This is a genomic window from Gordonia sp. PvP123 (assembly GCF_040547295.1).
Taxonomy (GTDB): Bacteria; Actinomycetota; Actinomycetes; order Mycobacteriales; family Mycobacteriaceae; genus Gordonia; species Gordonia terrae.
Window position 1 is genome coordinate 340,859 of sequence record NZ_JBEPPN010000005.1, and the last position, 57,671, is coordinate 398,529.

The window sequence follows — 57,671 nt, forward strand, 5'->3', positions numbered from 1 at the left end:
TCATCGGGATCAACCCGGCAACCGACTCACCTCACGCCACCTCCGACCTGCTGCACCTGCTCGACGACATACGGCAACGCTTCGGAATTCCGATGCAGTCCTGCGTCCTGTCCCACGTCACCACCACGATCGAGATGGTCGACCAAGGCGTGCCGGTCGACCTCGTGTTCCAGTCCATCGCCGGAACCGAGAAGGCCAACAGCAGCTTCGGGATCGACATCTCGATCCTGCGCGAAGCCAACGAGGCCGCACGGTCGCTGCATCGCGGCACGGTGGGCGACAACCTCATGTATCTCGAAACCGGGCAGGGGTCGGCGCTCTCCGCGAACGCTCACCTGGGGACCGGCGGCAAACCCGTCGATCAGCAGACCCTGGAGGCGCGCGCCTACGCAGTGGCCCGCATCCTCGAACCCCTGCTCGTCAACACGGTCGTCGGATTCATCGGGCCCGAGTACCTCTACGACGGAAAGCAGATCATCCGGGCCGGCCTCGAGGACCACTTCTGCGGCAAGATCCTCGGCCTCCCCATGGGCGTGGACGTCTGCTACACCAATCACGCCGAAGCAGACCAGGACGACATGGACACTCTGCTGACCCTGCTCGGCGTTGCCGGGGCGGCCTTCGTCATCGCGGTCCCGGGCGCCGACGATGTCATGCTCGGCTACCAGAGCCTGTCGTTCCACGACGCGCTGTATGTTCGCCGCGCACTGGGCCTTCGCCCTGCCCCGGAGTTCGAGACCTGGCTCGCCGGGCTCGGCATGGTCGACCCCGACGGACGCATCCTGCCCGTCGATCTGGACACCTCACCCCTGCGATCACTGACCGTGGCCCGATGAACGCCTCCTCCCGGCCGGCGCAGGACCCCTGGGCCGAGTTGCGACAGACCACACAGGCGCGCATCGGACTCGGCCGGGCGGGGAACTCGCTCCCGTCGCGGCGGGTGCTCGAGTTCAAGGCCGCCCACTCCGCCGCCCGCGATGCCGTTCACGAACCACTCGACGTCGCCGCCCTCACCGAGCAGATCAGCGACGTCGACATCGAGCCGGCGTTGCACGTCTCCAGCAGAGCCGGGTCCCGCGGTGAGTATCTACGACGACCCGACCTCGGACGGCAGCCCGACGACCTCTCACATCTGCCCGAGACCGGCTCGGACGTCGGGATCGTGCTCGCCGACGGTCTGTCGCCGCGCGCGCTCGTCGACCACGGACGCGGACTGCTCGCGGCGCTCATCGACGAGTTGGGCTCGCGGTTCTCGATCGCGCCCCCGGTGATCGCCACCCAGGCCCGGGTCGCCCTGGGTGATCACATCGGCGAAACCCTCGGCGCGCAGACGATCATCGTGATCATCGGCGAACGTCCCGGTCTGTCGGTCGCGGACAGTCTGGGGATCTACCTCACCCACCTCCCCCGGCCGGGGCGCAGCGATGCCGACCGGAACTGCATCTCCAACATCCACCCGCCCGACGGGCTCGACTACACGACCGCGGCCGCCATCACCGCATCCCTCGTCGACGGCGCCCGCGAACTCGGACGATCGGGAGTCGCACTGAAGGACACCTCACGCGCCCAACTCGCCGAAGGCGGTGCGGGCGTTCTCGAGCACGCCGACGAGACCGTGGACAACGTCGAGTAGACGGTCTCGTCGCGCCGTCAGAGCATGTGCACCTTGCGGTAGATGCGCGCCGCGGGCCGGGTGAGCAGGCCGACGTCGTCGAGAAAACCCATCAGGTGCGCGCAGCCCGAGCGGACCATCGATTGGAAGTGGTGGTTGCGGCGCATCTCCCCCACGGCGCGACGGTGGTCCAAGCCGGCGTCGGCGTAGGCCTTGGGACGGACGAGACTGACCAGGATGTACGACACTGCCATCGCGGTGATCACCGAACTGAACTGTCGTCGAAGCCAATTGGCGTCCTGCATCGACTGGCGGACCTCTTCGCGAGCAAATCGCATGTGCCGGGATTCTTCCAGGACGTGGATCTCGTTGACGGTCCGCACGAGCGGCAGCACCCGGTCGTCGCGCATGCACCCGCGCTGCAGCACGTCCAGGACCTCCTCCGCGGCAAGGATTCCGGCGTAGGCGACTTCGCTGCCGGCAACCCGCATGAACAGCTTGCCGAAGCGACCCAGACGCGGGTGCGGCGTATAGCTGGTCCCGGTCAGCTTGTACGACGTCTTGGCGAACATCAGCGAGTGCCGGCACTCGTCGGCGACCTCGGTCAGCGCGAACTGGAACTCCGGCCGGTGATAGTCCCCGAGGTACTGGTCGCGGATCACCATCTCCTGCAGCATCATCTCGAACCAAATGCCGATGCTCATGATCGAGGCTGTCTCGTGCCTCGTGAGGGCGATCCGCTGCTGCTCGGTCATCTCGTCCCAGTACGCGGTGCCGTACAGCGTCGACCATTCCGGGCTGCAGCCGTACTTGCCCGGGTCGAGCGGCGCCTCCCAGTCGATCTCCGTCAGTGCATTGCGCGACAACCGCGCGGCCGACGCCAGAAGTCGCTGCGACACCTCGTCGATCCCGTCGTCGGAACGGGTCACATCACTGAGCGCTTCCATGCCGGACTCCTCGTCGTACGCGGGACTGCGTCTGTGATGCATGCCACCACGGATCGTGCCATCAGTCAATGGTTCGTTTCCTGATGGCGCCGACGGCCCCCGTGTCCACCGGTGCGCCTCCCGGACCCGGCCCCGGCATGACGGTCGGTGAGCACCTCGCCCAGGTACCCTCTCTAGCGATGTCTACTGAAGAGTTGCTGCCGATCACGACCCGCAAGCTCGTGGGCTGGTCTCGCACCACCCCGATCGAGGGTCATGTCCTGTCCACGCCGTACCCCGAGGTCATCGCCGAGGCCGTGGCCCGCGTGGCCGACGACAACGCGGACAAGCCGGATTACCTCAAGCGCGGCGTCATCGCCCGCGGACTCGGTCGCTCCTACAACGAGTCGGGCCAGAACAGCGGCGGCCTCACTATCGACATGACGCCACTGACCAGGATCTATGCCATCGACGACGAATCGGCCACCGTCGATGTCGATGCCGGTGTCTCCCTGGACGCGCTCATGCAGGCAGCGCTCCCGCACGGCCTGTGGGTGCCGGTTCTTCCGGGCACCCGCCAGGTGACGGTGGGCGGCGCGATCGCGCACGACATCCACGGCAAGAACCACCACAGCCAGGGCAGCTTCGGCAATCATGTCGTCGAGATGCAACTCCTCGTCGCCGACGGACGGGTCCTGACCCTGACCCCGGGCGGCTCGGCCGACGATCCCACCGGCGAACTCTTCTGGGCGACCATCGGCGGCATCGGACTGACCGGGATCGTGTTGCGCGCGACGATCCAGATGAAGCGCACCGAGAGCGCGTACTTCATCGCCGATACCGCTCGTACCGGCTCGCTGCAGGAAACCATCGACCTGCACCTCGAGGACGGCTTCGAGAACGGGTACGAGTACGCCTCGGGCTGGTTCGACACCATCAGCGCACCGCCCAAGCTGGGCCGCGGCACCTTCTCGCGGGGCAACCTCGCCCGCGTCGACGAACTGCCGGAGAAGTACCGGGACAACCCGCTGTCGTTCAACAACAAGCCGCTGGTCCGGTTCCCCGACATCTTCCCGCGCGGGCTCGCCAACAAGCTCAGCTTCTCCGCGGTCGGCGAGGCCTACTACCGGATCGGACCGCCGAGCGAGGGCAAGGTCAAAAATCTCGCGCAGTTCTATCACATGCTCGACGTGTTCGGTGACTGGAACAACGCGTACGGACGCGGTGGCGGCTTCTGCCAGTACCAGTTCATCGTGCCGACCGGCAACGAGGGCGAGTTCACCGCACTCATCGAGGACATCCAGGCGTCGGGCCACGTCAGCTTCCTCAACGTCATCAAGCTCTTCGGCGAGGGCAACCGGGCGCCCCTGAGCTTCCCGTTCAAGGGCTGGAACGTCTGCCTCGACTTCCCCGTCAAGGCCGGTCTCGCCGAGTTCCTCAACGAGCTCGACCGCCGCGTCATGTCGATGGGCGGCCGCCTCTACACCGCCAAGGACTCGCGCACCTCGGCCGAGAACTTTCACGCCATGTACCCGGAGATCGACAAGTGGATCGCCACGCGTCGTCGGATCGACCCCAACCGGGTGTTCATGTCGGACATGGGCCGGCGACTCGAACTCGCCTGACTCCCAGCCTTTCCGACGCACCCCACCGACCTGCACGTCATCGAAAGCGAGTACACATGTTGAACGCCGTGGGCGCCCCGCAGTCCATCCTGGTCCTGGGCGGCAGCTCCGAGATCGGGCTCGCCATCACCGCCGAGTACCTGACCAAGGGCCCGGCGCGGGTCATCCTCGCCACCCTGCCGGGTGATCCCACCGCCGCCGCGGCCGTGGCGAAGGCCAAGAACGCCGGCGCCACCGAGGTCACCCAGATCGACTTCGACGCCCGCGCCACCGACACCCACCGGGCCGTCATCGACAAGGCATTCGCCGACGGCGACGTCGACGTCGCGATCGTCGCCTTCGGCATCCAGGGCGACGACGAACAGGCCTGGCAGGATCACGGCCTCGCCGTCGCCGAAGCCGAGATCAATTACACCGCAGCGGTGTCCGTCGGCGTGCTGCTCGGTGAGAAGTTCAAGGCCCAGGGACACGGCCAGATCATCGCCATGAGTTCGGTCGCCGGCGAGCGCGTCCGTCGCAGCAACTTCGTCTACGGGTCCACCAAGGCCGGCCTCGACGGGTTCTACCTCGGACTCGGAGAGGCGCTGCGCCCCTTCGGTGCTCGCGTCCTCGTCATCCGTCCCGGCCAGGTGCGCACCCGGTTGTCGGCGCATGTCAAGGAAGCGCCGCTCACGGTCGACAAGGAAGATGTGGGGCGCCTGGCCGTGGCCGCGGCCACCAAGGGCAAGGAGATCGTCTGGGTGCCGGGACCGTTCCGCTACATCATGATGGTGCTGCGCCACATCCCGCGGCCGATCTTCCGCAAGCTGCCGATCTGATCGCTGAATCGCCGAGTCTGAGTGGACGTGATGAACCGACCTGACCCTTCGAGACGTCCCTCCGCAAGCTCCGGGACTCCTCAGGGAGCGGGGGGAGACTCGCCGCCCGCAAGCTCCGGGACTCCTCAGGGAGCGGGGGGAGACTCGCCGCCCGCACCACAGGGAGCGGGGCAAACCTCGCCGGCCGACCGTCGCAGTTCAACGGGCTACGGGCGGACGGCACTGTCACTGCTGATCGCCGTGGTGGTCGGCGGGGCGGTGTCGATGGCGGGACTGACGGCCATCGGAACCGTCGACTGGCCGGCGTTCAACTCCTCCAACGTGACCCGGTCGCTGACGACCGCCGGGCAGGTGCTCGCCATCGCCATCCTGGTGGTGGCCGCACTGCTCTACCGGTACGGCAAGGGACGCCTGCTGGTGCCGGCGCTGTCCGCGGCCGCGATGTCGGGGTTCGTCACCGTCACCATCGGAATGCCGCTGGGCGCAACACGTCTCTACCTGTTCGGATTGTCGGTCGATCAGGAGTTCCGCACCGAGTACCTCACCCGGATGACGTCGAGCCCGCACCTCGCGGACATGACCTACACCGACCTGGCGCCCTATTACCCGGCCGGCTGGTTCTGGTGGGGCGGCCGCTTCGCCAACCTGCTCGGCCAGCCCGGCTGGGAGGCCTACAAGACGTGGGCGATCGTGTCGATGTCGGTCGCGGCAGCCGTGGGCGTCATCCTGTTCATCCGCATGTTCGGCGCGGATCGCGGTGTCGCGCTCGGTCTCGCGGTCACGACCGTCACTCTCCTGTATGCCTCGCCGGAACCGTACGCCGCAATTCTGGTGCTGATCGGCGTGCCGATGCTGATCACCCTGACCTACGCGCTGCGCGGGCGAACGCGAGCCGCCGACGGACCGGTGGGCCCGCTGTTCGGCGCGACGAGCTGGCCTGCCGTGGCGGCGTCCGGTGTGTTCCTGGGTATCTCGGCCGCGACCTACACGCTCTACACCGGGTTGTTCGCCCTCACCGCCGTCCTCTTGGCCGGCTACTTCGCTGTGCAGGGATGGGTGGGCGCGTCGAACAAGGCCACTCCATCGGCGACCGTCACGAGCCGACGACGCGGCGTGGTGCTCGCGGTGGTCGGTCGCCTGGTCGCCGTCGGGGTCATCTCCGGACTGATCGCACTGCTGGTCTGGGCGCCCTACCTCTGGGCGCGCCTGACCAATACCCCCGCCAGCGGGGGGACCGCCGAACACTATCTGCCCGAGCGCGGTTCGGTGTTGCCGCTCCCGATGTTCGGCCTGGATCTCGTCGGCGCCATCACGATGATCGGCCTCCTGTGGATCCTGTTGCGCTTCCGCACACGCACCGTCGCCCTGGCGATGGGCGTCACGGTCGTCACGGTCTACCTGTTCTGTCTGCTGTCGATGCTGATGACCGCACTGGGCACCACCCTGCTCTCGTTCCGCCTCGAGCCCATCTTGGTCGCCACCCTGAGCGCGGCCGGAGTCTTCGGCGTCGTCGATCTCACACACTGGGCAGTGCGCCGGTTCGGCGACGTGCGCGTCGTCGTGGGGGCACTCGCCGTTCTCTCGGCCATCGCGATGGCACAGAGCATCCCGGGCCATCTGGGGACCGAGATCACCACCGCCTACACAGACACCGACGGCTACGGCGAACGCGCCGATGCCCGCCCGGCCGGCGCCGAATCGTATTTCGCGGAGCTGGACACACTGATCCGTGAGCAGACCGGCAAGCCGCGCACCGACAACGTCGTTCTCACCGCCGATTTCGGGTTCCTGTCGATCTACCCCTACTGGGGTTTCCAGGGACTCACCTCCCACTACGCGAATCCGCTCGCCGAATTCGACAAGCGCGCAGCGGCGATCGCGCGATGGGCGGAGAGCGAGAACGCCGACCAGCTCGTCGACGCCCTCGACCGCTCGCCGTGGACTCCGCCGAATGTCTTCCTGTTCCGGTACAGCGCAGACGGTTACACGCTCCGTCTCGCCGAGGATGTCTATCCCAACGACCCGAACGTGAAGCGCTACACGGTCACCTTCGACCCCACGGTCTTCGACGACCCGCGCTTCGAGGTCACCGAGCGCGGCCCGTTCGTCCTCGTCGTCCGGAAGTGATCACGATGCGGCGCCCGTTCGGCACCTCGCGGCCGATGACGATCACCCGGGTCGACGGCGATTCCTCGACGACGCACTTCGTCTCCACCGACGTCGTGAACTGGATCCTCCTGGAGGAGCACGGCGAACTGACGCTGATCGACGGCGGTTACCCGGGGCAGGCCGGTCAGGTCGTCGAATCCATCGAGCGGATCGGCCGCACGCCCGAGGATGTGCGCGGCGCACTGCTCACCCACGCCCACGTGGATCACCTCGGCGGCCTCGTGAAGCTGCAGGCGCAGTACGGGTTCGACGTCTACATGGACGCGGTCGAGGTGGATCACGCGCTGCGCCACCACCTTCAGCAGGCCAATGCACTCGACCTCGCCCCGCAGGTCGCGAATCCGCGACTATGGGCATGGCTCGCCAAGACCACTCCGCTCGGTGTCCTCAGCCGCGCGGGCCTGGCACGGGCGTCGGGTTTCCCCGTCGACGCCGCCGTCGACGAGCGGCAACCGCTCGATCTCCCGGGTGCGCCCGTCCCCGTCGCGAGTCCCGGCCACACCGACGGCCACAGCGCCTACCTCGTCGCCGACGGCCGCGCCCTGGTATCCGGCGACGCGCTCGTGAGCGGACACGAGATCTCGACGATCACCGGCCCACAGTGCATCCCGTCGCTCTTCCAGCACGACGAACCCACGGCTCGACGCAGCGTCGAACGATTCACCGAGCTCGAGGCCGACATACTGCTTCCCGGCCACGGACCGATCCATCGCGGCGGAGTGGCCACGGCCGCACGTGAGGCGCTGTCGCGCTGACGCGGACGGCCTCGACTCCGCCCGATCTGAGGTTCCCTGGTAAGGATCTCTGCGCTGCCGACGTTGGAGATGCGCATGAACGTTCCCAGAGATGCCCTCGACCCTGAACTGCTGAAGATCGTCGCCGATCACCAGCAGTCGATCCTCATCACGCTCCGGCGTGACGGACGACCACAATCGTCCAACGTCGTTCATGTCTGGGAGCCGGAGACCGAGTCTGCGCTGATCTCGGTCACGGCGCCGCGCGCGAAGTCGCGCAACGTCGAGCGTGATCCCCGGGTCAGTCTCCATGTCCTCGGCGACGGATTCTTCTCCGGTTACGCCGTGGTCGAGGGCACGGGCACGTTGAGTCCGGTGGCGGCGGCTCCGGACGACGCGACCGTCGACCACCTGGTCGCCTGGTATCGGGCGTTTCGCGGTGAGGATCATCCGGATTGGGACGAGTATCGGGCCGCGATGGTGCGCGAACAGCGGCGACTGCTGCGCGTGCGGCCCGAGCGACTCTACGGAATGACCCGCCTACCGCGCTGACCGCCGCCACCGGACCAGGGTGCGACGCCGCTACTGCTCGAAGCCCACGAAGGTGGTGGCCTCCTCGACCGATTTGCGCTCGGAGATCACCGAGTTGGCCGGGAACGTGTCATCGGGCCAGCCCAGCGCGATGCTCTTCATGATCACCTGGTCGTCCGGAATCCCGGCGTGTTCTCTGACGACGGGTGACTGCATGATGCCTTGACTGTTGATCACCGCGCCCAGACCGCGGGACCAGGCGGCGTTGACCAGTGCGGTCGAGACCGCCCCGCAGTCGAATGGCGTGTCGTCGCTTCCGTCGAGGATGCGGTCGTAGGTCACGATCACGCACACCGGGGCATCGAACTGGCGGAAACCCCGGAGCACCCAGTCCAGCCGCATCTCCGTGTCCTCGCGGGCGATGCCCAGCGCACCGAACAGCTGCTTGGCGACCTGGACCTGACGGTCGCGGTGCGGGCCGGTGAACTTCTCCGCACCGGTCCGGAACTCTCGCGAATGGGGCACACCGGCGAGATTGCGCTCGGTGTTCCCGGCACGGATGCGATCCAGTGGCTCACCGGTGATCACATGGAAGTTCCACGGCTGTGTGTTCATCGACGACGGTGCCCGCATCGCGAGAGCGAGGATCTCCTCGATCAGTTCCCGGGGGACCGGGTCCGGCGTGAACCCGCGAATGCTGCGACGCCCCAGAACCACTTCGTCGTACTGCATCGTCGATCTCTCCTCGCACAAGTCGAACGACCCGATCATCGTCGACGGACCGGCGCTGAACACAGTGTCCGGCGACCAGTGAACAGGTTACATTCGGCGATCTCGGGCGTACGGACGACGCTGCACGCGGGCTCCCGGTCGTGCTGCATCGCGCAACTAAAGGTAGGTTTACCTAGCAAGCTGGCGGGGCCGGAGGAGGGGCCGAGTCCCGCACGGCGTGGCACCGTTGCCCGGGCTCGAGTTCCCGTGGCCCGTCCATGACCGTCGACGTTCCCGCCTCCGCGGAAGTTTGAGGACATGACCAGCCAGAACCCTCTCGAGACACGTCCGACTCACCCCGACGGTGCGGTCGTCACCGACCTCCCGGGCACCGGCACCGCGCACACAGTTGCCGCCCGCTGGCGAGCGGTGGCCGCGGCCCGTGGCGACGCGATCGCGATCCGGACGCCCGAGCAGTCCATCACCTTCGCGGATGCCGCCAGACGAGTCGACGACCTCACGCGCACGATCACCACGACGACCGACTCGGGCCGACCCGTTGCAGTGGAGATCGAATCCGACATCGACTCGGTCATCGCGATGCTCTCCGTGCTGTGCTCCGGGCGGCCCCTCGTCCTCATCGACCCGTTCCTGCCACCGGACCGACGCGACGTCGTGCTGGAACGCTCCGGTGCGCAACTGCTGGACACCGACGCCGAGGCCGAGCCCTCGCGAACTGACGTCGTCGAGCCAGGACCGAGCGATCCGGCGGTCCTGCTGTTCACCTCGGGATCGACCGGAACCCCCAAAGGCGTTGTGCTGTCGCAGAAGATGCCGGTCAACCATGCCCGGGACGGCCGCCGTTTCCTCGGCATGCGGCCGGCGGATCGTGCCGTGGTCCTGCTGCCGCTCAGTTTCGGCGGCGGCCTGGACGCGCTCGCGATGAGCCTGCTCAACGGGTCGACCATGCTGTTGTGGGACGTCCGCCGCCGCACCACCACCGGGTTGCGGGACTGGCTGGTCGCGCAGGAGGCGACGACCGCACACTGCACCCCGTCGCTGCTGCGGTCGTGGCTGGGTGAACTGTCGGCCGACGACGCCGTCAACTCGCTACGCCTGCTGTCCACGTGTGGCGAACCGACGCATCGTGCCGATGTGCAGCTGGCCCGCGACACGATCCTCGCCGGCGGGGTCTTCTGTTGCTGGGCAGGCGCATCGGAGGTCGGCAACCTGGCCTTCAATCTGTTCCCGCCCGACCGGGACATCGAACCGGGCGCCATTCCGGTGGGTGTGCCGGCATCGGACAAGTCCGTCCGCATCGTCGACGCCGACGGCAACGACCTGCCCGCCGGCGCCACCGGTGAGGTCCTTGTCGAGTCCGCTCACATCGCGTCCGGTTACCACCGGAATCCGGAGCTGACCGCCGAGCGTTTCATCCAGCTGCCCGACGGCCGAGCCCGCTATCGCACCGGGGATCTGGGACGACTCGACGAGTCCGGCGAACTCGCGCTCCTCGGACGCAGCGACGACGCGATCAAGATCCGCGGCTACCTCGTCGAACCACTGGAGGTGGAAGCCGCGCTCCGCGCCCTGGCCTGGACCACCGACGCGGTCGTCACCGCCGACCGCGACGAAGCCCGGCTCACCGCCCACGTCGCCGTGGATCCCGAGAAGTGGTCGCCCTCGCCGGCCGAGATCCGGCAGGAGCTCGGGAAGACGTTGACACCGTGGATGATCCCGCGTGACATCGTCGTCCTCGCCGAACTACCCCGCAACGAGCGCGGCAAGGTGGACCGGGCAGCACTGCCACCGCCGCCCGCCCGCCCCGATCACGAGCCGCCCCGCGGGATGACCGAGATGGCGCTGCACCGATTCTGGTGCCAGATCCTCGGTCTCGAATCCATCGGCCGCAACGAGGATTTCGTCGAGCTCGGGGGCGATTCGCTGGCCGCGGCGAAGATGCTGGCCGAGGTTCAGCATCATCTCCAACTCGACGTGAACACCGCAATGCTCGCCGAGGCGCCGACCATCGCGCTGTTCGCGCAGCGCATCGAGTCCGCAGCCAGGGAACGTTCGGCGAATGCCTCGGGTGCCACCCTCATCCCGCTGCGAAAGGGTACCGGCCGACCGATCTTCCTGGTCGCCGGCGCCGGCAGTCTCGCAACGAGTCTGACCCCGGTCGTCCGCGCACTACAGACCGACCGGCCGGTCTACGCGATCCAGTCGCGAGGCGTCGAAAAGCGCGGCCGCGCCGATCATTCCGTTCGCGCCGCCGCACGACGGGCGATCGACGACATCCGGTCGGTTCAGCCCCACGGGCCGTATCAGGTCGGCGGCTATTCGCTCGGCGGTTTCGTCGCGATGGAAGTCGCTGCGCGGTTGACCGACGCGGGCGAGACGTGCGATCCGGTCGTCGTCCTCGACTCGCTGTTCGACCCGGCACTGGCTCGCCGGGTCCGCGGCGAGAAGGGAGGAGTCCTCGACCGGTTGCGTGCCCGACGCGGCGACACCCAGGACACCGCTCTCCCCGACCGCACCGGGGACGATCCCACCCCGGCGAAAGAACCTCTCCCCCAACGGGTGGTGAAGGAGATCGTGCTCGCGGTCCTCGTCCCCACCGCCGGCATGGTGCAGCTCCCGACCCCCGTGCAGTGGGTCGTGTTCTTCCGCTTGGGCACAAGGATGATCCGCCGCTACCGGCCGCGCGACCACGCCGGCCCCGTCGGCGTCATCCGGGCGCGCACCAATCCCGATGACCCGGACCTGTGGCGGCGGATGTCGTCGGGCGAGGTGAGCTTTTACGACGTCTCCGGTGATCACATCTCGATGATCCGCGCACCCCACGCCGCCGACACCGCCCGGGCGATCGACGAGGTGTTGAAAGTCCGCAACCCTTGAGGAGCCTCCGCTCCCCGAGTGGCGAGGAGCGTAATCGGCGCCCCCGTTCCCTGAGGAGCGGCCGGAGCTTGCGGAGGCTGCGTCACGAAGGGTCTCGCGAGTCGTCTCGCCAGACCCTTCGAGGCTCGTCGCTAACGCTCCTCGCACCTCAGGGAGCATTGAGGTGCGGCTCAACCCCTCTCGGCACGGAGTTTGATGTCGGCGAGACGGCGATCCCAGCCTCGTCCGATGGCGTCGAGGCGGTGCGCGACCCGGGAGAGCTGCGTCCCCACGGCTTCGTAGCGGATCTCGCGGCCGACCCGTGACGAGGTCACCAACCCTGCCTCGGTGAGCACGCGGAGGTGTTTCGCGATCGCTTGCCTACTGATCGGGAGCTCGTCCGCGAGACGTGACGCGGACGCGGGTTCCGAACCCAGGCGCGTGAGGATCTGCCATCGGCTCTCATCGGACAGCGCGGCAAAGACCTCGACCGATGCGACGTCAGGCATGCACGCCGCCGAGATGTGTTCGCGCCAATTCGAGTTCGATGGTCCACCCCTCGTTGTTGCCGTCGAACCGCGCGCGCCGCTCGGCATCCGTTCCGGGGAGGGACGCGAAGCCGGACTCCACGACCTTGAGGACAACGCCGGATTCCGATGGCGTGATCCAGAACTCGACGAGCGTCGAATCCGACTGCGGATCAGCGGAGTCGGCGAGCCACCGAAACGCGGCGTATCTCGGTTCGTCGAGTGCGATGGTGCGGAACGTGAAGGCGCCGTGAGCCGGGTCGTGGATGGTCGACAGGTCTCCGTCGCGTTCGATCCGGTGCTCGGTGATCGCCTTGTCGTTGATGAACCACCCCGGCTCGCTGACCAGAGACCAGACCCTCTCGGCGGATGCGTCGATCGAGATCTCGCGCTCGATCCGGTCGAATTCGGCTGCCGCCGAACCGGTCACGTCGTATGTATCTGTGTCGTCGCTCATCGGTGCTCCCTCGTCGCCGGTTATTGATGCAACCCCAGGGTTGCACTAATGCCTCCGCGGCGCAAGGGTTCGGACGAACAGATCAACCTTCTTCGCAGATTCGGCAGACGCAGCCCGGGGCCTCAGCTCCCGGCCGGAGCATGCTGTGCAGGCTCGGCCGGGAGATGCCTAACCGGGCAGCCACCCGCGAACGTGCCCAGTTTCTCGATGTCGAAACCGTTCGGGTAGCTGCGAATTCGCTGCATCTCGGATACGTACTGTGGTGATCGACGGGCCGGCAGGGCGGCCACGACCCGGGCGCGCGCCTTGAGTCCTCCGATCGACAGCGACCGCGCGACACGTCCAGGTCGCCGGTAGCCGAACGACTCGAGCAACGCGTCATCCATCAGCGATCGGCTGAAGACGTCGATCGCCGGCGCGAGCGGCTTGGGATAGAACGACGCGAGCAGACTCTTGGTGGCATCGGCGACACGGCGACCACCCTCGTCGAACGCGAAATGCTCGCGTTCGTAGGCGTCCATCAGGGTCTCGAAAGCGCCGTAGGTCTCGGGGATCTCCTTGATACCCATGTGGCGCCCGAGCGTCCGGTAGTAGTTCACCGACGCGGTCACCTCGTCGTCGGTCAGCTTCCGCCAGCCGTAATCGTCGATCCACCGCTTCGGGACGACCACGAACGTCGACAGGACGTAACGCATGTCGTCGTTGCTGATGTCGTACATGCGGTGCATCTGGTTGATGCGCCGAATGGCGGACTTGCCCCGACTGCTGTCGAATCCGTCCAGGAGCGGCACCTCCAGCAGGAGCGAGGTGTCGTCGTAGCGCTTCTGGGTCTCGGCCGTGAACGCACGCGTCTCGTCGAGCAATCGGCCGATGCTCGGCACCGCATACGTGCGGAACAGGGCAAAGCTCAGTGCTTGATTGATGTCCCAGGGGAAGTCGAAGGTCGACAGGTTTCGGTAGATCTCGTGGAACTGCGTCTGCGGATCGAGTCCCTGGTTGCGGGTCGCCTTGCCCATCGGATGTCCTCCTCGGTGAGTGCCACGTCACTGTAAGTCGACTTATAGAAATGTGCAAGGGGTCACATTCGATGTGTTCGCGGTGCTGCGGGGGCGCGGACCCCGGGCGCCGGCCTCGCCATTCGTGCAGCACACTGGGGTGATGGCCACCGGCAAGAAAGCGAAGCCGTCGGAATACACCCAACGGCGTTACCTCGACGCCGGCCTGGCCATCCTCACGGAGCACGGCCATGCCGGGTTGAAGCTGGCAGCGATCTGCGAGGCGACCGGCACGACCACCGGGAGCTTCTACCACGCGTTCGGGAACTGGGCCGAGTACCGATCCGCCCTCATCCGTCACTGGCGCGACGAACAGAGCCAGCGACTGATCGCCGGTGCTCGCGACATCGCCGATCCACGGGAGCGTCTCGACGCCCTCACGGACATCGGCCTACGGCTGCCACACGCGACCGAGGCCGCGATCCGCGTGTGGGCCGCACACGATCCCGAGGTGCTCGCCATTCAGCACACCGTGGACCGGGAGCGCCGCGACATCATCGCGGCCACCTACGAGGAGGTGCTCCACGATCGCGAGGAGGCCGAGGAATTCGCCACCGCGGCAATGTATCTGCTGATCGGCTTCGAGAGCGGCACGCTGCATTCCCACCAGGCACTGGTCAAAGGCTTCCGCACCATCCTCGACCGCGCTCTCGAATCCTCCGTCGAGTCACCGTGACTCGACGCGCTCAGGCCACCCGCCGCGATCACACCGCGCACAGTCGACGAAAACCGACGCACAGTCAACGTAGAACGACGGCCAGTCAACGGAATGCAGCGCACAGTCGACGGGGCGCGGGGTCAGTCGACGAGTTCGGCGAGCCTGCGGATCGCGAACTCGTAGCCGCGGATCCCGTAACCGGCGATCACCCCGGCCGCGATCGGGGACACATAGGAGTGATGACGAAACGCTTCGCGCCGATACACGTTGCTGATGTGCACCTCGAGCACGGGGACGTCGGGGACGACGAGTGCATCGGCGAGGGCGACCGACGTGTGTGTCCATCCGCCCGGGTTGATGACGATGCCGCTGATCTCGCCGACGGACTCGTGAATCCAGTCGAGCATCTGTCCCTCGTGATTGGTCTGCGCGGCGCGCACCCCGAAGCCGAGCTCGGCAGCGGTGCGCTCGGCGAGGTCGACCACGTCGGCGAGGGTGTCCGAGCCGTAGACGGCGGGCTCCCGGGTGCCGAGCGTGTTCAGGTTGGGACCGTTGAGCAGCAGGATCGGCAGACGGTCGGTCACCTCGGCGTCGGACATGGCGTTCACCTTACTGGCCCTGACCTGCCGGTCGGCGAGTCTCCGACGCCGACACTGCCACCGACCGGGACGAGACGTCCCTAGGGCTACCATCTCTCTTTGTGCCATCGCAGACCGTTCGACGAGCGAGGATCGTCGCCATCGTCACCGGACTGCTCGGGTTCCTCCTCGCACTCGCGACACCACTCATGCCGGTGTCGCAGCGAACCGCCGAGATCGACTGGCCCCAGAACGGACAGATCGGTTCGGTGTCGTCGCCGCTGATCGGTTACACACCCGTCGACCTCGACGTCACGATCCCCTGTACCGCCGTCGACGACCTGCCGCCCGGCGGGTCGGTGCTGCTCTCGACCACTCCGAAGCAGGCACCGAAGTCGGGTGAGCGCGGCCTGTTCATCCGCAAGACCGGCGCTGCCGATGCGCCCCTGGACCGGCAGGGCGTCGAGGTCGTGATCCGCAACGTCTCGCTGGTCTCGGCCACCCTGCAGGACATGCGCGACCAGGGCTGCCGCGAGATCGTCGTGCACGCCGACTCCGACGCGGTGACCGCCGAGTTCGTCGGCATGACGAGCGGCACCCAGAACGAGGACGGCGAGGACGAACCGCTCGCAGGAACGACGGAGGACAAAGAGGCCTTCAAGTACTGGCCCGATCAACGCCCCCAGGTCACCGGCCTCTTCACCGACCTGTCCGGCCCCGCCGCCGACATCGCGGGCCTCGACGCCCACGTCACGATCGATTCGCGCTACAACACCGCGCCCACCATCTCGAAGTGGCTGGTCGTCATCGTCGGCGTGGCGTCGACGCTGTTGTCACTGGCCGCACTGGCCGCGCTCGACTCGACCGACGGTCGCCGCCATCGACGGATCTTCCCGGCCCGATGGTGGCGTCTCAACGCCCGCGATTACGTGGTGATCGGGGCGCTGATCCTCTGGCACATGATCGGGCCCAACACCTCCGACGACGGTTATCTCCTGACCATGTCGAGAGTCGCCCAGGACAGCGACTACACCGCGAACTACTTCCGGTGGTACGGCGCGCCCGAGGCACCCTTCGGCTGGTACTACCAGGTGTTCGGTCTGCTCAGCCACGTCTCGGTGGCCAGCCCGTGGATGCGACTGCCGGCACTCCTGTGCGGAATCCTGGTGTGGCTCATCGTGAGTCATGAGGTTCTCCCCCGTCTGGGCCGGGCCGCCCTGACCCGACCGATGGTCGCCTGGACCGCGGCATTCGCGTTCCTCGCGTGCTGGTTCCCCTTCAACAACGGCCTGCGGCCCGAGCCGATCATCTGCCTGGGTGCGCTGCTGACGTGGTGTTCGGTCGAACGCGCCATCGCCACCGGCCGAATGCTGCCCGCCGCGGTCGCGTGCCTGATCGGTGCCTTCAGCATCGCCGCCGGGCCGACGGGTCTCCTTGCCGTCGCCGCACTGATCGCAGGCGCGCGGCCGATGATCATGGCGCTCATCAAGCGGGCCCGCGTCGTCGCCGAGTTGTCCGGTTCCACCTCGTCCACTGGTTCGTCACCGAAGGATTCAGAAGCCGCCGACCGTGACCGCCGCACATTACTGCGCTGGTCGTTCGTCGCGCTGATCGCGCCGATCCTGGCTGCCGGCACCTTCGTCGTCTTCGTCGTGTTCTCGAACCTGACCCTGCGGTCGTTCGCCGAGGCGTCGAGCATGAAGTCGGCGCTCGGCCCGTCGATGAGTTGGTACAACGAGATCGGCCGTTACTCGGCGCTCTTCGCCTTCTCTGCCGACGGTTCCATCGCCCGACGTTTCGCCGTGCTCGCCATGATCCTGGGACTGGTCGTCTCGGCGGCCGTGCTGGTTCGCAAGAACCGCATCCCGGGCACCGCCATCGGCCCCACGCGTCGCATCGTCGCGATCACTTTCGCGTCGCTGGTCTTCCTCATGTTCACGCCCACCAAGTGGACCCATCACTTCGGTGTCTTCGCGGGCATCGCCGCCGCCCTTGCCGCGATCGCCGCGATCGCCGCCAGCCAGCAGTCGATGCACTCCCGGCGCAACCGCACCCTGTTCTGCGCGCTCGTCCTGTTCATCGGCGGTCTCGCGTTCACCGCGCCGAACTCGTACTACTACTACTCCGCCTGGGGTATGCCGTGGGGAGTGGAGCAGGTCAAGATCGGCGGCATCATGCTCGGCAGCGTGCTGCTCTACGCCGCGCTCGCCCTGCTGCTCCTCGCGCTCTGGTTCCATTTCCGCGAGCCGTTCACCGGAACCGATCCGCACGTCGAGGAGTCGACCGCCGGCGACGCCGCTCATCAGCGCTGGTACAGGCGGCTGATCGCCTCGATGGCCGCCGCGCCGCTCGCCTACCTCGCGATGGCGGTCGTCGTCTTCCAGATCGTCACCGCGATCTTCGCCGGCATCCACCAGAGCTCGTCGTACTCGGTCCCGCGGTCCAACTTCGCCGCGGTCGCCGGTAACCCGTGCGGCATGGCCGACAAGGTCTGGGTGGAATCCGATCCCAACCGCGACATGCTCCGTCCGGTCGATCCCACCCTGTCCAACCCGCTCGGCGGACCGCCACCGGCACCCGGCACCTCCCCGACCACCTCGGGGTTCTTCCCGAACGGCGTGCCGACGGCACTGGAATCAACGGCCAGCGAGGGATCTCTCGGCGTGCTGTCGGGCGACGTCTGGCAGTCCCCCGACATCGTCAACTCCAACCCCGGCGGCACCGGCGGCGGCGAGATCTCCGAGCCCGGGATCAACGGCAGCACCGCGGCCCTCCCGTTCTTCCTCGACCCCGCGTCGACCCCGGTCATGGGCAGCTATTCGAAGCTCGACCAGGTGCCGGCCCGCCTCACCTCCGGGTGGTACGCACTGCCGGAGGACTGGCGGGACCGCCCGCTGCTGACGATGGCGGTGGCCGGCGAGTACGACAACCCGAACGTCATGCTCGAGTACACCGCCGACCCGATCGGCCCGGACACCCGCGACGCCGATCTCGAGGCCGCGGGCGACACCGAACTCATCGACCCCGGCCCGCGCCCGTCGTGGCGAAACCTGCGATACAACACCGACGAGCTCCCCTCGGACACCACCGCGGTGCGGATCGTCGCCACCGACGACAACCTCGCCGAGGACCGGTTCATCGTGCTGACCCCGCCGCGGATCCCGCAGATGGACACCCTGCAGGACGTCGTCGGCGACACCGACCCGGTCCACATCGACTGGACATCGGGGCTGGCCTTCCCGTGCCAGCGTCCGTTCACCCACGACGTCGGGGTCGCGGAGATCCCGAAGTGGCGCATCAAGCCCGGGTCCGACCTGGCGGCTGCGGTGTCGGCGTGGCAGAACAGCTTCGGCGGCGGCCCGCTCGGGTGGATCGAGGTCTCCCAGCAGGCGACGGCGCTGCCGACCTACCTGATGGCCGACATCGGACGCGACTGGGGCGCCCTCGAACGCTACGAGCCATACGGTGACGTCGACACGCTCGCCGAGATCGAGACCGGCACGGCCACCCGCAGCGGATTGTGGAGTCCCGCGCCGCTGCGGCACTGACAGTCAGGCGGCATGCTAGCGATTCGGCGGCGCTGACGGCCCGGTCGCCGTGGTGGCAGTCAGCCCGGCGAGCTGCTCCGCAGTCACGGATGGTCGGCGAGGATGCGTGCGAGGGCTGCTTCGACCGGGGTCAGTGGTCGAGTGGTGGGATGCTCCGGCAGTGTTCGCGGCTGGACGAGTTCGCGGTAGGCGAGTTCGAGACGCCGACCGCTGTCGCCATGACCGACGGCGTCGGGGCGCGACTGGTCGCCGGGCCCTTTGCCCCCTGAGGAGCGCCCGGAGCTTGCGGAGGGCGCGTCACGAAGGGTCTGGCGACCGAGTCTGCGAAACCCTCGGATGGTCGGTCCGTGGATCTCGTTGCGCACGGTGTTCAGATGTTGTGCGAACCGCCGGGGTATGTCGGGTCGGCGGTTGATCTGTTCGGGGTTGGGTGGCGCGCCGGGTTCGGCGTTGAGTCGCCAGATGCAGCGGCCTTCGTCGGGTCCGGACCGTTCGATTCGGGTGGTGTACTGGCCGGGTTGGTCGCCGACCATTCGGTTGTGCCGCGGGCAGGCGGGTGCGAGGTCGTCGATGTCGGTCAAACCACCTTTGGCCCAGTCTTTCTGGGCGTGGTGGAGTTCGACCTGGGTGGCGGGCTGCTCGCAGCCGGGTGCCGAGCACACTTCCCCGTCGGGGCGGGCGAAGGAGACGAGACGTTGTTCGCGGGTGGCCAGACGCTTGCCCCTACCGAAGTACAGCGGCACCGCGGTGGCGTCTTTGAAGATCGCCAACCACGGCTGCACGTCGCCGGCCATCGCGATCAGGTCGGGGATGGGGAGCAGGGTGCCGGTGGCGGTGGTGGCGAGCCCGGCTTCGCGGATCAGGTCGCCCAGATCGGCTTTGATGATCAGATGGGCGGGCAGGCCGCGGTGCGACGTTCCGAGAATCCCGTCTGAAAAGCCAGCGGTGAGTGCGGCGTCGAGGGCGTCGTGATTTGTCTGGGCGGGGGTGCGTTGGTCACGGTCGGCTGCGAGCGCGAGGGCGTCGGGGTCGGCGGTGCCGGCCGGTCCGGACGGTGAGTTGGGGTCGTCGGGGTTGTTGAGTCCGGGTTTGCCCCAGACGGCGAACATCATCGTGAGCCGGGCGGCGAGTTCGGGGGTGAGGGTGCCGGAGATCTTGGCGGTGCCGTCGGCGCGTTGGCGTCCGATCCACAGGTTGCGGCGCCGTTTCTGGTCGGTGTCGTCGGTGAGGGTGCCGTCGGGGTCGAGGTGAGCGAGGAGCCGCGCGCCGAGTTGGGTGATGTCGGCGGGTGTGTGGTCGGCGGCGATCTCGGCCATCTGACGCTCGGCAGCGACTTTCACATCATGCTCGACGGCGTGGGGGATCTGGTCGAGGACATCGAGGGCGGCCTGCACGTGTGCAGAGCCAACCGCTCCCGCAGCGAACGCCTCAGCGAGGCAGGGGTGTTCGGGCGGTAGGACCTCGCCGCCGAGGCTGGTGCGGGTGGCGGTGGCGTCCATCTGCTTACGACGCCGCACCGGGTTGGAGACCCGCAGCCGGTGGGTCATGAACTGCATGAGGGTTCGGCAGCCGGACTTGCGGGGCAGATCGCGGGCCTCGACCTGATCGATCTGCCGGTCACCGGCGACGGTCAGGCGTGCGATGGCACGTTCGGTATCGGCTGCCACGTCAGCCAACTCGGTATCGGTACACGGCGACAAGTCCACAGTCTGCAACTCATCGAGGATCGCATGCAACTCTGTCACCAGCTCGACGGCACGCGGTTGCGGCGCCACCGAATCGTCGACGTGCGTGGCGTCGGCCATGACGGCCACCTCCCCCCCGAGAACAGTTGCTACGAATGTACGTTCGACTGTACACGAAAGGCGGGCAGTCGGCAGAGCGAAATGTGTTGTCCGACAGATTTTTTCCGCCGCCTAGTCGCCACTGAAGATTGTCGGTGGTTGCTGGTAGGCTCCGCCCCGCGGGCACGATCTGAGCTGTCGCGCGGGCGGGACCCTTCGTGACGCGCCCTCCGCAAGCTCCGGACGCTCCTCAGGGAGGCGGGGGTGACGCGCCCTCCGCAAGCTCCGGACGCTCCTCAGGGAGGCGGGGGTGACGCGCCCTCCGCAAGCTCCGGACGCTCCTCAGGGAGCGGGGGTGACGCGCCCTCCGCAAGCTCCGGACGCTCCTCAGCTCAGGGAGCGGGGGTGACGCGCCCTCCGCAAGCTCCGGACGCTCCTCGTCGATCAGGGCTGCGGGGTGGGCCCTAGGTGGCCTGAGGCACGTCGCTTACGATGAGGCACCGTGCCTGTGACAGCCCCGACCTCGCCAGAGGATTCCGCAGAACCGTCGTCGCCGGGGCCGGCAACATCGGGGCCGGGAACCAGGATCTCCGCAGGCACCGCCCGGTGGGTGGCGATCGTGGCCGGGATCGCAGGCATCGTGCTGTGCGCCCTCACCCCACTGCTGCCCGTCAAGGCCGTCGACGCCGGTTTCGACTGGCCCGCCGGACAGGACCTGAGCGCCGACACCTCATCGGTCATGGCCCCGCTCATCGCGCAGACCCCGCAGACCCTCGACGCCCGCATCCCATGCGCGACGCTGGCATCGGCCGAGGACGGGGTGGTCCTGGCGACCATGCCGACCAACGCGCCGAAGTCGAAGTCGTCGTCGTTGTGGGTCACCGCCACCGACGCCGCGATCACCGTGACCTTCCGGAACAGCCTCGCCGCCACCGCCGCGCGTGCCGACCTGGACCGATGCCGGGAACTGCGCATCTTCTCCGCGCCCACCGGCCCCGGCGCGGAGTTCGTCGGGCTCGGCGAGTCGACGACGCTGCCGCCGGACCGCCGCCCCCAGGTCGACGGCATCTTCAGCAACCTGAACCCGGAGCAGGCTCGCGCCGCCGCCGCCGACGGCCTCCGCGTGCAGGTGACCATCGACAACCGCTACGAATCGTCGCCGTCGGTCCTCAAGATCGTGGTGATGGCGCTCGCCGCCCTGTCCGTTCTCGTCGCCGTCGTCGCGCTGGGGCTGCTCGATCGCATCGGCGGCTACCACCGGCGGATCGGCGCGCGAACCCGCTCCTGGTGGCATTCGCTGAAACCCCGGGCCACCGACCTGATCGTCACCGCGATCCTGCTGGTCTGGAGCGTCCTCGGGGCCGGTTCACCCGACGACGGCTACATCCTCAACATGGGCCGGACCGCGGACGGCTTCGGCTACCTCGCCAACTACTACCGCTTCTACGGCATCCCCGAGGCTCCGTTCGACTGGTACTACAGCTTCCTCGCCGCGTGGTCATCGGTCTCACCGTCCGTGCTGTGGATGCACATCCCGCAACTCATCGCCGGGCTCGTGTCGTGGTTCGTCCTCAGCCGGGTGCTCCTACCCCGCCTCGGTCCGGCAGTACGACGGAGTTCCTGGGCGATCTGGGCCGCCGCCCTGACGTTCACCGCGTTCTGGCTGCCGTTCTGCAGCGGGCTGCGCAGCGAGGGGATCATCGTCCTCGGTTCGCTGCTCACCTGGTGGGCCGCCGAACACGCGATCGCGACACGACGACTCCTGCCGGCGGCCCTCGCCGCGCTGGTCGCGGGGTTCACCCTCGCACTCGCCCCGCACGGCCTCGTCGGCGTGGCCATCCTGCTGGTGGCGGCCCGCTCGCTGCTGCACATCGTCATCGACCGGCGTAGACGACTCGACGGCTCCGTCTGGACGTCGACGCTGACCCTCCTCGCGCCGATCGCCGCGGCCGGAATGCTCGTCCTCATCGTGGTGTTCCGCGATCAGACCCTGGCGACCGTCCTCGAGGCGATCAAGCTGCGTTACACGGTCGGACCGGTCATCTCCTGGCACCAGGAGTTCCTGAGGTACTACTTCATCTCGGTCGTGACCGACGACGGCGCTCTCACCCGTCGGGTGCCGTTGCTGCTCCTGCTCGCCGGCCTGTTCGTGACGGTCGCGGTCATGCTGCGCCGCACGAGGATTCGCGGCGTCGACCCGGGTCCGGCATGGCGCCTGATCGGCACCGTGGGTGTCACCCTGCTGCTGTTCGCGTTCACGCCCACCAAATGGACCATCCAGTTCGGCGTGCTCGCCGGGCTGGCGTCGGCGATCGCGGCGGTGGCCACCGTGGCCGTAGCCCAGTCGGCGGCCCGGTCGGCCCGAAACCTGACCGTGTTCGTCTCGGGGCTGCTGTTCGCGATGGCGGCGGCGATGGCGGGATACAACTCGTGGCCGTTCCTCTACGAATACGGCATCTCCTGGTTCGACCGGGCGCCGGTCATCGCCGGTTACCAGGCGTCGACCCTGTTCCTGATCCTCGCCGTGATCGCCGCCGCGGTCGCGGTGTGGCAGCACCTGCGCCTGGACTACGTCACCAATCGCGGTCTCGCCCACGCCGACACCGGGCCCGGCGAGACACGGGCCGATCGTCGACGACTCTTTCTCGCCTCCTCTCCGCTGGCGGTGATCGCCGGGCTCCTCGTGATCGTCGAGTTGCTGTTGTTCGCCAAGGCCGCGGTGACCCGATACCCGGCGTCGACGGCCCTGGCCGAGAATCTGGACACCCTGCGCGGCAACAGCTGTGGCCTCGCGGACGATGTTCTCGTCGAACTCGATCCCAACGCCGGCATGCTGACCCCGGCGGGCGGCGCGACCACGACCCAGGCGCTGCGCGGCGAGAACCCGGTGGGATTCTCCCCCAACGGGATTCCCGACGACCTCCAGCCCGAGCCGGGGAGCCAGCGGCCCGGACAGATGAACGTGTCGGCGAGTATGGCCCGCCCGTTCGCCATCACCGGGGGGCTGGGTGCCGGGACCACCGGCGGGCGCGGACCGGAGACCGTGAACGGTTCCACCGCCAAACTGCCCTACGGACTCGACCCCGCCACCACGCCGGTCCTGGGCAGTTACGGATATCCGGGCGAGGCGCGGCTCACGACCGGCTGGTACGACCTGCCCGCCGACCGCTCCGCGTCGCCGCTGCTGGTGTTCAGCACCGCGGGCGCCGTCTCGACCATCGACACCTTCGGCGTACGGAACTTCGGACAGAAGATGGTGGTGCAGTTCGGGCGTCCGGGCGTCGACGGGACCTTCGAGCAGGTCGGCCCCGACATCTTGCCGATCGACCCCGGGCCCGTGATCCTCAACATGCCGTGGCGCAACATGCGGGTGCCGATGTCGGCGGCCCCGCCGCGCGCGACCGTGATGCGATTGTCCCTGCAGGACAACAATCTCGGCGAGAAGCAGTTCATCGGGATCACACCGCCGCGCGCCCCGCGGTTGCAGACGCTGCAGGAGGTCGTCGGATCGGCGGCGCCCACGCTCATCGACTTCGGGGTGGCCTCGCACTTCCCGTGCCAGCGGCCGATGGGCGTCTCCCACGGCGTCGCGCAGGTGCCGCAGTGGCGCATCCTCGGCGACTACCCGCTGACCAACTCCCAGTCCAAGACCTGGCAGGCCGGCGTGGACGGCGGGCTGCTGGGCATCTCCGAGGCCACCACCTCGGCGTCGGCGGTCTCGACGTACCTGCAGGACGACTGGGTGCGCGACTGGGGCGCACTGGAGAAGCTGACACCGCTCGTGTCCGACGCGCCCGACGCGCGGATCGACACGGCATCGACGACGCAATGGGGCTGGTCGCGCACCGGCTCGATCAGGGTGGAGCCCCAATCCGATGAGTGAGTCCCGCACTTCCCGCCTGGCGGCGGGCAACCCGACGATCAGGGTCAACCCGAAGGTCGTCGCGACCGTCACCGGCCTGCTCGGGTTCCTGCTGGCCGTCCTCACCCCGCTGCTCCCGGTGAATCAGTCGACCGCAGAACTGAAATGGCCGCAGGGTGGTGGCGTCTCGGATGTCGCCGCGCCGCTGGTGTCCTTCGTCCCGATCGACATGGACATGTCGGTGCCGTGTTCGCTGGCCACCCGGTTGCCCGCGCAGGGCGGGGTGCTGCTGTCGACAATCCCCGAGGGCGGCCAGGACGCCGGCGCCCGCGGATTGTTCGTCCGGGCGACGGCCGACGCGCTGACCCTCACCGACCGCAACGTCGCGCTGCTGAACACCGATCGCACCGCCGCACAGACGAACCCGAACTGCCGCATCGTCTTCCAGGCCGACGGCGAAGGGGTGAGCGGGCGATTCGAGGGTCTCCCCGAACCGGGCGCGGACTCGGGTGCCTCGCATGCTTTCGCCCTGCCCGACCACGAGATGCGTCCCCAGATCGTCGGCATCTACAGCGATCTGCCCGCCGACGCGCCGCGCGACGGGTTGGCGCTGCGCGCCACCATCGACACCCGCTACGTCAGCACCCCCACCCCGCTGAAGCTCATCGCGATCGCGCTCGGCATCCTCCTGACGATCGTCTCGCTGATCGCACTCGGGATTCTGGATCGACGAGATGGCCGCAGCCACAAGCGCTTCCTCCCGTCGGGATGGTTCACCATCCGGCCACCGGACGTCGCGGTGTTCGCGATCCTCGCCTTCTGGTGGTTCGCGGGCGCCAACACCTCCGACGACGGTTACAACTTCATCGTCGGCCGGATCACCGGCGACGCCGGATACGCCGACAACTACTTCCGCTACTTCGGTGTGCCGCAGGATCCGTTCGGCTGGCACTTCCAGGTGATCTCGGCCATGACGGACGTGAGCGTCGCGGCACCGTTCATGCGCCTGCCCGCGTTCCTTCTCGGCCTGCTGGGCTGGTGGCTGATCAGCCGCGAGGTGATCCCGCGTCTGGGCCGTGCGGTCCGGCACAGCACGCCCGCCGTGTGGTCGGCTGCCTTCGTCTTCCTCGCGATCTGGTTGCCGTTCAACAACGGTCTGCGTCCGGAACCGGCCGAGGCCGTGGGCGCACTGCTCACCTGGTGCTGTGTGGAGCGCGCGATCGCGACCCGCCGACTGCTCCCCTATGCCATCGCGGTGGTCACCGCCGCCTTCACGCTCGCCCTCGCTCCCGGCGGACTGATGGCGGTCGCCGCACTGCTCGCCGGAATCCGGCCGATCGTGAAAACGCTGGTGTCGCGCCGTTCCCGCGACGGCCTGCTGCCGATGCTCGCCCCCATCCTGGCCGCCGGCACCGCCGTGCTGTTCCAGATCTTCGCCGATCAGCCGCTCGCGCCGTTGATCGCGGGCAACAAGGTCGCCTCCGACGTCGGTCCGACACTCGAGTGGTGGCAGGAGCCGATCCGCTACTACTACCTGATCCTTCCGACAGCCGACGGCACGCTCGCACGACGCTTCGGCGTGCTGGCGATGATCCTGTGCCTCTTCGTAGTACTGCTCCGCCTCCTCCGTCGGGAGCACCCGAACGGCGTTGCGCGCGCGCCGATCTGGCGCCTGGTCGCGGTGACCCTCGGCACCATGTTCTTCATCGCCTTCACACCGACCAAGTGGACCCACCACTTCGGTGTGTACGCGGGTATCGCCGCGGGCCTCGCCGCCGCGGCGGGCGCCATGATGGCGCCGGCGGTGCTGCGATCGCGCCGCAACCGCAGCTTCTTCGCGGCCGCGGTGCTGGCGATCACCGGGATCTCCTTCGCCGGCACCAACGGCTGGTGGTTCGTGGGCAGCTACGGCGTCCCGTGGTGGGACCGCCCACCCACGGTGGGCGGCATCAACATCGCCTGGTTCATCCTCGTCGCCGCGGTCGCCACCGCACTGGCGGGTCTGTGGTTCCACTTCCGCGACGACTTCGTCGACGAGACGACCCGAACCCGGGGCGGCGACAAGTGGTATTCGAAGCTGAAGTTCTCCCCGCTGCCGGTCATCGCCGGGATGATGGTGCTGTTCATGGTCGCCTCGTTCGCGAAAGGCGCCTACGAGCAGCGTGATTCGTGGTCGTGGATGAAGTCCAACGCACGCGCCCTCACCGGCAACTCGTGCGGGCTGGCCAACGACGTCCTCGTGGAGGCCGATCCCACCGCCGGTCTGCTGCGACCCGCGGCCGTCGACGGACGGCCGGCGCCGAGTGTCGCCGCCGCGCTGGCCGGCCCGGACGCCATCGGATTCACCCCCAACGGCGTACCCGGGCGGCTCTCGGTCGACGCGACCGAGAGCACCGAGTCGTCGACCACCTCGGGTGCGCAGAACAGCGCCCAGACCGGTGCGGGTTCCGACGAATCCGCCGACAGCTCATCCGCTCAGGGCGGCACCGAGGGCGGCCAGGGCGCCCGCGGCGTCAACGGATCGACGGTGCGTCTGCCGTTCGGACTCGACCCCGCCGTGACGCCCGTGCTGGGCAGCTACGGCTCGCCGTCGGGCACCGGGTCGCTGACCTCGGACTGGTACCAGCTGCCCGAACGCTCCGAGGACGCCCCGCTGCTGACGATGGCGGTCGCCGGCTCGGTGGAGGCGGTCGACGGCATCGGGGTGGTCCACGCCGGCCAGAAGGTCACGATGCAGTTCGGCCGGGTCGAGACCGACGGTCGGGTGACTGCTCTGGGCCGGATGTTCCCGATCGACATCGGCGAGACCCCGACCTGGCGCAACCTGCGGTTCCCGCTCGCCGATGCGCCGCAGCGGGCGACCGTCGTGCGGGTCGAGGTCGCCGACACCGCGGCCGCACCGTCGGAGTGGGTGGCGGTCACGCCGCCGCGGGTCAGCACCCTGGCCACGCTCAACGACGTGGTCGGTCAGACCGACCCGGTCTTCATCGACTGGCTGCCCGGCATGGTCTTCCCGTGCCAGCAGCCGATGAAGGTGCGCAACGGCGTCCTCGAGGTGCCGCAGTGGCGGATCATGCCCGACGCCGAGGCCACCCGGAAGAACAGCCAGACCTGGATGTCGGGAACCGCGGGCGGCCCGCTCGGCATCACCGAGGCGATGCTGCGTCCGACCCTCCTGCCCACCTACCTCCGTAACAACTGGGGACGCGACTGGGGCGGACTGCAACAGTTCACCGAGATCATCCCGGCACCGGCCGCGGAACTCGACCTCGGTACTGCTCGACGCTCCGGGCTGTACGACCCCGCCCCGATGCGCTCGAGCGGTTACTGAGTAACGAACCGGCGCACACGGGCACACCGGCGCCGACCTGCGGTTACGCTTCCCGCGGGTCGGTGCCGCAAACACCCGCACAGGCGTTCGTTACCGCACTGTGACCTGCCGTCTCGGTTCCGTCACTCATGCCCCTTCACGCTCGTCACCCCGGAGCGGCGGGCCTAGCGTCGAAGTATGCCGAAATTCACCGCACCAGGACTCAGCAATGAAGCCGCCGACGAGGTCGCCGGCATCCTGCAGGAGCGCCTCAGCGCGCTGAACGACCTGCACCTCACCCTCAAGCACATCCACTGGAACGTCGTCGGCGCCAACTTCATCGGCGTCCACGAGATGATCGACCCCCAGGTCGAGCTCGTCCGCGGATATGCCGACACCATCGCCGAGCGCATCGCCACCCTCGGCGCATCGCCGAAGGGCACCGCCAAGGCCATCGAGCAGGACCGCTCGTGGAGTGACTACTCCATCGGACGCGACACCGCGCAGGCCCACCTGGGCGCTCTCGACCTGGTGTACGACGGTTTCATCACCTCGCATCGCGACGGGATCTCGAAGATCGGTGACATCGATCCGATCACCGAGGACATCCTGATCGGCCAGACCGCCGAGCTCGAGAAGTTCCAGTGGTTCGTGCGAGCTCACCTCGAGAGCTACACCGGCGAACTCACCCACGCCGGCGCGAGTGGCGAGAAGGAAGCGGCCGACGCAGCCCGCTGACCCTGCCGTATGAAGACCGAGTAGCGGGTCACCACACCCCCGGGACCCGCCCCCGGAGCCGCGGTCGCGACCTTCTCCCCCGTTGGTCGCGACCGCGGTGACACCTTTCCCGTACCGACTACCCCGAACAGGCACTGACTGACCCCAGGACTCACAGCCGAATATGTTGCGCCGCTTGGAACCCCGGGTCCCAAGGGCTTCTCGATCATGTCCGGAATCCACAGTTTGTTACGCTGGCCACAGGCTCAGGCCGCGAACAGGATGTGAAGCAACCGCGTCCACCAGATCGATCGGGGCGCTTCTCGCTCTGACGGGGAGGCACGTGTGTCCGAAACGCGATCATTCACCCTGTTCGATGATCTGGAGCTCCACATGCAGTTCGCGCCGGTCTGCCGGCTGTCCGACGGCGCTCTGGCCGCCGTCGAACTGCAGCTCCGAGGTCCGGCCGGGACCCGCCTGGCCACTGCCGCCGCTCTCAAGCGCGCCGCCCGCCTCGTCGAAGAGCATCCCGTCCTCGATGAACGCAAGCGCAAAATGGCCGCGTCTCAGCGTGCCCAGTCGCTCGCCAAGATCCTGCCGCTGCTGGTCTCGCTCGATCTCGATCTCATCGACAATCTCGACGACGACACCGCGCGCAGCCTCGAACGCCACGTCATGGTCATCCTGCCCGATGCCGTCGAGCGCAGTCCGCAGCGAACGCTCGCCCGCGTCGCCCGGGCCCGCGCGGCCGGCAAGATCATCTGCGTCGACGGCCTGGTTCGCAGCGAGCACGCGGCCACCCTGCTCTCCCTCGTCGAGCCCGACATCATCGTCACCGGCGCCGAGCTGCTCACATCACGGACCAGCTCCGACGCCGCCCATCTCGCCCACGCGCTCGCCGCGCACACCGAGCGCAGCCATGCCGTCGTCATCGCCGAGGGCGTCGACGACGAGGACAGCCGCATCACCGCGCAGACCATGGGTGCCGCCTTCGGTATCGGTGATCTCTACCCGGCCGTGACCGACCCGTCCGTTCTCGCCAATCGCACCGTCGTGCCGCTGCCCGAGATGCCGGTCTGGACGACGCCCGGCCCGGACAAGTCGACGCCCTACCGCATCGCGTCGACCTCGATCTCCCCACGCATGGGCAACAAGCGCCTGCTCATCGAGATGAGCAAGGCGCTGGAGGAGCAGGCGGCCATCGGCGGTGCCGCGATCGTCCTGGGCACCTTCCAGTTCGCCGAGCACTTCACCTCGCGGACCGCGAAGCGGTGGCGAGAGATGTCGGAGAAAACCGGCCTGGCCGGGGTCTACGGCGTCGGACTCCCCGACATCCGGGACGGGAACGTGCACCGCGCCCCCCTCGACGCCGATGACGACCTCATCAACGAGTGGAATGTCGCGGTCCTCGGACCGCACTTCGCGGCCCTGCTCTCGGCGCGCGACCAGCACGATGCCGGGCCCGATCTCGAGCGCACCTTCGAATTCGTGCAGACCTACGACCGCATGACCGTCACCCAGGCGGTGCACTCCATACTCATGCGGTTCTCCTGATCGCAGCAGCTGTCGCGACGAGTGACCTCGACGGACGCGGCGGCCTCGCTGCGCTCGGACGACGCTGCTCGGCCAGCGGGGACTCGGCCAACAGAGGATTTGGGTTTGTCACAGCATGGCTGACTACGATGCGCCTGTGCCGAAGTCGCCTGAAGTGTCCGCTGGCAACGCCGACACCACCGCCGAATCCGCTGCGCAGCGCGCGTCCGGCGGACCCGGATCCCGCACCGTCGCCCTCGTCGCCGCGATCGCCGGACTCGTCGCCGTCATCGCCGGGGTTCTGACGCCCTTCCTTCCGGTCAGCACGTCCACGGCGTCGATCACGTGGCCGCAGCAGACGGGCGCGTCGGCGTCCGTCACTGCCCCGTTGGTCGCGCAGACCGCTCGCGACGTGTCGATCACGATCCCGTGCCGCGTACTGGCGACGACCCCCGGCGATGGGTCCACCGTCGTGTTGTCGACGATGCCCGCGGCCGCGTCCAAGGCCCGCGACAACGGATTGTTCGTCGTGGCCGACGCCGCCGGGGTCACGGTCTCCAACCGCAACAAGACCCTTGCGTCGGCGCCGCACGAAGCCCTCGCCGGTTGCGCCGAACTCCGCGTCTTCTCCGATGCCACGACGACCGGCGCGCAATTCGTCGGCCTGCCCCCGGGTCCGGCCACTGCGGGCGGCGGCGACGTCGGCCTCGCCGAGCCGTCGGCGAACCCCCAGATCGCCGGTGTCTTCACCGACCTCACGCCCGAGCAGATCCGGTCGGCACCGGGCTTCGCCGTCCGCCTCGACATCGACGACCGCTTCGATTCCGCACCGTCGATCCTCAAATGGGTGGTTATGGTCATCGGCGTCGGGGCCGCGGTCGTCGCCCTCGTCGCCGTCGGACGTCTCGACCGCATCCACGGCTACCACCGCCGCGTCGGGCGTCGCCTGCGATTGCGCACGGTCCTGAGGCCCGGCCCCACCGACATCGGCGTCACGCTGACGCTCGTGCTCTGGCATTTCCTCGGCGCCGGATCGCCCGACGACGGTTACATCCTCAACATGGGGCGCAACTCCGCCGACGCCGGATACCTGGCGAACTACTACCGCTTCTACGGCGTCCCCGAAGCCCCGTTCGACTGGTACTACAACTTCCTGGCCTACTGGTCGACCATCTCGACGACCGGCCTGTGGATGCGGCTCCCGTCGCTGTTCGCGGGTCTGGCCGCCTGGTTCATCCTCAGCCGAGTCCTGCTCCCCCGCCTGGGCGGTGCGGTGCGGCGTTCGCAGTGGGCGATGCTCACCGGCGCGGCGGTGTTCCTCGCGTTCTGGCTGCCGATGTGTTCGGGACTGCGCAGCGAGGGCATCATCGTCCTCGGCACCCTGGCGACCTGGTGGGCGGTCGAGGTCACGGTCTCGACGCGGCGGATGCTGCCGGCCGTCGTCGCCGCGTTCACCGCCGCGCTAACGCTCGCCCTGGCCCCGCATGGTCTCGTCGCGCTGGCCCTGCTCATCGCGAGCGCCCGGCCCATGCTCCGCATCCTCGTCCGACGCCGTGCCGAGGACGGACTCCTGCCGCTGCTCGCCCCGCTGCTCGCCGGGGTGGCACTGGTCGTCATCATCGTCTTCCGGGATCAGACGCTCGCGACCGTCTTCGAGGCCCTGCGCATCCGATACTCGGTCGGTCCGACACTGGCCTGGTACCAGGAACTGCTCCGCTACTACTTCCTCGCGGTGAACACCACCGACGGCGCCCTGGCCCGGCGAATCCCCGTCCTGCTGTTCGCGGTGTCCATGTTCGTCGTGCTGGCGATCATGTTGCGGCGCAAGCGCATCGACGGGATCGATCCGGGTGCGGTGTGGCGCGCGCTGGGCGCCTCCCTGCTCACCGTGCTGTTCCTGTCGTTCACCCCGACCAAGTGGACCATCCAGTTCGGCATCTTCGCGGGCCTCGGTGCGGCGTTGGCCGCCGTCGCCTGCGTGGCGATCGGGCAGGCAGCGCGTCGCACGCTGCGCAACCTGTCGATCCTGGTCGCCGGACTCCTGGTGGCCTGCGCGGCCGCCTCGGCGGGCAAGAACGCGTGGCCGTGGCCGGCCAATTTCGGAATCGCCTGGTTCGACAAGGCACCGGTCGTCGCCGGTATCCAGGTGTCGACCGTGCTGCTCGCCTTGGCGGTGGTGGCGCTGCTGTTCGCGATCTGGCAGCACCTCCGGATGGACTTCGTCGACGAGACCGGCCTCGCCCACGATCGCGGGGCGGCGCCGTCCGGCTGGCGCATCGGTATCGCCTCCGCCCCCATCGCGGTGATCGCCGTCCTCATCGTCGTGAGCGAACTCGCGGTGTTCGCCAAAGCCGCGGCCGGTCGCACGGACACCTTCACGATGCTGTCGGCCAATCTCGACTCCGCGCGCGGAAACACCTGCGCGATGGCCGATTCCGTGCTCGTCGAACCTGATCCGAACCGGGGCATGCTGACTCCGGCGGAGGGTGGCACGGCGTCGTCGACCCTGCAGGGCCGATCCGAGGGTTTCCGTCCCGACGGCGTGAAACCGGATCTGACGCCCCAGGCCGGCGCCCAGAAGCCCGGCGCGATGAACACCTCGGCGGACCTGTCGAAGACGTTCATCGTCTACGGCAGCAATCCGGGCACGACCGGCGGAGTGGGCCCCCGTGGCGTCAACGGCAGTACCGCCGCACTCCCATTCGGCCTCGACCCGGCCACCACCCCGGTCCTGGGGAGTCACGAGACCACCAGTGGCCAGGCCACTCTCACCACCGGTTGGTACCGCCTGCCCGCGCGCGACTCCTCGCCGCTCATCGTCATCACCGCTGCGGGCGCCGTCTTCACGCTCGACCGGGACGGTGTCCCGAACTTCGGGCAGGCGTTGGAGGTGCAGTTCGGGCGGGAAGCCAACGGACAGTTCGAGGAGGTCGGTGCGCCCGCGATCCCGATCGATCCCGAACGGACCAACCGGCCGTGGCGGAACCTGCGCGTCCCGATGGACCGCGTACCCGCCGACGCGACCGTGATGCGGATCGTCGCCCGGGACAACAACCTCGACCCGGACCAGTGGCTGGCCGTCACACCACCGCGTGCGCCGGTCCTGCAGACCCTGCAGGACGTCGTGGGCTCCACCGACCCCGTGCTCATCGACTTCGCCGCCGGCGCGGTGTTCCCGTGCCAGCGACCGATGACCGCGCACCACGGCGTCTTCGACATCCCGCAGTGGCGCATCCTGCCCGAATCGTGGATCGCCAACTCGCAGTCGAAGACCTGGATGGCCGCCGAGGACGGCGGACTGCTGGCGCCGGTCGAGGCGCTCACACGACCGTCGACGCTGGCCACCTACCTCGACAACGACTGGTATCGCGAGTGGGGCAACCTTCAGCGTCTGACACCGCTGGCCCCGCAGGCACGCCCCGCGGAGGTGCAGACCGGGACGTCGACCACGTGGGGATGGTCCCGCCCGGGACCGATCAGGGTGGTGCCCGAAGATGACTGACCGCAACGACCCGCACGCCGACCCGGCGAACCCTCACCCCGGAGAGAACCAGGCAGACGTGGCAAGCACCGACACTTCCCCCGGCGCGAGTCCGTCCGCGACCGCGCAACTCGAGGAGCCCCGTCCCACCGGTTTCGCGGAACGCCACGCCGGCACCGCACGCATCGTCGCGATGGCCGCGGGTGTCGTCGGAATCCTGCTCGCGCTGCTCAGCCCGTTCCTGCCGGTCGACTACACGAAGGCCGAACTGACCTGGCCGCAGCAGGGTTCGGTGGCCAACGTCGCGGCCCCGAACGTGTCGTTCGTCCCGGTCTCCATGGATGTCACCGTGCCTTGTGCGCTCGGCGCGTCGTTGCCTGCGTCTGGCGGAGTCCTGTTGTCGACGGTGCCCGAGGGCGGCGCCGAGGCAGGCAAGGTCGGGCTCTTCGTCCGGGCCACCGCCGACTCGATCCAGGTGGTGCAGCGAAACGTCGTGCTGCTCAACACTCCTCGGACGGCAGCACAGAACGCACCGGACTGCCGCATCGTCGTCGAGGCAGACACCGAGGGGACCCGTGGCTCGATCCAGGGCCTACCGGACGCTCCCGCCGGCAGCGGGAGCGGAGCGAGCGGGCCGAATGATCCTCAGACCGACGCGGTCCGGTCCTTCGATCTGCGAGATCCCAACGCGCGCCCGCAGATCATCGGCGTGTACTCGAGCCTGCCGGCGGATATCAGCACCGAGGGCCTGTCGTTCCGGTCCACCATCGACACCCGATTCGTCTCCACGCCCACGACTCTCAAGTTCTGGCTGCTGGTTCTCGGCATCGCGTCGACGATCCTGTCGCTCGCCGCTCTGGCCGTCCTCGACGCCCGGGATGCGCGTGGCCATCACAAGATCTTCCCGGCGGGCTGGTGGCGGGTGCGCCCGGTCGACGGTGTCGTCGCCCTCGTGCTGCTGATCTGGCTGTTTGTCGGCGGCAACACGGCCGACGACGGCTATCAGGTCACCGTCGGTCGGATCGCGAGCGAGGCCGGCTATCTCGACAACTACTACCGCTACTTCGGTGTTCCGCAGGATCCGTTCGGCTGGCACTACCACTATCTGTCCGCGTGGATGGAGGTCAGCACCGCGACGCCGTGGCTGCGTCTGCTCCCGTTCCTGTTCGCCATGGCCTCGTGGTGGCTCATCAGTCGTGCCGCGATTCCCCGTCTCGGCCGTGCGGTCCGGGAGTCGACTCCGGCCATCTGGGCTGCGGCACTTGTCTTCCTGGCCGTGTGGATGCCGTACAACAACGGTCTGCGCGTGGAACCGCTCATCGCGCTGGGCACCCTCTTCACGTGGGTGTGCGTCGAGCGTGCGATCGCCACGGGTCGCTTCTTCCCGCTGACGATCGGCATCATCGCGGCCGCGTTCACCCTGACCATCCACCCCACGGGTGTGATCGCCGCGATCGCTCTCATCGCCGGTATCCGACCGCTCATCAAGCGTTTCGCGATGCGCCGCAAGCGCGATGGGCTGTGGCCGCTGCTGTTGCCGATCCTGGCCGCCGGACTGGCGGTGATGTTCGAGATCTTCGCCGACCAGCCGCTGGCACCCATCTTGGAGGCGGTCTCGGTCAACGGCCAGGTCGGTCCCACCAACAAGTGGTGGGAAGAACCGATGCGCTACTACATGCTGATGAATCCGACCGCCGACGGCGGCATCGCCCGTCGCTTCGGCATTCTCATCGTGTTCACCTGCTTCATCCTGGTCGTGGTGATGCTGCTCAACCGGCGACTCCTGCCCGGCATCGCGACCGCTCCCACGTGGCGCCTGGTCGCGATGATCGCCGGGTCGGCCGTGCTGATGGCGTTCCTGCCGACCAAGTGGACCCACCAGCTCGGGGTGTACGCCGCGATCGGCGGCGCGCTCGCCGCGGTGGCGACCGCCTGCGCTGATCGCACCATCATGCGGCGCCGGCGCAACCGGACGCTGTTCGCCGCCGCCTGCGCATATGTCCTCGCGCTCGCGTTCTCCGGACGCAACCAGTGGTGGTACGTCGGCAGTTACGGAATCCCCTGGCGCGACGCGGTTCCCGACGTGCGCGGCATCCCGCTGTGGACGGGCATCCTGGCCGTCGCCGTCGCGCTCACCGCGCTTGGCCTGTGGCAACACTTCCGCGACGACTATGTCGACGACGGCGTCCGCGCCGGGCAGCCGCGCTCGGTGTTCACCCGACTGCGGAGCCCGTCGATCATCGTCGTGTCGACCATCATGCTGCTGTTCACGGTGGTGTCGTTCGCGAAAGCGGACTGGACGCAACGCAACTCGTGGTCATGGCTGAGTTCCAACGTGAATGCCCTCCAGGGTCAGCCCTGCGCACTGGCCGATGCCGTACTGGTGGAGGACGATCCGAACGCCGGTCTGCTGGCGCCCGCGCGAGTGGCCGGACAGCGCGATCCCTCACCGGGCGCGGCCCTCGCCGGCACCGGGATGGAGGGTTTCGATCCCAACGGGGTGGCCTCGGACCTGTCCGAGCAGACCGACGAGGAAGGCGGGGAATCCTCGTCGGGCACCTCGACCGCCGAGGTCGACCGGACCCAGACCGATCCGACCGACGACAGCAGCGGCTCGGACACCGAGACCGCCACCGGGTCGAGCGACACCAGCGGCGGACAGACGTCGCAGGCCGGCGTGAACGGCTCGACGGTGAAGCTGCCGTTCGGGCTGTCACCGAGCGAGACCCCGGTGCTCGGAACGTACAACTCGCCCACCGGTACCGGACGTCTCACGTCCGACTGGTACCAGCTGCCGCAGAACAGGTCAGGCGAGCAGCCACTCGTCACGATGTCGGTGGCGGGACAGGTCGAGTACGTCGACGATCTCGCCGTCACCCGGCCCGGACAGCGCGTACGACTGCAGTTCGGCCGCGTCGCACCCGACGGCACGGTGGCACCGGCCGGACAGATGGTCCCGCTCGACATCGGCGGCGCACCCGAATGGCGCAACCTGCGCTTCCCGATGGATCAGGCGCCCCCGGGAGCGACGGTGGTGCGCATCCTCGCCGAGGACACCTCGACGCTGCGCGATCAGTGGCTGGCCGTGACCCCGCCGCGCATGTCGACGATGGTGACGCTCAATTCGCTCGTGGGCAGCGAGGATCCGGTGCTCATCGACTGGGAGGCCGGGCTCGCGTTCCCGTGCCAGCGTCCCGCTCAGGTGAAGTACGGGGTGCTGGAGACGCCGGAGTGGCGGATCTCGCCGGACCGCGAGGGCGAGCGCGTCAACTCGCAGCGCTGGATGGCCGGCGACTCCGGCGGTCCGCTGGGCATCATCGAGAACGAGTTGCGCCCACGCGTCTACCCGTCGTATCTGCGCAACGACTGGGCCAAGGACTGGGGCATGCTCCAGAGCCTGACCCCGATCCTCCCGCAGACCGACGCGGAGCTGACCATCACCACCGACACCCACAACGGTCTCTGGACACCCGGACCCATGCGGGCGGTCAAGAACTAGTCGCTGTGCGTCCCACTCCCTGAGGGGCGAGCCCGCGGGCGACCGGCAGACTTCAACTCGACCGGCAGACTTCGATCGAGGTCTAGGAGTCGAGTTGAAGTCTGTCGGTGCGAGGGGTGTCAGCGACGAGCCCCCTCCGCTCCCTGAGGTGCGAGCGAAGCGAGCCACGAAGGTCACGTGCCACGCTCGCCCGCCCTTCGTGGCTCGTCGCTTGCGCTCCTCGCACCTCAGGGAGCGATGGGGGGGTCTGTCGTTCTCTGAGATCAGGGAGCGATGGGGGGGTCTGTCGTTCTCTGAGATCAGGGAGCGATGGGGGGTCTGTCGTTCTCTGAGCTCAGGGAGCAGTGCGCTTCTTCGGATCAGGGAGCGGAAACGAGTTGCCCTCGACCATCCAGGACGACGGTCAGATCGGCATCAGGAAGTGCTTGCGCGGGGTCTTGAGGACCTCCTTGTCGCGCAACTGCGCCAACGCCTTTCGAAGCTGCAGCCGGGTCTCGGCGGGTTCGATGACGGCATCGACATACCCGCGCTCCGCGGCAAGGTACGGGGTGGCCATCATCGTGTTGTAGAAGTCGATGAACTCGCGGCGGATCTTGTCGGCCTCGGCAGCCGAGAGACCTTCGGTCTGACGTCGGGTCAGCACGGCGGCCGCCGATTCGGCGCCCATGACCGCGATCTTGGCGGTGGGCCAGGCGAAGTTGACGTCGGCACCGAGGTGCTTGCTGCCCATCACCGCGTAGGCGCCGCCGTAGGCCTTGCGCAGCACGACGGTCACCTTGGGCACATCGGCCTCGACATAGGCATAGAGGAAGCGGCCGGAGCGTCGGATGGTGCCCTTCTGCTCCTCCGCGAGACCCGGGAGGATGCCCGGGGTGTCCACCAGGAACACCAGCGGGATGCTGAAGGCGTTGCAGATGCGCACGAAGCGTGTCGCCTTCTCCGACGAATCGGTGTCCAGCACACCCGACATCACGCTCGGCTGATTGGCGACCACACCGACCGAACGGCCGTCCACGCGGGCATACCCGGTGATGATGTTGGGCGCGAACAACTCGCCGACCTCATGGAAAGCGCCGTCGTCGAACAGCTTGATGATGATGTCGTGCATGTCGTACCCGGCGTTGTCGTTGTCGGGCATGAAGTCGTTGAGCGACAGGTCCGACTCGGTGATCTCCGGCTCGAGACCCGGGTTGATCACCGGCGGGCGCTCGTAGGCGCTCGACGGCATGTACTGCAGGTACTCGCGGACCCAGTCGAACGCGGACTTCTCGTCGACGGCGACGTGATGGATGTTGCCCCAGCGCGCCTGGTTGTGCGCGCTGCCGAGGTCCTCGGCCGAGATCTCCTCACCGTTGACCTGTTTCAGCACATCGGGTCCGGTGACGAACATGTACGACTTGTCCTCGACGGCCACCAGGATGTCGGTGTTCGCCGGGGTGTACACCGCGCCGCCGGCGCACTTGCCGAGGATCACCGAGATCTGCGGCGCGAGACCGGAGAGCAGGTCGTTACGACGACCCATCTCGGCGTACCACGCGAGTGAGGTCACGGCGTCCTGGATCCGCGCTCCGGCCGAGTCGTTGATACCGACCATGGGACAGCCGATCTTGCCTGCCCACTCCATCAGCGAGGCGACCTTGCGGCCGAACATCTCACCGACGGTTCCGCCGAAGACCGATTGGTCGTGCGAGAACGCCGCGACCGGGCGGCCGTGCACCAGACCGTGTCCGGTGACCACACCGTCGCCGTAACCACTCTCGGCCGCACCCGGCATCTTCGCCAGCGCGCCGATCTCGACGAAGGTGCCGGGATCGAAGAGCATGTTCAGACGCTCACGGGGAGAGCAGATCCCCTTCGCGGCGCGTTTCGCGAGCGCCTTCTCGCCTCCCGGTTCCCGGGCGGCCTCCAGCTTCTGACGAAGGTCGGCGAGCTTGCCTGCGGTGGTGTCAGTCACGGTGTCTCACTTTCTACGCAACCGCTGTTTCCGATGAGCAACAAGTGACGCTACTTCTCGTCGATCCGCCCGAGCCGCGCGGCCAGATCGCTACCGATCCGGCCGATGTACGGCTCGTCGACGATCGACAGGTGGTCGCCGCCGACATGGATGATCTCCAGGTCGTCGACCACCTCGCCCCAGCGACCGTCCTCGTCGATCTCGGCCCATTGCGGCTCGAGTTCGATGGCCCCGGCGTGCATCTTGTCGGCCCGGTAGAGGACGACCTTGCCGTCATAGGGTTCGGGGGCGATGCTGCTCAGTACCCGGTTCTCGATGAACGAGGTCCGCTGGTGCTCGATGATGCCGCCAGGGATCTTGGTGCCCGACATCGACATCATCTCCATGATGATCGCGAACTGCCCCTCGTCGTCGGCCTCGACGAGACGATCCATCGGGATCGGCACATCGGGGTCGAGATCGTAGTTGCGGATCGCGAACTCCTTCCAGCGCTCGAGTCGCGCCCGCTTGCTGTCCGGGGTCTCGGTCATGTCCGCGCGGGGACGCACCACGTCGATCAGACCGACGAAGGCCACCTCTTCGCCGGCTTCGCGCAGGAGCTGCGCGACCCCATAGGCCAGGGCGCCACCGAACGACCAGCCGACCAGCACGTACGGACCATGTGGCTGCAGCTCGCGCAGGCGCGGAAGGTATTCGCGCACACGCTCTTCGATCGTCCCCTCGATCCCACGATCGAACCCGATGACCGGCCGGTCCTCGGGCAGACGCTTGAGGAGCGCCTCGTACGCCGACGTGTTGCCGCCCGCGGGATGGAACAGCAGGATCGGGGTCGGGTCGCCGGCAGACGGGTCGTAGACCTTCTTGCTGTCCGGGACCAGACGCAGGTAGCGCAGGAAACCGTCGGTGGACGCGCCGGCGTCGAGGTGCTCACGAACGTAGTTCGACATCTCCTCGATCGTCTCCGAGTCGAGGATGTCCTCGACGTCGATGTCGCCTCCGGTGCGCTCGTTCAACCGGTCGGTGAGCTGCTGGGCGACGTCCTCGGACAGGACCGGCAGCTTGTTGAAGATGCCACCGGCCGAGGCCTTGGTGACCACCGCATACGTGCCGAAGGTCAAGCGCTCGGCGGCATCTCGCGGCGGCACGTCCGAACCGGCGGCCTCGGCGACGGCCCGCTGCGATGTGATGTCCGTGGTCGCCTGCGGTGCTGCCTGACTCGGCGCTGCCGTCGGGGCCGCCTCGGGCACAGTCGGCGTCTGCGCCGGGGAGTCGGCGACCGCCGCCTCGACGTCGGCCGCGTCCTCGGCGACCTCGAGCTTGCGCTCGGGCGACTCCTCGGCGGGCTCGTCCTTCGCGTTCTGCTCGTCGATGTAGGCGTTGAGGGCCGCGGTGTCGAGTTCGCCGCCGTCGCCCGCCTGCGCCAGGTCGTCGAGCTGATCGCGGTGCGTGACCGCGAATTCGACGAACTTCTGCACGTCGGCCAGATTCGCCTGCCGCATCGCCTGCAGCTGGAGCTGCGGGATGTCGAACTCGTACTCGACGCGGTTCTTGATGCGTACCGCCATCAACGAGTCCAGACCGAGTTCGATGAGCGGGATCTCGCGCGGCAGGTCCTCGGGGTCGTAGCCCATGGACTCACCGACGATGATCGCGAGACGATCACCCACGGACTCACCGGATTCCGGACTCCACTTGTTGCCGATGTCGTCGATGACCTCGTCTTCGACGACCACCTTGTCGTCGGCGAAGACCGCCGCACCGGCACCGGCCTGCACCGTGTCGGCCGGGGCGCTGTCGGCGGAAGCGTCGGGATCGCCGGTGACGACCGCCTCGAACAGCAACCGGAAGTTCTTGTCCGCCTTGGTGGTGTCCGGGCGGACGTGCACGGTGACCGAGCCGCCGCCGGGGTGTGGGCTGAGCGTCGTGGTGACGGTACCCGTCGTCGGGACCTCGCCATGGGTCACGGCCGCGCCGACGGTCGCGTTGGCGAGTACCTGTCCGGCCGCCGCGTGGACGAGCGCGCGCGGGTCGGTGACCGCCGCGGCGTTCACCTCCCAGGCGTGCCGGCCGTCGGGCAGCGCCACGTGCGAACCGGGGATCTTGCCGGCCGAGCCGCCCGAGGAGATGGTGGCGGTGAGCCAGAACTCCTTGCGCTCGAAGCGGGTACGCGGGATCGCGGCATGCTCGCCGGTCCCGAACAACGATCCGACGTCGACCGGGTGACCGTGGACGTAGAGCTTCAGCAGCGCGTTGACGAGACCGAAGCTCTCGTCCTCTTTGCGCCGCAGCGTCTCGATGAGCTCGGCATCGTGCAGTCCGGCCGAGAAGGTCACCGCCGCAACGGAGATCAGCACTGCCGGATTCGGCGAGAGCTCCAGGAAGGTGCGGTGTCCGTTCTCCACCGACTTCGCGATCGCCTGGCTGAACCACACGCTGTGGCGCAGTCCCTTGGTGAAGTAGTCGATGGTGTGGACAGGCTCGTGACCCGCGCGGTAGAAGACCTCGCGGTCGACCGAACTGTAGAAGCCGGTGGTGGGGCGCAGCGGCTCGATGCCGGTGAGCTCGTAGGCGAGTTCGCCCAGCAGCGGATCCATCTGCGAGGTGTGGCTGGCGCCCTTGGTCGCCAGCTTCCGGCCGAGTTTGCCCTCGCTCTCGGCCCGCTCGACGATGGCGTCGACCTGCGACTCCGGCCCGCCGATGACCGTATGGGTCGGCGCGGCGTAGACGCAGATCTCGAGATCGGGGTAGTCGACGAGGACGCCGTTGATGTCGTCGGCGCTGTACTCGACGAGCGCCATGAGACGGATGTCGTCGCCCTGCAGCATCGACTCGCCCTCACCCATCAGCCGTGATCGCTGGCAGATGACACGCGTCGCATCCTCCAGCGACAGACCGCCGCTGATGTACGCGGCCGAGGCCTCACCCATCGAATGCGGCACGAGCACACCGGGTTCCGCCCCGTGGTGACGCAGGGTGTCGGCGAGCGCGACCTGGATCGTGTAGATGCCGACCTGGCTCTGCTCGATCCCGTAGGTCTGCTCGTCGTCGACGAACATCTCCGCGATCGAGTATCCGAGCTCGTTCTGGACCAGTTCGTCGACGCGGTCGACGTACTTCGCGAAGATCGGGTTCTCGGTGTAGAGCTGCTTGGCCATCTTGCGGTGCTGCGAACCGAAGCCCGACAGCAACCAGACGGCCGACGCCGCATCGGGCGAATCCGACGAGTAGACAATCGGATTGCTCTTCCCGTCGGCGATCGCGCGAACACCGGTGAGCGCGTCGTCGTGGGTGCGGGCCATGACGACCGCGCGCGAGCGCCCGTGGTTGCGGTGGGCCAGTGCGCGTCCGATGTCGGCGAGCGGTGTCGACCGGCCGGCGTCGGACTCGAGCCACTCGAGCAGGTCCGCGGCGGCCTTGCGTCGGCGCGACGGCAGGAATCCCGAGATGACCAGCGGCACAACCGAACCCTCGACCGCGCACGGCGCGAAGCCGGCGGCGGGGTCAGGTGCGGTCTCCTCGATCACCGGATCGGTGTTCTTCGCCTGCGCGGCGAGCACGGCGCGCTCGGCCTCGGTCAGGTAGACGTCGTCGTCGGTTTCGACAGGCTCAACCAGCACAGAAGGTTCGTCGCCGAGCGACGCCGAGGCGGGCAGCTCGGACGCGCTTGCATCACCGGCCGGTGCAGACGCCGGTTCGAGGTCCTCGGGCCGCACCTCGCGCACGACGACGTGCGCGTTGGTGCCGCCGAAGCCGAACCCGGAGACACCGGCGACGGCGTGGCCGGAGTAGCGCGGCCATTCGGTGTTCTCCGGGATGACCTTCAGGTTGGTCGCGTCGAACTGGATGTACGGGTTGGGCCCGGTGTAGTTCCGCGAGGCCGGGATGACGCCGTGCTGCATCGCCAGGACGACCTTGGCGAGAGCGCCGGCACCGGCGGCGGACTCCATGTGGCCGTAGTTCGTCTTGACCGATCCCAGCAGCATCGGCTGCTCGGGGGCACGGCCCTTGCCGACGACGCGACCCAGCGCGTCGGCCTCGATGGGGTCACCGAGGATGGTGCCGGTGCCATGCGCCTCGACGTAGTCCACCGAGCGCGGGTCGATCGCGGCGTCGGTGTACGCACTCCGGAGCACATCGACCTGCGCCTCCGGGTTGGGGGCGGGCAGACCGTTCGAACGGCCGTCGGAGTTGACCGCGGACCCGGCGATGACCGCCAGGACCCGGTCGCCGTCGCGCCGGGCATCGGACATCCGCTTGAGGACGAGGAGACCGCCGCCCTCGGCGCGGATCATCCCGTCGGCGTCGGCCGAGAAGGCCTTGATGTGACCGTCTTTCGCCTGCGCCCCGATGCTGTCGAAGCCGAGGCTGGCGGCCGGGTTGATGATCATGTTGACGCCGCCCGCGAGGGCGACCTCGGATTCGCCGGTGCGCAGGCTGCGGACGGCCTGGTGGACGGCGACCAGGGACGACGAGCACGCGGTGTCCAGGGCGACCGACGGACCGCGGAAGTCGTAGAAGTAGGAGACGCGGTTGGCGACGATCGCGGTCGACGTACCGGTGAGCGCGTACGCCGCGGTGTCCTGGGCGCCCTCGCCCAGGCCGAGGGTCGCCAGCAGCTGATAGTCGTTGGTCGACGTCCCGATGAACACACCGACCGGCGCGCCCTTCAGGTCGCTGGGTGGGATGTGCGCGTGTTCGAGTGCCTCCCAGGTCAGTTCGAGCGCCAGCCGCTGCTGCGGGTCGACCATCTCGGCCTCGCGCGGACTCATCTGGAAGAAGTCGGCGTCGAACGTCCGGACGTCGTCGAGGTAGCCGCCATGGGTGTTGGCGTTCTCGAGCACCTCGGCCAGACGCGGATCGGCCTTGAATTCGGTCCAGCGGTCCTCGGGCAGCTCGGAGATGCCGTCGACACCACCGAGCAGCGCCTCCCAGGTGGACTCGGGCGTGGTACCCGACTTCGGGAACCGCGTCGAGAGTCCGACGATCGCGATGTCGTCGTCGGCGCTGCGCTCGCGCTGCCAGAAGGTGTCCGCGTCGCCGTCGAGGCCCTCCTCCGGGTCACCCTCGATGATCCGCTGCGCGAGCGTCGCGATCGTGGGGTGGTTGTAGACCACCGTCGCGGTGAGGATGACCCCGGTCTTGTCCTCGACATCGGCGGCGAGCGCCACCGCATCGCGGGACGAGAGACCGAGCTCCTCCATGGGACGGTCGACGGCGATCTGCTCGACGGGGAGCCCGGTGGCCTGCGACACCCACTCGCGCAGCCAGTCACGAAGCTGGTCGACGGTGAGGTCACCGGCGGTCTCACCGTCGGTGCCGGACGCGGCGGAATCGATGGTGCGGGCCTCGTCGGTATTCAGTTCAGACATCGCTTCCAGACTACTGATCTCGGGGCACCTGAACTGGTGCCGGGTGCATTATGAGCCCGCAGGGTGTCCGGGCGCGGCAACTCGACGCACTCACCCCGCCCGGGTCCGCCGGATCGCTACTCGGCGTCCGGGAACGCCGTCTGCTTGTAGCCGCCCCGGAGGCTGCCGTCGATGTAGGCCGCACGCGTCGCGCGACGGGCGATCTTGCCCGACGACGTGCGCGGGATCGAGCCGGCCGGCACCAGGAGGACGTCGCGGACCATCACGCCATGACGCTGGGCGACCGCGGCGCGCACGGTGTCGGCGACCTCCTGCGGGTCGGCCTTACGACCGGGTCCGCGCTCGGCGACGATGACCAGCTGCTCGGACGCGTCATCGGCGTCCGGCTTCAGGCCGCTGCCCGCGAACTCGAACACCTCACCGGGCAACTGGTTCGCCGGCACCGAGAACGCCGCGACGAAGCCGGGGCGCAGTGCGTCGCTGGCCTCCTGCGCGCTGTACTCGAGGTCCTGCGGGTAGTGGTTGCGGCCGTCGACGATCACCAGGTCCTTGACGCGCCCGGTGATGTAGAGCTCGCCGTCGAGCCAGACGCCGAAGTCGCCGGTCCGCATCCAGATCGCGTCCGCGGGCGCACCCTCGGCGTGGCTGTTCTCGGGGAGCGGGGTGACCAGCTTGTTGTGGAACGTCTCCACCGTCTCGTCCGGCTTGTTCCAGTAGCCGGCGCCGATGTTCAGCCCGTGCAGCCAGATCTCGCCGACGTGGCCGTCGGGTTGTTCGGTCGCCGTCTCGGCGTCGACGATGGTGGCCCACTGGCTCACCGCGACCTGGCCGCAGGACACCTGCGCGACCGCGTTGGGCGCATCGGCGTCGACGAGGGTGAAGCTGCCGGCGTTGAGGTCGTCGCGGTCGACGTAGACGATCTTCGCCTCGTTCTCGCGCTGCGTCGCCGACACGAACAACGTGGCCTCGGCCATGCCGTAACAGGGCTTGATGGCCGTCTTCGGCAGACCGTAGGGCGCGAACGCCTCGTTGAACTTCTTCATCGAACTGACGGTCACCGGCTCGGAGCCGTTGATCAGGCCGATGACGTTCGAGAGATCCAGCTCCTCGCCGTCCTTCGGCAGACCGCGCGCGGCGGCGTGCTCGAAGGCGAAGTTGGGCGCGGCGGCGAAGGTCTCGGCGCCGTCGGCGGCCGCGGCCAGCTCCTTGATCCAGCGACCCGGACGACGCACGAACGCCTGCGGGCTCATGATCGTGATGTACCGACCGCCGAGTGCGGGCAGGATCACGGTCAGCAGGCCCATGTCGTGGAACATGGGCAACCAGGTGACGCCGCGCGCCTTCCGGTCGATGCCGATGGTGTCGGAGATCTGCAGCACGTTGGCGGCGACCGCCTGATAGGTGATCTCCACGCCTGCGGGGACACGCGTCGAACCCGACGTGTACTGCAGGTAGGCCACGGTGTCCTTGTTGTGGTCCTGACCGGCGACCGGCGCCACCCAGCTCGACCCCACCGAATCCGGCACCGCGTCGACGGCGATGACGCGCGGGCGCTCCTTGGCCGGCAGCGGCGCGAAGAAATCGCGGACCGCCTCGGCGGACTTCGTCGAGGTCAGGATCGCGGTCGGCCGGCAGTCGTCGAGGACCGCGTGCAGACGGTCGGTGTGGCCGGGCTCGTCCGGGGAGAACAGCGGTACCGCGACGTTGCTGGCATAGAGCGCCGCGAAGAACCCGATCACGTACTCGAGCGACTGGGGCGCGAGAATCGCCACACGGTCGCCCGGCTTTGTGACCTGCTGCAGACGCGCCGCCACCGCGCGCAGCCGCTTACCGAACTGCGCCCAGGTCAGATCCTGCGGCTCCCCGTCGCGCTCACGGCTGTAGTCGATGAACCGGTAGGCCAGTGTGTCGGCCTGCTCGCGGACGTTCTGCTCGACGTAGTCGACCAGGGTCGCTTCCTCGCTGAAAGAGATGTTCCCGGTCTCATCGAGAAAGTCTTCGAGTTCAGTACTCAGCATTCATTACTCCTGTGCCCCCTCGTGGACTCCCCCACGCGGGCGCAGATCTCCGGCGAGGTCTTGGCGACACCACCACGCAGTCCTGCCGTCCACGTCCTGTGCCGACCGCGGGATACGGTAGCGCACGTCCAGTTACCCAACGAAAAAACTCGCGTTCGTCATGCTCGGTTTCGCATGAGTGCGCGTCGCCCCTCGACGCGCACCCCCGGGTTCACCGACCCGTCACCTCGCTGTTGAGTCGCGAGACCGTCGGCCATCCTACTCCCCCTTCAATTGCGCCAGCACGGGCGCAAAAGCATCCATCTGCGTCGGGAAGACCCCGACGTAGGACATGGTGGTACGGCGACGCACCTCCCGGATCTGGTCGGCGATCTCGTCGAAGCTGCCGATCGCGATGTACGGCGAGGTCAGCACGTCGTCGACGGTGAACTCCGTGTCGTGCGCGATGTTCGGCGGATAGCCCTGTTCGAGGGCCTTCAACGCCATCTCGGCGGTGGCGACCCGGTCGTCGGTGATGACGATGACGGCGATCGTCCAGTTCAGCTCGAGATCGTCGAACCGGTCGCCGGCGGCCTCACGGATGCGGTCGACGCGTTCGGTGGTCTTGGCGATGGTCATGTCGGACAGCTTCATCTTGCCGTCGGTGGTGGTGCCGGGAGCGACGGAGATGATGTCGGCGTGCTTGGCGGCCAGCGCCAGCATCTTGGGTCCACCGCCGCCCACGGCGATCGGCGGACGCGGTCCCTGCCTCGGCCGAGGACTGCCCTCGAGGCCGTTGATCTGGTAGAACTCGCCGTCGAAGTTCACCGTCTCGCCGCGCATCAGGCCGTCGAGGACCGTCAGTGCCTCGTCGAGACGCCGGATACGCACCCCGGGTGACTCGAATTCGATGCCGGCCTTGTCGAACTCCTCCTTCATCCAGCCCGCGCCGATGCCCAACTCGAGACGTCCCTTGCTCAGGACGTCGATCGTGTTGGCCTCCTTGGCGAGCAGGGCCGGGTGGCGCCAGCCGTTGGCGAGCACCGAGGTGGCCAGGCGGATCGTGCTCGTCGCCTGCGTCAGCGCGCCCAGTGCCGCGAGCGGGCCGACCTGGTTGCCGAGATGGTCGGGCACCGCGAAGGTGTCGTAGCCGTACTCCTCGGCGGTCTGCGCGAGCTTGACGAACTTGCGGGCACCGCCCTCGTCCTTGTTGCCCTCACCACCCGCGCCGAAGCGGAACTTCCGCAAACCGGAGGAGGCACCACCGGCATCGCTCGGGGGTTGCGTCATCGCTGTCCTCTCGTCGTGATCGCCGGATGGGTGAGGGCGCGTGCGCGCCCTCCGGCGTCCGCGGTGTTCCTCGGGCCAGCCCAACACGTTAATGCAGCGTGACGGCACCGCCAAACGAATCGGCCGACGCCGCCAGACGAGGTTACCGGCCGGTTAGTTCGACGATGGGACCGGTGGTGCATCGGTGGTGCCCGGCCGGTGTCGTCCGGACGGGCGAGCCAGGGTCAGTTGTGCTTGGGCGCGGGCGCGTCCTGGATGAGGTCCTTGGACCAGTCGTACATCCACTGGGTCGCGGTCTGGCCGTCGTTCTCCCAGTAGCGCGTCGTCGCATACATCGCGTGGATGGGGTTCGACGCCGCGTTCGCCAGTTTCGACACCGCCGCCAGCGGATTGACGATCGTCGGCGAGTCACAGATGAGATCGCCCGGCGCGCAGATGGATTGGACCCGATCGCGGAGGTCGCCGAATCCGCCGTTGCGCGGGCCGGTCATCGAGATCCCGGGTACGAGATTGCCCATCCCGCCGAGCGCGATCTCCGCGCCGACACCGTTGGGGCTCGGCTCGATGTCGTTCTGTTCACCCGGCTGGCGTCGGCCGTCGGCGATGAGCCCGACACCGAGCACGAGGTCCTGGTCGCTCTCGTCGAGCACGCCGCGGCCGTTGCCGATGTTGCTCGCGAGATCACCGGCGATGACCGCGCCCTGGCTGAAGCCCATGATCACGTAGCCGGTCAACGGGCAGCGTTCGTTGGTGGAGATGATCTTGCCTGCCGCGCGCTTGTAGCCCTGGGTACGCGAGACGTTGTAGTCGGCCTGCCGGTCGGCCAGGTTGGTCGGGTTCCGGAACTGGGCCGTGTAGGGGACGGTGTAGATCTCGGTGCGCGAGGTGTCGAAGTCGTTCGACAGCGCGCGCGAGACGCGCAGCATCAGCGAGTTCGGATTCGCCGACGGCTTGTACGGATCGTCGTCCGCGCTCGACTCCCAGGTGCCGGGGATGACGACCGTCAGGACATCGGGGCAGTCCGCGGGCTGGGCGTCGGGACGTTCGCCGGACGGCGGCGTGCTCGGCGGCCCACCGGGACCGATCGGCGCGGGGCCGGGCGCCAGCCACACCAGGACCAGCACGACGATGAGCACGATCGCGATGGCCGCGAGCGCGAGGAGCAGCAGAGCGAACTTGCCGAGCCGCCGAACCGGACCCTTGCGGGTGCGGCCCGCGGCGTTGCGACGGGCGGCCACGTCAGCAGTAGTGCTGTTCTGCTGCGCGAATGACCTTGTCGGCCTTCACGTTCGCTTCTTCGACATTGTCTGCACCGGGACCGACGGAGGCGGTGACGAAGGCCTTCACCATGCTCGGGTCGGTGCCCTTCTGTTTGGCGCCGCAGACATACTTCGCCATGGTCAGGGCGACCGAGTTGTCGTTGTCCCCCATGAAGGTGACGTCCTGCTGCTTCAGCGCGGCCAGGTAGGCGCGGGCCTTGTCGTCGAGTGGTTGGCCGCTGGGCCCGGGAAAACTGGCCGGGACCTTCGTACTGGGGTTCGGCGCGGTCGCGGGCAGCTCCGACGTGCCGCCGGTCGTGGACGGGGTGGCCTCTGCGGAGGTCGTGCCCGGCGTGCTCGTCGAGGACTCCGCCGCCGAGTAGAGCGAGGTCGTCGTGACCGGGTTGTTGGTGATCGGCGCACTGGCCGTCGAGTCGTCGGCGCAGGCCGACACGGACCCGAGCGCGAGAGCGAGGCCCGTCACGGCCAGCACCAGCCGCACACACTTCGTTGTCATCGCCACTTCCTGCCGAACCTTTCTCCGTCGAGATCGCGCACCACCGGACGATCTGTCCGGCGACACCTCACGCGTCCGGCCTGCGGCCGATCGCGATGCAGGGGCACCCCGCATCGCACACCACGTCAGGCTACCGCCCGCGCGGGGGCATTCCGGCCGCCGCACTCGCGCCACCTGCACAAACAGTCCGATTCCTCAGCGAAGTTTCAGGCCGCACACACGTGCGGTCGAGGTTAGGGGGCACCGACGGGTGCCCCCGTCCTCTTCTGTCGAATCCCGCCTCGCTCACCGGACTCCTCACTTGAGGACTTTGGTGCCGTCCTTCGCGGTCCAGGTGATCCGGCCGTGCTCGAAGTAGTTCACGCGGCCCTTGCCGTCGCGGGTCGGGAGTTCGTCGCTCGTCGGCTTGCCGAGACGACCGGCCGGACCGCCGGCGGCGACGTAGGCGCCACCGATCGCGCCCGTGACGATCTTCGGGCCCTTCGGTCCGGTGAACATGCGTCCGCCGGCGAAGTCCTGGGCCTTGCCGCCCGCCACCGGGTACGACGGGGTGAGGCAACCTCCCAGGTCCGCCTTGTTGGCGTCCCAGACCTTGCGGAAGGCACCGTCGACGCGGCATGCGACCGCATCACGCGACAGTCCGAGCGCGGCCGCGGCCTGCGGCCAGGCCTGCATCATCTCGAACTCCCAGTAGGGCCAGGTGTGCGTACCCGACGGCCGGTAGTTGGCCTGGCCGGGAATCCCCTTGCGATTCAACTGGATCGCGAACTGCTGCGAGGTGACGCGACTCAGCATCTCGAGTCCCACACCGGAGTAGTTGGTCGCGAGCATCGGGATGTCGGACGGTTTGTCGTGGGGCCCGACCATGCCGTTGCCCGACGAGACGTACAGACTCGTGCCCTGCAGCTTGTCGACCAGCAGGTACGGATCGTGTTCCTTCCAGGCCGGGTCCGACGGCGGGCCGAACATCTTCATCGAGTCGTAGCCGCCACCGTCGCGCACCGCGAACTGGATCGCCTGCGGCATACCGAATGAACTCAGCTGCAGGATTCCCGAGAACGACGCCGCGAACTTGTAGAACCCGGGGTTGCGCGCGGCGAGCATCATCGCGGCGGAGCCGCCCATCGACAGCCCCTCGATGCCGCGGACGTCGGTGGACCGCCAATCGTTCTCCAGGATGGGCGGCAGTTCCCGCATGAGGAACGTCTCCCACTTGTAGTTCTTGCCGCGATCGGGTTCCTTCCAGTCGGTGTAGAAACTCGACTCGCCACCGATCGGCAGGATGACGTTGACGTTCTTGTCCTTGTAGAAGTCGACGATCTTGGTGTTGATGATCCAACCGCTCTGATCGTCCTGCGCGCGCAGACCGTCGAGCATCGTCAGCTGCGGGAACTTCTCCTTCGGCTTCGCGTGCCAGTCGCGGGCCAGCAGGATCTGCACCTGGATGTTGGTGTTCATCGCCGGGGAGTAGACCCACAGGGCCACTCGCCGGTCGGTGTACCAGTACGTGTTGGTCACCTTGGCGGGTTGCGCGGCCGGGACCGACGCCGGTGCGACCGGGGCACGCGAGCTCGGCGGTGCGGGTGCCGGCGCGCTGGGTGAGGCCGGCGGCGCGGGCGCCGCGGGCGGTGCCGCGGGGGCGGGCGGGGCCGGCGCGGGTTCGGCCCCGGCGAGCCCGTTACCGATCACGAGTACCGCGACCGTCGCCAGCGCGACCACGGCGGCCTTCACCGGGCGAAGAGTCGCCCGACGACCGGCCGGGCGCGCGCCATCCTGCCCTGCATCGGCCGGTCGCGCGTCGACCTTGCCTGTACCACTGTTTCGCCGCATCACTCTCCAGAACTCCTTCGCCCCTGTACACCGGCGCCAGCACCCGTGACCGATTCCCCGTCAGTCACACATGCCTCATAAGTATCAAACGCCTCAGGAGTTTCTTACACGCCACGGCGCGGCCTGTCCGCACGCCACGCTGTGACACGTGGGATTTGTGTGACAGTTGATATCTCGCCCTGCTCCCTGAGGAGCGAGCTTGCGAGCGTCACGAAGGGTCTCTCACCTCGGGTCGCCGACCCCCTTCGTGACGCGCCCTCCGCAAGCTCCGGACGCTCCTCAGGGAGCGGAGTGATACGACGACGCCCCGCCCGGTGACCCGGGCGGGGCGTCGTGCGGCCGGCGGACCGGCGATGTCAGATCAGCGGAAGAATCCGCGGTTCTTGGCGTTCCAGATCATGTCCTGCCAGTAACCCCAGGCGTGGGTGCCGTTGGCGTAGTAGGTCATCAGCGGCACACCCTGCACGAAGGCCGCAGCCTCGAAGGCCTTGGACTGCGTGAACGCGAGGAGCTCGAGGGTCGAACCCTTGAACAGGTCGTCGAACACATTCGGCAGTGCGTTGTAGCGGCCGAAGAGACCGTTACCGGAACCGACGAAGACCTTCATGCCGCGCATCAGGCCGATGTTCCAGAAGGGATCGTTCTGGAACCAGCGAATGCTCCACGGCGGGCCCCACATGGCGTCGATGTTCCAGGGCTTCGGGTCGACGTCGAGCATCGCCAGACGCAGGGCGGTACGCATACCGGGCGCACTCAGGAAGTTGTAGCCCGAGAGCGAGCCGGCGCGGTCGAAGTGCTGACGGTTCTGGGCGCCGAGGACGAGTGCGGCGTTACCACCCATGGACAGACCCATGATGGCGTAGCGCTTCGACGGTCCGACGCGGAAGCCGCGGGCGTCGAGCGCGCTGATCAGGGTCCGGCTGATGACGCAGTTCCAGCGATACCGGTAGGGCTGCCGGTTGAAGTTGCTGGGTGCATCCCAGTCCGTGTAGAAGCTTGCGGGTCCACCGATGGGCTCGACGACGTTGACGCCGGACTTCACCATCTCCTGGACGTTGGTGTTGATCTCCCAGCCGCTGTAGTCGTACTGGGCGCGCATGCCGTCGAGGAGGATGACGGTCTTGTAGTTGCCGGGCTTCTTCCAGGCGCGGACCTTCACGTTCGGCATCCCGCAGCCGTTGACCCAGAACTCCTGCTTGCCGACCTGCGTTCCGCCGATCCGGGCGTTGGCCTGGCCGGCGACGACACCGGTCAGTCCGACAACTGTCAGGATGGCGACGAAAGCGGCGATCAACCGGTTGCTCATCCGGTTGCGCGCAGGCCTCGGCGCCTCGGTGGCAGCTTCACGCATGTACAGAATCTCCCTCTTCAGCCGATCGGCCGGAACTCGTAGTCCCTAGCGGCCGATCGGTCCTTGTGCGTCACACATTTTTCGTCCCCCGGCTCATTGCGCGGCGCGACGTCGTTCACGAGTCGTTCTCGCATGCGATTCACCGTCGGCGAGCCTATTCGATGCCCCCGGACGTGACAAACCATGTGATCGCGATCACAACCCCCGTCACTTCGGCGTCCCAGCAGTTCAGAACACCTCCGTCACGACCTTTCTATCGGCCGCGCCCACGGGGACGTTACCGATCCGAGATGTTCGACGGCAACTCCACAGGTTCGGCCCCGTGTTTTCTATGCGTTCTCTTGGTGTCGTGTGCTTGGGTTCGACGCCCGGTGGCGTGGCACTAGCGCGGGTGGACCGGCGGCGGCATCTCCAACCCGCAGCGCTGGATCTCGTACTCCGGCTCGCGCTGGATTCGATAGCTGTTGAAGGTGAACGCCTGACGCAGGTTGTGTTTGAAGCGATCGAAGGACCAGGGGGCCTCGAACGAGGCGAACCGGTCCTTGGTCTCCGGGCACTGCAGCGCGACCTGGGCCTGGCGGACCAGATCCTCGTCGAGGTACCCGGGCAGTACCGGACGGCGTGGGTACGCGCCTGCTTCGGCGACGACCCATTCGCTCGGCAGGATCTTGTCGTGCCCGATGCGGCCGTCCTCAAGGCGCTCGGTGTGCGCCGCGAGCGGATAGGCCAGACCCATCTGGTCGATGACGCGCACATCCAGCGGTGCGTTCATGCTCGTCATACCCAGATTCAAGAAGTAGACGGTCACCTGCCGCTCGGCGCCCTTGGGCATCACGGCCGGCAGCTGTGCCACGTACCACTCGTCGTAGTTGAACGACGGCAGGATCACGCCGCCGTCCTCGCGGTACTCGTCGATCTTCTCGACCATCGCGCTCATACGCGGGTAGTCGAGGTAGTCCTCGGCGGTGACCGGGTTCTCGTTGCCCATGTTGGTGACGTAGAACCGACGCTCGTCGACGATGCCGCTGCGGCCGATGTCGATGCCGGCGTTCGGCAGGACGTTGGCATGCGTCACGACCGCCCAGACGACGACGGTGGTCCACATGCCGCTCATGGCGATCGCACCGACGAGCTGGGCACGCGCTCGACGGCGATCCGCGGGCTCGGGCGCGGACGGCACGGGATCGGGGTCGGTCGCGGGGTCGGAGATCACCGAGTCGGAGTCCTTCGACGGCCGGCGACGGAACGCCGCGCCGACGTGCGCGGGGATCGTCACCGGCACGACCATCAGCGGCAGCAGGGTGACGAACACCGGCACCAGCAGCACCCGTCCGTGCATGAAGTCGCCGCCCTGGCGCATCCAGTAGACGATCAGGACGATGCCGGCGAGGGCCACGACGGTGACCACCGCGGTCGAGGACTGCAGCCGACGCGACCAGCCTGCGAGACGCGACGACCGCGTCGAGGGGGTGGCGTCACCGGTGTCGGCCGGGTCGGAGTGCTGGGCATCGGCCGCCGTGGCCCGCATCCGGCCGCCGACGATCAGCAGCACGCCCGCGACTGCGGCCAGGACGACCGGCAGCACCAGCACGTAGGGGCCGAAGAGATTGGTGAGGTAGGCGAAACCCTGATCCCACTTCGCACCGCTGGCGTCCTTCGCGACGGCGGGATTGGGAACCAGGAGGGCGTAGTAGCCCATGCGGAAGATCTGGTAGCCGACCGGCAACGCACCCGCGACCACGACGACACCCATCCGCATCTTCCAACCGAGGGGCGCGAAGAAGACCAGCAGCAGCACCAGGCCGCCGAGAATCGCCAGTTCGGGCCGGATCAGCGGGGCGAGACCGGCGGTGAAGGCCAGCGCGAGCGTGGCCGCCGCGCTCCCGCGGCTCGCGTGCGGGCCGCGACGCGCCCATGCGACGAGCTGGCACCACAGGACGGCCGCCCAGAAGATGCAGAGGCCGTTCTCCAATCCGCTGGTCGCGAAGTCGCGGGCGGGCGGGATGGCGATGTAGATGACGGCACCGAACGGCAGCAGCAGGGTCCAACCGTCGCCGGTGATCCCGCCGATCCGGGTGCCGAACAGACGTGCGCTGCCGTACATCGCGATCGGGATCGCGGCCACCGAGCAGACCAGCGCCACCCAGAGCGCGACGTATTCGAGCTGACCGTCGGTGATCCACGCCCAGAACCACAACAGGTACGTCCAGGCGGTCGAGGTGTTGGCCTCGACCCGCTCCCCGGCGTTGAAGACCGGACCGTTCCCGGCGAAGAGATTGCGGAGCGTGCGCAGGACGATGAGTCCGTCGTCGGCGATCCACCTGCGCTGCCACGCACCGATCGCGAAGAAGGTGGTGACGACGACGGCGCCGAGGACGAAACTGACGGCCGCAACCTTGTTGCGGCCGGTGTTCAGCGCCCGGAAACCGGTTGGCGACTCATCAATTGACTGCATAGACCGCGACACCCACACACACCAGCCACGCCACGGCGAGCAGCTGCAGGACACGATCGCCGAGCGCGATCTCCTCGGGTTCGCCCGCGGCACCGCCGTCGACGTCGACGGCATAGCGCAGGATCGCCACCGTGAAGGGCACCATCGAGATGGCGTACGCGACGTTGGTGTCGTGGTCGGAGCCCTTGTCGAACGCCCAGAGGCCGTAGAAGATCACGACCGCGGTCGCCGACAGCGTCCAGACGAATCGCAGATAGGTGGTCGTGTAGTACTCGAGGGCCTTGCGGATCTTGGCGCCGGTGCGTTCGGCGAGCTGGAGTTCGGCGTAGCGCTTGCCCGCCGCCATGAACAGCGACCCGAAGGCCATCACGAGCAGGAACCACTGTGACAGCACGATCTCGGCGGCGACGCCACCGGCGATCGCACGCAGCAGGAAGCCCGAGGACACGATGCAGATGTCGATGACGGCCTGGTTCTTCAGGCCGAAGCAGTAGCCGAGCTGGATGACCAGGTAGATGGCGATGACCACGGCCGTCTGCCAGTTCGCAAGGAAGGCGATACCGATCGAGCCGACGAGCAGGACGACGGCGAGAACGTAGGCCAGGGTCACCGGGACGACGCCGGCGGCGATCGGCCGGAACCGCTTGGTCGGGTGATTGCGGTCGGACTCGACGTCCATCGCGTCGTTGACCAGGTAGATGCTCGACGCGGCGAGGCAGAACGCGACGAAGGCGACGCCGGCGGAGGCCAGCACCGAGGCGTCGGTGATGTTGCCCGCGGCGAGCGGAGCGGCGAGCACCAGGACGTTCTTGACCCACTGCCGCGGCCGGACGGCCTTGATCAGCCCGGACGTCAGGTTCTTCGGCGGTCCGAGAACCTTTCCGTGCTCGATCGGCTCCTCGCTCATGCACTCTCCCTGTGTCGTGTCACCCGCGCGATGACGGGGGACGCGGCAAGACGCAGCGGCCCGCCGGGTACTGCGGCCGTGAGACCGAGCCGGGCCAGGACGCGCGCCGCACGGCGGGCACGCCCGGGGTCCGGGTTGTTCCGGGTGGGTTCGAGCAGCACCTTATCGCCCACGACGACCGCCGCTGCGCTCGCGGCACCGATCGCGGCGCCCGCGGTGACATCGCTCGGGTAGTGCACACCCAACACCAGGCGGGACACGAGCATCGGCGGCACGAGGACGGCGGGCAGCACCTTTGGGTCCCAGCCGGCAGCGCGGCCGATGAGGATCGCGGCCGCGGTCGTCGAGGTCGCGTGCGAGGACGGGAAACTCAGTTTGCTCGGCGTCGACACCCCGATCGCGATCTGCGGGTGGGCCGGGCGTGGGCGCCGGACGATGCGCTTGATGATCACGGACGCGGCGTGCGCACCGAAGGCACCCACCCCGGTCTCGAGCCAGAGCTGCTGCGCGCGCACATCGCCGCGGCGGCGGGCCAGCGCCCAGCCGGTACCCGCGATGGCGAGCCAGCCCAGTGCGTGCTCACCCACGTGCGACAGTCCGCGCGCGGCCGGACGGACGCCGGGGCGGCCACCGATCCCGGCCTGGATGGCCACGAGGGCCTTCTCCTCACCGTTCAGGGGACGCGGGATGTCGTCGGCCGGGACCCGGCCCGTCTCCGCACGATCCTCCAGCACCGTGTCGTCCCCACTGCCGATCACCGGACCATCAGATTCCGAAGACACCCGCCCAGCTCTCCTTCGACGTCAGGTCGCGGTGCGCAGACCTGTACTGCTGCTTCATCTCCGGGAACTTGTCCTGCAGTTCCTTCACGAGGGCGAAGTGTTCGCGCGCGAGCTCGATCATCTTCTCGCGGTCGCGCTGCCGATAGACGACGCCGCGGCCGTCGGCGGTGGTGACGGTGACCCCATCGACACGACCGAGCGAGAACCACCGCGCCTCGATGGGCGGGAAGTTGGCCTGCGGGACCTCGTGATGCCGCGGGTCGGCCGGGCGGACGTTGTTCACCACGGCGGCGGTCAGCGCCTTGATCTTGCTGAGCGGGTTCAGCGGTATCGAGGTCCCGAGGCGCGTTGCCTCGCCGGAGGTCCGGGGCAACTCGGTCGCCGACGGCAAGACCACTGCGTCCGGATACTGCTTGCGCATCTGCGCGACCTTCGGCAGCGCGGTCGGCAGCAGGCTGCGGATGTGATCGGGTCCGGCGAGGAAGTCCCGGATCGCCTCGTTCTGGATGGCGACGGTGGAGTATTCGAGGCAGAGAAGGTGTTTGGCGGTCGCCTTGGTCATCGACCGGACGATGCCCTTGATCGGGCCGTCGTGATGGATCGATGCGACGACGAGCCGGTTGCGCAGGTGAAAGTACGCCTGCCAGTCGATGGCGTCGTCCTTGTCGCTCCAGGCCATGTGCCAGATGGCGATTCCCGGCACGGTGGCCGTGGGGTAACCGGCCTTGGCGGCTCGCAGCGCGAACTCCCAGTCGTCCCACTTGATGAACAACGGCATCGGGAGGCCGATCTGCTCCGCGCATTCGCGCGGGATCATGCACATCCACCAGCCGTTGCCCTCGACGTCGATCCGCCGGTGCAGGTTCTTCGAGTTCTCGCGGTCGCGCAGCGGGTACTTCGAGAAGTTGTGGTCGTATTCGACGAACGGCGCCGCCGTCCACATGAAGG

General features: G+C 68.1%; 35 protein-coding genes (2 of these 35 running past the window's edge). 16 read left to right on the top strand and 19 right to left on the bottom strand.

The window, feature by feature from the left end; all coding sequences use genetic code 11:
- Both ABIC25_RS11960 and eutC read left to right on the top strand, forming a co-directional pair.
- Positions 1–836, top strand: the 3' portion of a protein-coding gene (locus tag ABIC25_RS11960) for an ethanolamine ammonia-lyase subunit EutB (protein WP_354561564.1). Its footprint begins 574 nt before the window's first position; the window shows 836 of its 1,410 coding nt (coding positions 575–1,410); its start codon lies beyond the left edge, outside the window; the stop codon is at positions 834–836.
- On the top strand, positions 833–1,633 hold the full coding sequence (gene eutC / locus ABIC25_RS11965) for an ethanolamine ammonia-lyase subunit EutC (RefSeq protein WP_354561565.1): 801 nt from the start codon (positions 833–835) through the stop codon (positions 1,631–1,633). Before ABIC25_RS11960 ends, eutC begins: the two co-directional genes overlap by 4 nt.
- Positions 1,634–1,650: 17 nt before the next feature.
- Here eutC and ABIC25_RS11970 read toward each other — a convergent pair whose 3' ends face one another.
- Entirely contained in the window at positions 1,651–2,559 is a 909-nt protein-coding gene (locus ABIC25_RS11970; RefSeq protein ID WP_004021841.1) for an AurF N-oxygenase family protein, read from the bottom strand.
- Between the two features lie 179 nt (positions 2,560–2,738).
- On the opposite strand from ABIC25_RS11970, the gene dprE1 reads away from it, so the two are divergent.
- The 5 genes from dprE1 (at position 2,739) to ABIC25_RS11995 (ending at position 8,436) form a co-directional block, all read left to right on the top strand.
- A complete protein-coding gene (gene dprE1 / locus ABIC25_RS11975) occupies positions 2,739–4,163 on the top strand; it encodes a decaprenylphosphoryl-beta-D-ribose oxidase (RefSeq protein ID WP_248644354.1) in 1,425 nt (474 codons plus the stop codon).
- A gap of 56 nt (positions 4,164–4,219) precedes the next feature.
- Positions 4,220–4,981 carry a decaprenylphospho-beta-D-erythro-pentofuranosid-2-ulose 2-reductase gene (dprE2, locus tag ABIC25_RS11980; protein ID WP_004021843.1) on the top strand — a complete coding sequence of 254 codons (762 nt, stop codon included), beginning with the start codon at positions 4,220–4,222 and terminating at the stop codon, positions 4,979–4,981.
- A 30-nt stretch (positions 4,982–5,011) separates the two neighbouring features.
- A complete protein-coding gene (locus ABIC25_RS11985; RefSeq protein ID WP_354561566.1) occupies positions 5,012–7,108 on the top strand; it encodes a galactan 5-O-arabinofuranosyltransferase in 2,097 nt (698 codons plus the stop codon).
- Positions 7,109–7,113: 5 nt separating this feature from the next.
- Positions 7,114–7,905, top strand: a complete 792-nt coding sequence (locus ABIC25_RS11990) for an MBL fold metallo-hydrolase (protein WP_354561568.1) — start codon at positions 7,114–7,116, stop codon at positions 7,903–7,905.
- Between the two features lie 75 nt (positions 7,906–7,980).
- On the top strand, positions 7,981–8,436 hold the full coding sequence (locus ABIC25_RS11995; protein ID WP_101820718.1) for a PPOX class F420-dependent oxidoreductase: 456 nt from the start codon (positions 7,981–7,983) through the stop codon (positions 8,434–8,436).
- 30 nt (positions 8,437–8,466) lie between these two features.
- Here ABIC25_RS11995 and ABIC25_RS12000 read toward each other — a convergent pair whose 3' ends face one another.
- The gene (locus ABIC25_RS12000) at positions 8,467–9,147 is read right to left on the bottom strand and encodes a nitroreductase (protein WP_354561570.1); all 681 of its coding nucleotides are present in this window, start codon (positions 9,145–9,147) and stop codon (positions 8,467–8,469) included.
- A 297-nt stretch (positions 9,148–9,444) separates the two neighbouring features.
- Here ABIC25_RS12000 and ABIC25_RS12005 point away from each other — a divergent pair, with 297 nt between their 5' ends.
- Positions 9,445–12,024: an alpha/beta fold hydrolase gene (locus ABIC25_RS12005; protein ID WP_354561571.1), complete on the top strand. Its 2,580-nt coding sequence runs from the start codon at positions 9,445–9,447 to the stop codon at positions 12,022–12,024.
- Between the two features lie 170 nt (positions 12,025–12,194).
- Here the strand turns inward: ABIC25_RS12005 and ABIC25_RS12010 are convergent, their stop codons facing one another.
- The 3 genes from ABIC25_RS12010 to ABIC25_RS12020 all read right to left on the bottom strand — a co-directional run bounded on the left by ABIC25_RS12010 (position 12,195) and on the right by ABIC25_RS12020 (position 14,003).
- Positions 12,195–12,512 carry an ArsR/SmtB family transcription factor gene (locus ABIC25_RS12010; RefSeq protein WP_004021849.1) on the bottom strand — a complete coding sequence of 106 codons (318 nt, stop codon included), beginning with the start codon at positions 12,510–12,512 and terminating at the stop codon, positions 12,195–12,197.
- Complete coding sequence (locus ABIC25_RS12015) at positions 12,505–12,987, bottom strand: SRPBCC domain-containing protein (RefSeq protein ID WP_064570740.1); 483 nt, start codon at positions 12,985–12,987, stop codon at positions 12,505–12,507. The genes ABIC25_RS12010 and ABIC25_RS12015 overlap by 8 nt, the downstream gene beginning before the upstream one ends.
- 122 nt (positions 12,988–13,109) lie before the next feature.
- Complete coding sequence (locus tag ABIC25_RS12020; RefSeq protein ID WP_354561573.1) at positions 13,110–14,003, bottom strand: oxygenase MpaB family protein; 894 nt, start codon at positions 14,001–14,003, stop codon at positions 13,110–13,112.
- Between the two features lie 142 nt (positions 14,004–14,145).
- Here ABIC25_RS12020 and ABIC25_RS12025 point away from each other — a divergent pair, with 142 nt between their 5' ends.
- Positions 14,146–14,718 (top strand): TetR/AcrR family transcriptional regulator, encoded by a 573-nt coding sequence (locus ABIC25_RS12025; RefSeq protein ID WP_354561575.1) that lies wholly within the window; start codon positions 14,146–14,148, stop codon positions 14,716–14,718.
- A 122-nt stretch (positions 14,719–14,840) separates the two neighbouring features.
- Here the strand turns inward: ABIC25_RS12025 and aroQ are convergent, their stop codons facing one another.
- Positions 14,841–15,299 (bottom strand): type II 3-dehydroquinate dehydratase, encoded by a 459-nt coding sequence (gene aroQ, locus ABIC25_RS12030; protein WP_101820633.1) that lies wholly within the window; start codon positions 15,297–15,299, stop codon positions 14,841–14,843.
- 101 nt (positions 15,300–15,400) lie between these two features.
- Here aroQ and ABIC25_RS12035 point away from each other — a divergent pair, with 101 nt between their 5' ends.
- On the top strand, positions 15,401–18,826 hold the full coding sequence (locus ABIC25_RS12035) for an arabinosyltransferase domain-containing protein (protein ID WP_354561577.1): 3,426 nt from the start codon (positions 15,401–15,403) through the stop codon (positions 18,824–18,826).
- 83 nt (positions 18,827–18,909) lie between these two features.
- Here the strand turns inward: ABIC25_RS12035 and ABIC25_RS12040 are convergent, their stop codons facing one another.
- Positions 18,910–20,631, bottom strand: a complete 1,722-nt coding sequence (locus ABIC25_RS12040; protein ID WP_354561578.1) for an HNH endonuclease signature motif containing protein — start codon at positions 20,629–20,631, stop codon at positions 18,910–18,912.
- A 481-nt stretch (positions 20,632–21,112) separates the two neighbouring features.
- Between ABIC25_RS12040 and ABIC25_RS12045 the strand changes: the two genes are divergently transcribed.
- The 6 genes from ABIC25_RS12045 (at position 21,113) to ABIC25_RS12070 (ending at position 37,012) form a co-directional block, all read left to right on the top strand.
- Complete coding sequence (locus ABIC25_RS12045; RefSeq protein ID WP_354561580.1) at positions 21,113–24,493, top strand: arabinosyltransferase domain-containing protein; 3,381 nt, start codon at positions 21,113–21,115, stop codon at positions 24,491–24,493.
- The gene (locus ABIC25_RS12050) at positions 24,486–27,803 is read left to right on the top strand and encodes an arabinosyltransferase domain-containing protein (RefSeq protein WP_354561581.1); all 3,318 of its coding nucleotides are present in this window, start codon (positions 24,486–24,488) and stop codon (positions 27,801–27,803) included. Before ABIC25_RS12045 ends, ABIC25_RS12050 begins: the two co-directional genes overlap by 8 nt.
- A gap of 177 nt (positions 27,804–27,980) precedes the next feature.
- Positions 27,981–28,520, top strand: coding sequence for a Dps family protein (locus ABIC25_RS12055; protein WP_004018737.1), 540 nt, complete (start codon positions 27,981–27,983; stop codon positions 28,518–28,520).
- A 324-nt stretch (positions 28,521–28,844) separates the two neighbouring features.
- Positions 28,845–30,053, top strand: a complete 1,209-nt coding sequence (locus ABIC25_RS12060) for a DICT sensory domain-containing protein (protein ID WP_354561582.1) — start codon at positions 28,845–28,847, stop codon at positions 30,051–30,053.
- A 115-nt stretch (positions 30,054–30,168) separates the two neighbouring features.
- Positions 30,169–33,534 carry an arabinosyltransferase domain-containing protein gene (locus ABIC25_RS12065; protein WP_354561584.1) on the top strand — a complete coding sequence of 1,122 codons (3,366 nt, stop codon included), beginning with the start codon at positions 30,169–30,171 and terminating at the stop codon, positions 33,532–33,534.
- On the top strand, positions 33,527–37,012 hold the full coding sequence (locus ABIC25_RS12070; RefSeq protein ID WP_354561586.1) for an arabinosyltransferase domain-containing protein: 3,486 nt from the start codon (positions 33,527–33,529) through the stop codon (positions 37,010–37,012). The genes ABIC25_RS12065 and ABIC25_RS12070 overlap by 8 nt, the downstream gene beginning before the upstream one ends.
- A 403-nt stretch (positions 37,013–37,415) precedes the next feature.
- Here ABIC25_RS12070 and ABIC25_RS12075 read toward each other — a convergent pair whose 3' ends face one another.
- The 12 genes from ABIC25_RS12075 to ABIC25_RS12130 form a co-directional block, all read right to left on the bottom strand.
- On the bottom strand, positions 37,416–38,966 hold the full coding sequence (locus tag ABIC25_RS12075) for an acyl-CoA carboxylase subunit beta (protein WP_101822542.1): 1,551 nt from the start codon (positions 38,964–38,966) through the stop codon (positions 37,416–37,418).
- 50 nt (positions 38,967–39,016) lie between these two features.
- Entirely contained in the window at positions 39,017–44,335 is a 5,319-nt protein-coding gene (gene pks13, locus ABIC25_RS12080; protein ID WP_354561588.1) for a polyketide synthase Pks13, read from the bottom strand.
- Positions 44,336–44,451: 116 nt separating this feature from the next.
- A complete protein-coding gene (gene fadD32, locus ABIC25_RS12085) occupies positions 44,452–46,353 on the bottom strand; it encodes a long-chain-fatty-acid--AMP ligase FadD32 (protein WP_004018730.1) in 1,902 nt (633 codons plus the stop codon).
- 258 nt (positions 46,354–46,611) lie between these two features.
- Positions 46,612–47,622, bottom strand: coding sequence for an LLM class F420-dependent oxidoreductase (locus ABIC25_RS12090; RefSeq protein WP_004018729.1), 1,011 nt, complete (start codon positions 47,620–47,622; stop codon positions 46,612–46,614).
- A gap of 224 nt (positions 47,623–47,846) precedes the next feature.
- A complete protein-coding gene (locus tag ABIC25_RS12095; protein WP_064571437.1) occupies positions 47,847–48,860 on the bottom strand; it encodes a cutinase family protein in 1,014 nt (337 codons plus the stop codon).
- Between the two features lies 1 nt (position 48,861).
- Positions 48,862–49,398, bottom strand: a complete 537-nt coding sequence (locus ABIC25_RS12100; protein ID WP_004018727.1) for a DUF732 domain-containing protein — start codon at positions 49,396–49,398, stop codon at positions 48,862–48,864.
- Between the two features lie 297 nt (positions 49,399–49,695).
- The gene (locus ABIC25_RS12105) at positions 49,696–51,228 is read right to left on the bottom strand and encodes an alpha/beta hydrolase-fold protein (protein ID WP_248644335.1); all 1,533 of its coding nucleotides are present in this window, start codon (positions 51,226–51,228) and stop codon (positions 49,696–49,698) included.
- Between the two features lie 361 nt (positions 51,229–51,589).
- Positions 51,590–52,579, bottom strand: a complete 990-nt coding sequence (locus ABIC25_RS12110) for an alpha/beta hydrolase (protein ID WP_004021369.1) — start codon at positions 52,577–52,579, stop codon at positions 51,590–51,592.
- A 382-nt stretch (positions 52,580–52,961) separates the two neighbouring features.
- Positions 52,962–55,034, bottom strand: a complete 2,073-nt coding sequence (locus tag ABIC25_RS12115; protein ID WP_354561590.1) for an arabinofuranosyltransferase AftB family protein — start codon at positions 55,032–55,034, stop codon at positions 52,962–52,964.
- On the bottom strand, positions 55,021–55,941 hold the full coding sequence (locus tag ABIC25_RS12120) for a decaprenyl-phosphate phosphoribosyltransferase (RefSeq protein WP_101822532.1): 921 nt from the start codon (positions 55,939–55,941) through the stop codon (positions 55,021–55,023). The genes ABIC25_RS12115 and ABIC25_RS12120 overlap by 14 nt, the downstream gene beginning before the upstream one ends.
- Positions 55,938–56,723 carry a phosphatase PAP2 family protein gene (locus ABIC25_RS12125; protein ID WP_435529068.1) on the bottom strand — a complete coding sequence of 262 codons (786 nt, stop codon included), beginning with the start codon at positions 56,721–56,723 and terminating at the stop codon, positions 55,938–55,940. Before ABIC25_RS12125 ends, ABIC25_RS12120 begins: the two co-directional genes overlap by 4 nt.
- Positions 56,707–57,671 carry the final stretch of a glycosyltransferase gene (locus tag ABIC25_RS12130; protein WP_004021373.1) on the bottom strand. Its footprint extends 976 nt past the window's final position, so the window shows 965 of its 1,941 coding nt (coding positions 977–1,941); its start codon lies off the right edge, out of view; it ends in the stop codon at positions 56,707–56,709. The genes ABIC25_RS12125 and ABIC25_RS12130 overlap by 17 nt, the downstream gene beginning before the upstream one ends.

What these genes read in the sequence shown, in the direction of transcription:
- eutC (WP_354561565.1), top strand. Translation starts at nt 833, where the DNA reads ATGAACGCCTCCTCCCGGCCGGCGCAGGACCCCTGGGCCGAGTTGCGA.
- ABIC25_RS11970 (WP_004021841.1), bottom strand. Translation starts at nt 2,559, where the DNA reads ATGGAAGCGCTCAGTGATGTGACCCGTTCCGACGACGGGATCGACGAG.
- dprE1 (WP_248644354.1), top strand. Translation starts at nt 2,739, where the DNA reads ATGTCTACTGAAGAGTTGCTGCCGATCACGACCCGCAAGCTCGTGGGC.
- dprE2 (WP_004021843.1), top strand. Translation starts at nt 4,220, where the DNA reads ATGTTGAACGCCGTGGGCGCCCCGCAGTCCATCCTGGTCCTGGGCGGC.
- ABIC25_RS11985 (WP_354561566.1), top strand. Translation starts at nt 5,012, where the DNA reads ATGAACCGACCTGACCCTTCGAGACGTCCCTCCGCAAGCTCCGGGACT.
- ABIC25_RS11990 (WP_354561568.1), top strand. Translation starts at nt 7,114, where the DNA reads ATGCGGCGCCCGTTCGGCACCTCGCGGCCGATGACGATCACCCGGGTC.
- ABIC25_RS11995 (WP_101820718.1), top strand. Translation starts at nt 7,981, where the DNA reads ATGAACGTTCCCAGAGATGCCCTCGACCCTGAACTGCTGAAGATCGTC.
- ABIC25_RS12000 (WP_354561570.1), bottom strand. Translation starts at nt 9,147, where the DNA reads ATGCAGTACGACGAAGTGGTTCTGGGGCGTCGCAGCATTCGCGGGTTC.
- ABIC25_RS12005 (WP_354561571.1), top strand. Translation starts at nt 9,445, where the DNA reads ATGACCAGCCAGAACCCTCTCGAGACACGTCCGACTCACCCCGACGGT.
- ABIC25_RS12010 (WP_004021849.1), bottom strand. Translation starts at nt 12,512, where the DNA reads ATGCCTGACGTCGCATCGGTCGAGGTCTTTGCCGCGCTGTCCGATGAG.
- ABIC25_RS12015 (WP_064570740.1), bottom strand. Translation starts at nt 12,987, where the DNA reads ATGAGCGACGACACAGATACATACGACGTGACCGGTTCGGCGGCAGCC.
- ABIC25_RS12020 (WP_354561573.1), bottom strand. Translation starts at nt 14,003, where the DNA reads ATGGGCAAGGCGACCCGCAACCAGGGACTCGATCCGCAGACGCAGTTC.
- ABIC25_RS12025 (WP_354561575.1), top strand. Translation starts at nt 14,146, where the DNA reads ATGGCCACCGGCAAGAAAGCGAAGCCGTCGGAATACACCCAACGGCGT.
- aroQ (WP_101820633.1), bottom strand. Translation starts at nt 15,299, where the DNA reads ATGTCCGACGCCGAGGTGACCGACCGTCTGCCGATCCTGCTGCTCAAC.
- ABIC25_RS12040 (WP_354561578.1), bottom strand. Translation starts at nt 20,631, where the DNA reads ATGGCCGACGCCACGCACGTCGACGATTCGGTGGCGCCGCAACCGCGT.
- ABIC25_RS12050 (WP_354561581.1), top strand. Translation starts at nt 24,486, where the DNA reads ATGAGTGAGTCCCGCACTTCCCGCCTGGCGGCGGGCAACCCGACGATC.
- ABIC25_RS12055 (WP_004018737.1), top strand. Translation starts at nt 27,981, where the DNA reads ATGCCGAAATTCACCGCACCAGGACTCAGCAATGAAGCCGCCGACGAG.
- ABIC25_RS12065 (WP_354561584.1), top strand. Translation starts at nt 30,169, where the DNA reads ATGGCTGACTACGATGCGCCTGTGCCGAAGTCGCCTGAAGTGTCCGCT.
- ABIC25_RS12070 (WP_354561586.1), top strand. Translation starts at nt 33,527, where the DNA reads ATGACTGACCGCAACGACCCGCACGCCGACCCGGCGAACCCTCACCCC.
- pks13 (WP_354561588.1), bottom strand. Translation starts at nt 44,335, where the DNA reads ATGTCTGAACTGAATACCGACGAGGCCCGCACCATCGATTCCGCCGCG.
- fadD32 (WP_004018730.1), bottom strand. Translation starts at nt 46,353, where the DNA reads ATGCTGAGTACTGAACTCGAAGACTTTCTCGATGAGACCGGGAACATC.
- ABIC25_RS12090 (WP_004018729.1), bottom strand. Translation starts at nt 47,622, where the DNA reads ATGACGCAACCCCCGAGCGATGCCGGTGGTGCCTCCTCCGGTTTGCGG.
- ABIC25_RS12100 (WP_004018727.1), bottom strand. Translation starts at nt 49,398, where the DNA reads ATGACAACGAAGTGTGTGCGGCTGGTGCTGGCCGTGACGGGCCTCGCT.
- ABIC25_RS12105 (WP_248644335.1), bottom strand. Translation starts at nt 51,228, where the DNA reads ATGCGGCGAAACAGTGGTACAGGCAAGGTCGACGCGCGACCGGCCGAT.
- ABIC25_RS12110 (WP_004021369.1), bottom strand. Translation starts at nt 52,579, where the DNA reads ATGCGTGAAGCTGCCACCGAGGCGCCGAGGCCTGCGCGCAACCGGATG.
- ABIC25_RS12115 (WP_354561590.1), bottom strand. Translation starts at nt 55,034, where the DNA reads ATGCAGTCAATTGATGAGTCGCCAACCGGTTTCCGGGCGCTGAACACC.
- ABIC25_RS12120 (WP_101822532.1), bottom strand. Translation starts at nt 55,941, where the DNA reads ATGAGCGAGGAGCCGATCGAGCACGGAAAGGTTCTCGGACCGCCGAAG.